28 protein-coding genes and 1 pseudogene (1 of these 29 cut by a window edge) are annotated in these 43,218 nt (G+C 43.3%); 23 read left to right on the top strand and 6 right to left on the bottom strand.

All coding sequences use genetic code 11. The annotated features are described in order from the left end of the window. The 6 genes and pseudogenes from R2Q66_RS10960 to R2Q66_RS10935 all read left to right on the top strand — a co-directional run. A pseudogene (locus tag R2Q66_RS10960) lies at positions 1 to 921 on the top strand (collagen-like protein); the annotation flags it as partial. 4 nt (positions 922 to 925) lie between these two features. Further along, on the top strand, positions 926 to 2,224 hold the full coding sequence (locus R2Q66_RS10955) for a gliding motility-associated C-terminal domain-containing protein (RefSeq protein ID WP_316748777.1): 1,299 nt from the start codon (positions 926 to 928) through the stop codon (positions 2,222 to 2,224). 39 nt (positions 2,225 to 2,263) lie between these two features. Continuing rightward, positions 2,264 to 3,235, top strand: coding sequence for a type IX secretion system membrane protein PorP/SprF (locus R2Q66_RS10950; protein ID WP_316748775.1), 972 nt, complete (start codon positions 2,264 to 2,266; stop codon positions 3,233 to 3,235). 37 nt (positions 3,236 to 3,272) lie between these two features. Next, complete coding sequence (locus R2Q66_RS10945; protein WP_316748774.1) at positions 3,273 to 5,030, top strand: OmpA family protein; 1,758 nt, start codon at positions 3,273 to 3,275, stop codon at positions 5,028 to 5,030. A 9-nt stretch (positions 5,031 to 5,039) separates the two neighbouring features. Further along, positions 5,040 to 5,540, top strand: a complete 501-nt coding sequence (locus R2Q66_RS10940) for a GAF domain-containing protein (protein WP_316748773.1) — start codon at positions 5,040 to 5,042, stop codon at positions 5,538 to 5,540. 48 nt (positions 5,541 to 5,588) lie between these two features. Next, a complete protein-coding gene (locus R2Q66_RS10935) occupies positions 5,589 to 6,005 on the top strand; it encodes a hypothetical protein (protein WP_316748772.1) in 417 nt (138 codons plus the stop codon). A 138-nt stretch (positions 6,006 to 6,143) separates the two neighbouring features. On the opposite strand, the gene R2Q66_RS10930 is transcribed toward R2Q66_RS10935, so the two are convergent. Next, entirely contained in the window at positions 6,144 to 6,419 is a 276-nt protein-coding gene (locus R2Q66_RS10930) for a hypothetical protein (protein WP_316748771.1), read from the bottom strand. A 201-nt stretch (positions 6,420 to 6,620) separates the two neighbouring features. On the opposite strand from R2Q66_RS10930, the gene R2Q66_RS10925 reads away from it, so the two are divergent. Continuing rightward, complete coding sequence (locus R2Q66_RS10925; RefSeq protein ID WP_316748770.1) at positions 6,621 to 7,001, top strand: hypothetical protein; 381 nt, start codon at positions 6,621 to 6,623, stop codon at positions 6,999 to 7,001. A gap of 87 nt (positions 7,002 to 7,088) precedes the next feature. Further along, positions 7,089 to 8,504, top strand: coding sequence for a PLP-dependent aminotransferase family protein (locus R2Q66_RS10920; RefSeq protein ID WP_316748769.1), 1,416 nt, complete (start codon positions 7,089 to 7,091; stop codon positions 8,502 to 8,504). Between the two features lie 65 nt (positions 8,505 to 8,569). Here the strand turns inward: R2Q66_RS10920 and hepC are convergent, their stop codons facing one another. Together hepC and R2Q66_RS10910 are read right to left on the bottom strand one after the other, a co-directional pair. Further along, complete coding sequence (gene hepC / locus R2Q66_RS10915) at positions 8,570 to 10,543, bottom strand: heparin-sulfate lyase HepC (RefSeq protein ID WP_316748767.1); 1,974 nt, start codon at positions 10,541 to 10,543, stop codon at positions 8,570 to 8,572. 21 nt (positions 10,544 to 10,564) lie between these two features. Then, a complete protein-coding gene (locus R2Q66_RS10910) occupies positions 10,565 to 11,767 on the bottom strand; it encodes a glycoside hydrolase family 88 protein (protein WP_316748765.1) in 1,203 nt (400 codons plus the stop codon). A 262-nt stretch (positions 11,768 to 12,029) separates the two neighbouring features. Here R2Q66_RS10910 and R2Q66_RS10905 point away from each other — a divergent pair, with 262 nt between their 5' ends. The 7 genes from R2Q66_RS10905 to R2Q66_RS10875 are packed head-to-tail and all read left to right on the top strand — an operon-like array spanning position 12,030 to position 26,696. Continuing rightward, entirely contained in the window at positions 12,030 to 12,725 is a 696-nt protein-coding gene (locus tag R2Q66_RS10905; protein WP_316748763.1) for a ferritin-like domain-containing protein, read from the top strand. A gap of 3 nt (positions 12,726 to 12,728) precedes the next feature. Beyond that, on the top strand, positions 12,729 to 13,649 hold the full coding sequence (locus tag R2Q66_RS10900; protein WP_316748761.1) for a ferritin-like domain-containing protein: 921 nt from the start codon (positions 12,729 to 12,731) through the stop codon (positions 13,647 to 13,649). Positions 13,650 to 13,670: 21 nt separating this feature from the next. After that, positions 13,671 to 16,817 carry a TonB-dependent receptor gene (locus tag R2Q66_RS10895; protein WP_316748759.1) on the top strand — a complete coding sequence of 1,049 codons (3,147 nt, stop codon included), beginning with the start codon at positions 13,671 to 13,673 and terminating at the stop codon, positions 16,815 to 16,817. An 11-nt stretch (positions 16,818 to 16,828) separates the two neighbouring features. Continuing rightward, entirely contained in the window at positions 16,829 to 18,460 is a 1,632-nt protein-coding gene (locus tag R2Q66_RS10890; RefSeq protein ID WP_316748757.1) for a RagB/SusD family nutrient uptake outer membrane protein, read from the top strand. Positions 18,461 to 18,499: 39 nt separating this feature from the next. Beyond that, positions 18,500 to 22,555 carry a two-component regulator propeller domain-containing protein gene (locus R2Q66_RS10885; RefSeq protein WP_316748755.1) on the top strand — a complete coding sequence of 1,352 codons (4,056 nt, stop codon included), beginning with the start codon at positions 18,500 to 18,502 and terminating at the stop codon, positions 22,553 to 22,555. A gap of 23 nt (positions 22,556 to 22,578) precedes the next feature. Further along, positions 22,579 to 23,958, top strand: coding sequence for a sulfatase (locus R2Q66_RS10880; RefSeq protein WP_316748754.1), 1,380 nt, complete (start codon positions 22,579 to 22,581; stop codon positions 23,956 to 23,958). A gap of 26 nt (positions 23,959 to 23,984) precedes the next feature. Further along, positions 23,985 to 26,696 carry a DUF4962 domain-containing protein gene (locus R2Q66_RS10875; protein WP_316748752.1) on the top strand — a complete coding sequence of 904 codons (2,712 nt, stop codon included), beginning with the start codon at positions 23,985 to 23,987 and terminating at the stop codon, positions 26,694 to 26,696. 107 nt (positions 26,697 to 26,803) lie between these two features. On the opposite strand, the gene R2Q66_RS10870 is transcribed toward R2Q66_RS10875, so the two are convergent. Then, entirely contained in the window at positions 26,804 to 27,652 is an 849-nt protein-coding gene (locus R2Q66_RS10870; protein ID WP_316748750.1) for a hypothetical protein, read from the bottom strand. Positions 27,653 to 27,887: 235 nt separating this feature from the next. Between R2Q66_RS10870 and R2Q66_RS10865 the strand changes: the two genes are divergently transcribed. Then, positions 27,888 to 30,233, top strand: coding sequence for a mechanosensitive ion channel family protein (locus tag R2Q66_RS10865; protein ID WP_316748748.1), 2,346 nt, complete (start codon positions 27,888 to 27,890; stop codon positions 30,231 to 30,233). Between the two features lie 15 nt (positions 30,234 to 30,248). Here R2Q66_RS10865 and R2Q66_RS10860 read toward each other — a convergent pair whose 3' ends face one another. After that, the gene (locus R2Q66_RS10860; protein ID WP_316748746.1) at positions 30,249 to 30,800 is read right to left on the bottom strand and encodes a hypothetical protein; all 552 of its coding nucleotides are present in this window, start codon (positions 30,798 to 30,800) and stop codon (positions 30,249 to 30,251) included. A 162-nt stretch (positions 30,801 to 30,962) separates the two neighbouring features. Next, a complete protein-coding gene (locus R2Q66_RS10855) occupies positions 30,963 to 31,559 on the bottom strand; it encodes a hypothetical protein (RefSeq protein ID WP_316748744.1) in 597 nt (198 codons plus the stop codon). Between the two features lie 142 nt (positions 31,560 to 31,701). Here R2Q66_RS10855 and R2Q66_RS10850 point away from each other — a divergent pair, with 142 nt between their 5' ends. From R2Q66_RS10850 to R2Q66_RS10820, 7 genes are all read left to right on the top strand, one after another. Then, positions 31,702 to 33,507, top strand: coding sequence for a right-handed parallel beta-helix repeat-containing protein (locus tag R2Q66_RS10850; RefSeq protein WP_316748742.1), 1,806 nt, complete (start codon positions 31,702 to 31,704; stop codon positions 33,505 to 33,507). Between the two features lie 125 nt (positions 33,508 to 33,632). Continuing rightward, positions 33,633 to 34,013 carry a hypothetical protein gene (locus tag R2Q66_RS10845; RefSeq protein ID WP_316748740.1) on the top strand — a complete coding sequence of 127 codons (381 nt, stop codon included), beginning with the start codon at positions 33,633 to 33,635 and terminating at the stop codon, positions 34,011 to 34,013. 77 nt (positions 34,014 to 34,090) lie between these two features. Further along, positions 34,091 to 38,434: a CusA/CzcA family heavy metal efflux RND transporter gene (locus R2Q66_RS10840; protein WP_316748738.1), complete on the top strand. Its 4,344-nt coding sequence runs from the start codon at positions 34,091 to 34,093 to the stop codon at positions 38,432 to 38,434. A gap of 1 nt (position 38,435) precedes the next feature. After that, the gene (locus tag R2Q66_RS10835; RefSeq protein WP_316748736.1) at positions 38,436 to 39,572 is read left to right on the top strand and encodes an efflux RND transporter periplasmic adaptor subunit; all 1,137 of its coding nucleotides are present in this window, start codon (positions 38,436 to 38,438) and stop codon (positions 39,570 to 39,572) included. A gap of 299 nt (positions 39,573 to 39,871) precedes the next feature. After that, positions 39,872 to 41,257, top strand: a complete 1,386-nt coding sequence (locus tag R2Q66_RS10830) for a mercuric reductase (protein WP_316748735.1) — start codon at positions 39,872 to 39,874, stop codon at positions 41,255 to 41,257. A 94-nt stretch (positions 41,258 to 41,351) separates the two neighbouring features. After that, positions 41,352 to 42,350, top strand: coding sequence for an ABC transporter ATP-binding protein (locus tag R2Q66_RS10825; protein WP_316748733.1), 999 nt, complete (start codon positions 41,352 to 41,354; stop codon positions 42,348 to 42,350). Continuing rightward, a protein-coding gene (locus R2Q66_RS10820) for an ABC transporter permease/substrate-binding protein (protein ID WP_316748731.1) crosses the window boundary here: on the top strand, positions 42,343 to 43,218 show its 5' portion. Its footprint extends 723 nt past the window's final position; 876 of the gene's 1,599 nt are visible here — the first part of the coding sequence; its start codon is at positions 42,343 to 42,345; its stop codon lies beyond the right edge, outside the window. Before R2Q66_RS10825 ends, R2Q66_RS10820 begins: the two co-directional genes overlap by 8 nt.

The raw sequence follows: 43,218 nt of genomic DNA, 5'->3' as shown, positions 1-43,218 counted from the left end.
TTAAAAGGGGATAAAGGTGACAAAGGAGATATTGGTACTACCGGACTTGCTGGTGCTGATGGAATCCAGGGATTAAAAGGTGACAAAGGAGATATTGGTGTAACCGGTACTACCGGACTTGCTGGTGCTGATGGAATTCAGGGTTTAAAAGGGGATAAAGGTGACAAAGGAGATATTGGTACAACAGGTGCTCAAGGCGCAAAAGGCGATACCGGAGCTACTATGACTGCTAATAACGGTTTGACTGCTGCCAGTGGAAATATTACCTTAGGTGGGACATTAACACAGGCAACTATCCTTGCAACTAGTGCTACAAATACTTTAGCATTGTCAGGTTTGCAGGCCGGCCCAGCGGGCTCTAATAAAATGGTCGTGGCAAATACAACCGGAGTACTATCTACAGTAGAAATTGGAGAGCATAGGAATTATACTACAACGCTGATGAATGCGATAGCAAGTCCCAATCCTGGACGAACTATCTATAATACTACTGAGAACAGCCTTTACACTTACGATGGAACAAATTGGGTTGGTCAAAATTCAAAAACTTTTAACGCTTCAGTTAACGGTGCTTTCTCTGGAATGATTTTAAATGCAAACTTAGATCTTACCAGCACTTTTACATTGGCTGGTAAGCAAAATGCAATGGTGACTGCCAGTTTTGTTCCTCAGTGTAATACGAATGGTGTAAGTTCTTCTACTTCAGGAGAGTATCAATTGGTGATTGATGGGGTGGCGCAGGAGTCCAGACGGTATTCGACCTTAAACGTAGACAGTTCTCTGTATAGAAATGCAGCTGTTGTAACCTGGTCAGGTCCCTTGAATCCAGGATCACACACCATTATTTTTAGGGTAATATATATGGGAGGTACGGTACCCACCAATGCTGAAGACAGAAGAATAGACATTTTTGTGCACTAAGGATATGGAATTATCAACCTATAATCTGGCGCGAATACTATTGGTATTCGCGCTGCTAAGTCCTGCTTCCGGGCTTTTAGCACAGTCAGGAACTGGCAGCACAACGGTAGACAATTCTGATGTTCACATTGCGGGCGGTACTACCGAAACCCGGGTTTCAGAAGGGAGTTATTTTGGCCCTGATTCGCATTGGGAAATAAACGGAACATTGGAGATCTGGAGTAAAAACATCTGGATTGCGCCTGGGGCAACATTTAGCGGAACAGGGAAAATCATCATCTACAATCCGGGATCCAATCCTTTTTATGAAGATATGGCTGCTGGTCCAACCAGAATTGATGGTAATAACGGGGCTTTTATTGGAATGCTCGTGGAACATAGAAATGAGGATAATATTGTTCTGTTTGATCTGGAAGATCCTGGATATGGAACAGTAAATCCACAGGGACCGTTGGCTGCAGCATTCAAAATGGGTTCTACCCTTGATCTTTCAGTGAACAAGGCTAATGTTATTCTAAATGGTCAGAACCTCGTTTTTAATACGGAAGGTAAAATTATCAATTTCGGCGAAGACAGGATGGTGGTTACCGGTAACAGCCTTTCCGGACATATGGTTAAAGAATATGCCGGCAGTTTTTCTTTCGTGTTTCCTGTTGGTATTGCCGAAGGTGATTATACCCCGGCAACCGTAACTCCGCTTGCTGCGGGAACACTCTATGTCGGCGTTCAGAATTATGCGGGCTCTTTTCTTAGGGGGCTTAAATCTGAATCTGGAATGGATAGAAACTGGAATATCTATGCTTCAAAACCCTTAAGGGTGAATCTGACCCTACAGCACAATTCAAACACAAACGGAGCACTGTTTAAAGACCCGAATGCTTCTATACTGAAATTTGCAGGAGGGGAGAAATGGGATGAATTGAAAAGCAGTAACCCACTTTTGGGTGTACACACAGCTTTAGGAGTTGATATAGAAACGGATGTAGCAAGCAATAGAAGTTGGTTTACTAAAAATGGGGCTTCCGAATCAGGGCTTTTCATTCCGAATTTATTTACACCTAATGGTGATGGTAAAAATGATGTATTCGAAATCCGTGGAATAGAACGCTTTGCAAAAAATGATATCATCATTATCAACCGTTGGGGCAACGAAGTCTTTAAACAGGACAATTACCGAAACAGCTGGGCAGGACAAGGTTTAAATGAGGGAACTTATTTCTACGTACTGCGTGTGAAGAATAATTTAAACGAGGACTGGAAAGTGTTTAAAGGTTTCATCACCCTGTTAAGGTCGTTTAATTAAGAAATATGATAGGGTTCGAAAGCTTAGAAAGGATTTAAAATGAAGAAAATACAAATAATAATAGCCGGATTACTCCTGCTGGGCGCAGAGCGGGCAACAGCACAGCAAGACGCCCAGTATAGCCAGTATATGTTTAATGGGATTTATATCAATCCCGCATATGCCGGATATAAGGAGCAATTGAATTTACATAGTTTCTATAGAAGTCAGTGGACGGGAATAACCGGAGCTCCTAAAAGTATGTCACTAGCAGTAGATGCCATCGCAAATGATGGGAATGTTGGTCTGGCGCTACAAATTGCAAGCGATAAAATCGGGGTGCAAAGTACCCTTTCAGCCTATGCGAATTATGCTTACCGTTTAAGGTTGAACACGGATGAAACTTCCCGGCTGTCGCTCGGTATAGGACTTGGCTTTGTGCAATTGGGCATTGATGGGGCAAAACTTAATCCTAATGATTTTGAGGCAGAGCAACCGATAGGAATGCAAAGCAAGGTTATTCCGGATGCAAGGGTAGGTGTTTATTACTCGGATAATAAGTTTTATGCTGGTTTTTCTGCCGATAATTTAATTGCTCAGGCTTCTAAAGTACAGATGGATGGTTTTATTCTTCAGACTAAACCCCATTATTACCTGACCGCCGGAATGCTTATTCCCTTATCAATGGATGTACAACTCAAACCCTCATTCTTACTTAAAGATGATCGGGGAGGGCCAACAAGTTTGGATCTCAATGCTTTTGTGCTGTTGTCGGAGAAAATCTGGCTTGGCGGTTCTTATCGTACAGGTGTTAAACTATATGATAAAAGCTATTTGCAAAAGGATCTTTCTAACCGGAATTCTGTAGTGGCTGCAATGGAATTATTTCCGGTCAGTAATCTCCGTATTGGTTATGCTTATGATATATCTGTCGGAGCATTACGCGGCTATAGTGGCAGTACGCACGAAATATCTATTGGATATTATTTCAAAAGGAAAAACGCCACCATGCTTAGTCCCCGCTACTTTTAATCAGTAGGCTACAGTCTATAATTTTAAAACAAAGAACATGAAAAAAAACTTGCTGATCAGCTTGTCCTCCATACTGTTATTGCTTAACCTGCCTTTAAAAGCACAATATATATTGTATGAAGCGGATGAACTATACCGATTATCTAATTATCCAAAGGCGATTGACCTGTACGAACAGGCTTATAAGAAGAAAAAGACTTTACGGGCCGCAGAACGCCTCGCGGAGGGGTATAGCCTGACAAAAAACTATGAACAAGCCGAAAGCTGGTACGCTATTGCAGCAGGGATGCCCTCCGGTAAAGCAAAGCATGTTTTGGGCTATGCTCAATCCTTACTGAGTAATAGTAAATATGGAGAAGCTAAACAACAATTTCAGCGCTATATTGATTTAAATAGCAAGGTCTCTACAAGACAAAGGGAGTTATGGTTGCAATCTTGTGATTCGGCGGTAAAATGGATGCAAAATCCAGTGTCAGCTCAGGTGCAAAATGCTAAAGAATTAAATAGCCCCCAGTCGGATTGGGGAGCTGTTAAATTAGCGGGTAATCTCGTATTCAGCTCGGATAGGGAGCATCATTCCAGGGAACAGAATCAGCCTGACAAGCCTTTCCTAAAGTTTGACGTAGGAAAAACTCCTGATAAAAAGGTTTATGAGCCTACCGGTAACCAATACCTTCGTCTTTACCAAAAGTTGACGAAAAGTGATAGCCTGCAACTTTTTCCGGTTAATGCAGGCGATGCCTACCACGTTGGTGCTGCCAGTTTCAGTGCTGAAGGGAAAAAGATGTTTTTTTCCTTAACGCGGATTCCCGAAAAACTGAATTACGGCAAAGGTAATCTCGCTACAATAAACATAGGGGTTTATACCAGCGACTGGTCTGATGAGGAAAAGATCTGGAATAAACCGGTGCCCATGAATTTTAACAATGTCAATGAATATGCTGTGGGAGATCCCTTTTTAAGCAAAGATGGTAAAACGCTTTATTTTGTTTCCAACATGCCTGGAGGTAAAGGTGGGACAGACATCTATATCACGGTTAAAAATGATGCCGGCAAATGGACGGTTCCGGTAAATTTTGGAGCGATGAATACGGAATATAATGAGCGGAGTCCTTTTTTGGATGAGGATGATGATTTCTACTTCAGTAGTGATGGTTACGTTGGGATGGGTGGTTTAGATATTTTTAGGTCAAGCCATATCGGTGATGTTTATGGTAAGCCAGTTAACCTGGGTTATCCTTTAAATTCTGCGCAGGATGATTTTGCTTTTAATATAGGTCCGGATAGACTGAGTTACCTTTCTTCAAACCGGATAGGGGGGGTAGGAAGTGATGATATTTATATGGTCAGCAGACAAAATCAGCCCTTAAAGCTGGAAGGGGAAATTACAAAAACATCCCTGATCAAGGATTTCTATTTAACGCCGGTTGAAATTAATAAGACCATTAGACTGGAGAATATTTATTATGATTTTAATAAATGGAATATCCGTGAGGATGCTGCATCGGAGTTAGATAAACTGGTGAAAATCCTTAAAGATAATCCAACCATCTGGATTGAACTGGGCTCCCATACTGATAGTCGCGGAAATGACGCTTTTAACAGGGTGCTATCTCAACATCGAGCAACAGCTGCAGTACAGTACCTTATCTCCAACGGCATTGATAAAAACAGGCTTACTCCACATGGGTATGGAGAAAGTGATTTGTTAAATCATTGCACAAATGAGGTTAGTTGTTCTGAAACGCAACATCAGCTAAACAGAAGAACAGAATTTAAAATAGTAAAACAATAAAATATGGTTATGATCGAAGATATAAAGATTCTGAAGGGGAGCGTCAGACCATGTGCAGTCAAGAAATATAAGGTCTTTTGTAGCAAACCTGATCCGTTTTTAAATCAGTTGGCTACCCTGATCGCGATCATGATGAACAGCTCAATTGCTGTTGTAAATGTCATTGATAAACCCTCTGCATGGGGCAGGCGTCGTCAGTATAGCAGAGAAAGGAAAGAAGAAGAATCGGGTTCAGGGTTCAGTTCCTGCTCCCTGGCAATTTTGAATGAGCAGGTCATGAATTTCAGGAAAATGGTTGATAAGCCACACCTATTTTCTAATCCTTTACTTGTTGGAGAATATGGTTGCCGGTATTTTGTTATGGTGCCGATAAATTCAAACCGGGGGCTTAATGTGGGGTCGATCTGTGTAGCCGATTCAGGAGGAAGAGATTTTACAACAGCAGAAAAATGGAGATTGGAGCAGGCGGTTGACCTGGTCAAAACTGAGATGAGTAACAGATATCGCTAATAATACAAGGAATTCGAAGTGTTTTATATGGACTAATAAATCAAGCTTATGATTAACAAATATGTAATTGTCAAAGGTCACCCGGTTTTATTTTCAAATGAACTTATTCATGCTGAAGTAGTCCGGAATATTGAAGGCCTGGATGGCGCTGGTTTTTTTATAATCAGAAAGGATCATCAAGTGTCAAAGTTGAACGTAGTTTGCTTAGGGGAGAGTACTTCTCTTTGTATTAAAAGCAGACCGGAAATTGATCAGGTCATTATTGCTGATTTTCTGAATCTGGAGCAGCACAAAACGGGGATTTCTGAAATGGAGCCTTGCGGTTTTAAATGTACGAAATGCGAGCGGAGCTTAGTCAGTAAGGAGTTTCATTTCGTTTTTTTTAACTATGTCCTTAAATTCTTAGCCTTAAATATCTATTGGTGTATCGCCTGTAAGGCCAATAAATGGGACTGGAATAAATGAAAAACAACAATTGTTTTTAAATCATATGTTTGGGGGTGGGCCGGGGTTGAGAGATCAATCCCGGTTTTTACGAATTAATCTCTTGCCGAACGGTCTGTTAAACTAAAGGCAGCTTCATCGCTGCCTTTAGTTTGATGACTAGTTTTTTTGTAGCCCTTCTGGTGCTGCATATTGATAAGAACTGGCAAAATCGCCTCTTGTCCAGTCCATCCGGCGTTTGTTAACCATTCCGTCAGACATAATATAGGCGCCGCTTTCGGTGTCAAGAATTATGATCTTGTTTAATGTCCCTCTGCTGATTTTGAATTTCCCGGGCTTATCCTCTGGTGCGTTTTTAAAACTTAAGCCCATTATAATTAAGGCTGAGGCCATAAACCCGATGATCAGGGATTTGATGTCTAATGTGATTTTCATAATTTGATTGATTTGTGTGTAATATGAATTTACGCTTTAATTCATCGGGAGTTTTTCTTTTACTTGTAATTAGTTCATTACAGGATCTCTGGTTTAAGACCGGGTATCGTTTTGAATTTAATCTGTAACCTTTAATATTCGCTTTTCTGTGTCTGTATCTGTCTGTTTTTGATCCTTAATTTTGTGGTCTAATCCGAAGCTATGAAAGATCAAGATCCTAAAAACACAAACATAGAGTACCGAAAAGTATATCTTTCTGACCTGAATGCCTTGATTCGCATCTATAACGATAAACAGAATCAACCGTCAGCTCCGCAATTAACGGCACATTTTGGTCTTCCTTTAACGGTTGCGATAGACAATAAGGTGGTGATCGGCTTTGCCTTTGCTTCTTTCAATGACCTGGATGAACTGATGTTGGGCTGCCATTGTGTAAATGACGATGTGGCTATTGGAGATACACTTAAACTCAAGGCAGAAAAAACATTACATACAACGTTTTCAGGCCTCAGCGAAAACCATAGCCCTTTAAAAAACTCGATTGACCATTTACTGAGCTGGTTAAATACCTGTACGGTCTAATAAAACAGATACAGATTTGTTTTTAGTAGATTTACAGGGTACAGCTGGAGCTTTACAGCCTGGCGCATTACTTATAGCATAGCTCAAATGAAAAAGGAATCCTTATACGTTAAAATTGCCAAGGTAATGGAGGAGCAGATTGAAAGCGAAACCCTAAAACTAGGGGATAAGCTTCCGTCGATCCGTACGATACAAAAACTCTATAATGTAAGTATCAATACGGTTAAGCAAGCCTATTTATCTCTGGAGAGTAAGTCGTTGATTGAGCCCAGAGCCAAATCCGGCTACTTTGTGAGCAAAGCTTCTTTGAGGAAATTCTCGTTGCCATCCGTAGGGAAAATGAAAACCTCTAACCAGCAGAAGGAACCGGAAGATCTGATCAGTAAGGTTTTTAATACGCTGAATGATAAGACGATTACCCAGTTTGCCTTAGGGGTTCCTGCCAATAGCATGTTGCCCATTGCGAAATTAAGCAAGGGGATGGTCAATGTCCTGACTCGCTTAGAAGACGGAGGCACAGCCTATGAGCCGGTAGAAGGTAATATTAACCTCCGCAGAACGCTCGCGAAATGGTCTTTTGTATTAGAAGGAAAGCTTACTGAAAATGATCTGATCACCACATCTGGTGCGATGAATGCTATTTTCAACTGTCTGATGGCGGTAACGAAACCCGGGGATACGGTCGCGATTGAAAGTCCGGTTTACTTTGGGATTCAGCAGATTGTGAAATCGCTGGGCTTAAAGGCGATTGAAATTCCGACACATCCGATCACTGGCGTAGATTTAGAGGCGATTAAGAAGGTATTACCGAGGTTAAATGCCTGCTGTTTCATCAGTAATTTCAGCAACCCATTAGGATGTCTGATGCCGGATGCCCATAAGAAAGAGTTGGTTAGGATGTTAACGGAATACGATATTCCGCTGATTGAAGATGACCTGTACGGCAATCTGTTCTTCGGAACGGAAAGACCAAAACCCTGTAAATACTATGATGAAGCAGGGATCGTGATGTGGTGCGGTTCTGTTTCTAAAACCCTGGCTCCCGGTTATCGGGTAGGATGGGTGGCACCCGGAAAATATAAAGACAAAATCATCCGACAAAAGTTGGTGCAGACCATTTCTACGCCTTCCCTGTATCAGGAAGTGATTGCAGATTTTATGGAGCATGGCCGTTATGACCACCATTTACGAACGCTCAGGTCTAAGTTGTATAGCAATTGCCTGAAATATCAGGGGGCAATCGAAGCGTACTTCCCCGAAAACACGAAAATATCTCAGCCTCAGGGCGGTTTTATGCTATGGCTGGAATTGGACAAAAAGCTGGATACCGGGGAGTTATTTGATCAGGCAATCAAACAGAAAATCAGTTTCGCACCAGGCCGGATGTTCACGCAATACAACCAATACAATAACTGTATGCGGTTAAACTTTGCGCTGGAATGGAATGATAAATTAGAAGATGATATCAAGCGATTGGGACGCTTAGTGAAAGCCAGTATTTAGTAGAAAGCTGGTGTTTCGTAAAAAGCCAGCACCTGGTTAAACGCAGATGCTGGCTTGTATAAGGATTATAGTGTCGCTTTTACAGTTTGCTGTTTCCCATTAATAGTCAGACTCAGGTTGATGATGCCTTTTTCAAAGTCATTTCCTTTATTCTCTTTGATGGTGATTTCAGGCGCAGTGTTCCCCTCATAAGGATAAACGATGCTGATAAACTGCTGCGTATTCCCATCCTTTTTCGCCTTTTCGAAGACAAAAGCAGGTCTGCTAACTTCCGTTCTGTATTGATAAGAAACTTTTCCTTCTTCTTCTGATAAGACCACCGGATCTGTGTTTAGCGATTGGATTAAAAGATTGTTTCCATCAGTATAGCTGGTGTTTACCAGATTTTTAACCGTGTTAAAAACCGGTTTACTATCTTCTCTGAGCTGGAAATGTACTCCTAACTTACCGGTCGCTTTACCAATTGCTTTATCGATGATTAAAAAGTATTGCTGGTTGATGAACAGCACACTGCGTTGGTGGTTTAAGCCCGCATAACTCGGATTCGTATAAGTTAAAATATCCAGGGCTTTACCTGTTGACCATTTGTCTTGTTTCGCTTTGGTGATCACCATATTCTGGTTATCGAGTGTTAAAGTCTGGTGAACTTTAGTCTGACGGTAAGTTTCTCTTAGTTTATTGATTTCGGCATCGCCGCTGTACACGTAAACGCCAGCATCCGGTGTGAAATTCCTTCCCTTTACCCAAAGTTCAAAAGTCCCGTTATCCGGCTGTGCATGAAATTCTCCCGGCGGACTAGCCTTCAACACCATGACCGTTGACTCCGCATTCCATCCGTTTCTAAACGTATAGAAACCGGCCGTTGTTAAGCCATTAGATAAATTGGCCGGCAGTGTTCCTTCGGCACCTTCAGTTGCAAAATATTTGATCAGTTCATTTTTAGGAAAGGCTTTAGACCAGGTTTGAAACTGCTTCACTCTTCCGGCTTTTTCTACTAACCAGGAATCCCCGAACATCGGGTAATTATAGTCGGGGAAGGAGATGTTGGCTAAAGCGACAATCATATCTTCTACGGTTTTGCTGTAGCTTTCAGGGAATTCCTTTTCCACTCCGGCCATCTTTGCGGCATTATAAGCTTTCAAAAAGATGTCTATAGCAGCCACATGGTAGGTTGGCGACAACTCAAACTGCATTCCATCCGGGTATACCTGTTTTTTAATCTCTGTATTTAATACCGTGATTCCGCTTTTTCTCCATTCCGGGGCATCTTTAAACTCCGGAAAGAAAGAACCGGCAAAAAGTAGGCGTTGCGCTTCAAACAAGAGGTGATTACCCAATTTGGAATAGTGCAAAGGGATATAACTGGCTTGCTGATGATAGCTTTTTAGAAATTCGAGCAAGAAAGCAGGTGTAAAATCAGGGGAAGGCAGGAACAGATTAAACGTTCCCGGTAGGCTTTGAACACGTTCTGACACCTCTAAAGGGCGCCAGGCATAGCGGTCATTATCGGCAGATAATCCCAAAGGGTTTTTGCGGGCCCAGTCGCGGAACTGATATACCCATTCTTTGGCATAACGCTCATCACCACTGCTCCGGTAGGCCATACCCATAGGCTGCCACCAATACACCCGGTGTAGCTGCCAGCGTACTTCATTGTCTTTTACCGGCCACATTTGCCAGTTGATGTCTTTCCCGTAATCAAAGAAGCCATAGCCTTTATGGGGCTGGAATTTATGCTCCAGGGCATTGTTGGCTTTCAATAGATTGGCTGCACCAACGTTTTTCCCTTTAAAGCGGGCTTCATCACCCAGGTTAAACTCCGGGTGTCTCACAGCTTTACGATTCCGGTAATAGCGGAGTAATTCTGCGGCTGCGGCAGGGTAATCACCAGCTACAAAAAGCTGATTGGTTTTTTCCAATCCGGGGTAGGACAGGTTAATTGCTTCGAAGTCTTTTTTCGAAATCACCGGTTCCTGTGCAAAGCTGGTTTGTAAGGAAAAGACTAAAGCAAGCGGTACGAGTATTTTTTTTAGGTTCATCAGGTGGACAAATTAACTGATTTAAAGTTTGATTTTTTTAATTTCTGCATAACGATTCAATGCTTCCAGGTAGTAATAATCGGCATAATCCAATGGCGTGTCGATTTCAGAATTGTAAAGGAAGGCACCTACACTATGTTTCAGGATGAATAACCCATTTTCGCCTGGTTTGGCGAGGTAAGTATCGGAGGATAATGATTTCAGGATTTCTTCAGCATAGTCCATATATTTTTTACCATCCTTTACCTGAGTACTCAGGTTGAGCAGGGCGGAGGCAATCACAGCGGCTGCCGAAGCATCTCTTGGTGCCGGTTGTGCGACATCCATCGCATTGTGGACATCAAAATCCCAGACCGGGATCTTATCTTTCGGCATGCGGGGATGGTTCATGATAAAGGAGGCAATGCGCTCTGCATGAGTCAGAAACGCTTTGTCTTTGCTGTTTGCGTAACACATGGTGTAGCCATATAAGCCCCAGGCCTGGCCACGTGCCCAGGCAGACTCATCAGTTAGGCCCTGATGGGTCACTTTGCGCAATACCTTTCCGGTTTTAGCATCGTAATCTACCACATGGTAAGAACTGTAATCCTTTCTGAAATGGTTTTTTAGGGTTGTTGTGGCATGGGTACTTGCGGCTCCCGCATAGGCTGGTTTGTTAAATTCCTTTGCTGCCCAGTACAGATATTCCAGGTTCATCATATTGTCGATAATGACCGGAAATTTCCATGGTTCGAAATCCCAGGAACGGATGACGCCAACTTTAGGGTTAAACCGGGCGAAAAGATGTTGCGCACCATCTGCTAATGCAGGAAGGTATATCTGATCAGCCGTAAGGCGGTAAGCGTTTCCATAAGAGCAATACAGCATGAAACCCAGATCATGCGTGTCTTTGAGGTATCGGACAGAATCCAGGGCTAAAGTGAAGCGTTTTGCCTGATCAGCCAGTTTTTTGTCGCCGGTAAGCTGATAACCATACCAGAGTGATCCAGGGAAAAATCCGGTTGTCCAGTCTTTATAAGGCGCCAGTCTCACCGTACCATCCGGATTAACCGAGCGCGGGTTTTTACCAGGTGTATACGTGTTTGCAGCTTTGTTTAACTGATAGCTAATCAGGTCTGTTGTCTTTTTTAACCATTGTAAGGAATCAACGTCTTTTGTGGGCTTGGCGGCGCAAGTCAACGCAAAAACAGACGCTGCTAAAAACAGGCTGAATGTTTTATTCATAGTTTAAATATTTGGATTTTGGTTCAATTGCTTGTAGCAGTGAAGGTAGGAGGGCTGTAGATAACAGGCTTTTGAATTTCTCCATAAATAGTTTAAAATTGATGAAGTTTCGTGGATAAAGTTTAGTTTTGGCTCGCTTTGAGGGGTTCTGAAGGATGATTCATCAAAATCAATAGCATTTTGGACGCATTTAAAACTCTGATAAGGAAGGGGTTTTTAAATTCGTTCTTAGTACCAACCAAATATTTACCTATCCTAAACTATGAACAAACTGACCTCAGCATCAACGGGGACGATTCATCGGAGGAAACTTTTTCAGTATGCGGGAACTGCATTATTAGCGGTGGCTGCTGTTGGCTGTAAAGAGAACAATCCGGTGCCTTCTACGCCCTATATAAACAAAGATTTTACCATCGACTTTAAAGACGATAACGGCCTTTTAAATTACCTCTACACGTTGGCACAACTGGAAGCGGAATTTTATACCCGGGCGGTAGCGAATTTAGCACCTGGATTTACCAGCGTACAAGCGTTGTTTGTGACCGATATCAAGGGGCATAAAATAACACATGCGGAGTTCTTCAAAACCTTTCTGGGACCTGCTGCGGTAGGGACATTGGAATTTGAATTTGCGGGTCTGGATTTCAGCAATGCGACTTCCGTATTTGGGATGGCAAAAACCATAGAAAATCTGGGATTGGCCGCTTACAACGGGGCCATCGCTAAAAGTAAGGAAGGCTATACGCTCATTCTGCTAAGTCAGATTGCTTCTGTGGAAGCCCGTCATGCGGCCTGGATCAGTTCGCAGTTACCGGATCAGGCTTTTGCGGACCTGGCAGCGTTGGAGGCATTGGGTGCAATGGCTAAGGATGGCCTTGATGTGGCCTTATCACCGGTACAGGTGTTGGCACAGGCGAAAAAATATATAACCACCAGCTTAAACGTCATAAATCTGTAGCACATGGATATTTTAAACCTGCTTAATAACCTGGAAAAGGTTGATCAAGAGCTCTATGAACGTTTGAGTCCCCGTCGCAAAGTGATGAAAGACTTTTTTACGGTCGGCAAAAAGCTTTCGCTGGCGGCATTGCCACTGGCATTGGGCTCGATGTTGCAAAAAGCATACGGACAAACCAGCAGCAATACTGCGGTGATGGATTCCCTTAATTTCCTGCTCGCTTTGGAGTATATGGAGTTTCATTTGTACAACAATGCTTTAACGGTAACGCCTGCATTGATCCCTGCGGGGGACAAGGCAGCGATTACAGCAATCCGCGATCAGGAACTGGCACATGTTAATTTATGGATACAAACGATCCAGTCGCTGAATGGTAAAGCACGTGCCATCATGCCTTATGAGGCATTCGATTATACAAAAATCAACCCCAATATCAATACCACTTACGCTACTTTTCTGCGGACAGCCATGGTGATTGAAGACCTTGGTGTTAGAGCTTATAAAGGGCAGCTGATCCCTTTAATGGAGCACAATACGGTGTTGGCAGCAGCGGCAAGGGTACATTCCCTGGAGGCGAGGCATTCAGCGCAGATCCGCCAGATGTTGAATAAACTCCAGATCGCAACCCTGAAGTTGTTGAGGCCATGGCCGGGACAGCGAAGAGCGGACAACGGTGATCTGGTTAAAGATAACTTCAACGATTCTACGATAGGCACGATGGCCCCGGTTTACGATAAAGACAGTACGGTAGCCAATAACGAGCTCAGAACCATACAGGCCGGGATTTCGTTGATTGGCATCAATGGAAAGACAGAGATTACGGTAGCTACGGCTGCGGAATCATTTGACGAGTACCTGCTGACCGTTTCTGCAAAGAAAGCCGCCAACGATTTGTTCATCAGAGCTGGATATAAGCTCATCTAACGATACGAAATTTAACATAACATGAAAAGAACAGTACTGTTAATTTTATTGCTTTCCATTTGCACATTTACCTATGCACAGGAGGTGATTACCGTAAAAGGGGTAGTCAGGGACGGGGAGAATAAACCCATTCCGGGCGCAACCGTTTTTGAGAAAGGAACGAAAAATGGCGTGGTGACCAATAATGACGGGACTTACCGCATCAAAGTAAAATCAAATGCTAAGCTTGCTTATTCTTACCTGGGTTCTAAAACCATAGAAAAGCAAGTGGATAACCGAACCAACATAGACGCGAAGCTAACCGATGAGGCCAATAACCTGAATGAAGTGGTGGTGATTGGTTATGGAAAGGTTCAGCGTAAAGACTTAACCGGAGCAGTTTCTTCGGTAAAAGGTGAGGAGCTGTCTAAAGTTCCGGTTCAGAATGTGGCGAATGCTTTGGTGGGTCGTGTGGCCGGACTGCGGGTTTCTGCGGATGATGGAACGCCGGGAAGTACACCTTCAATTACCTTACGTGGAGGGGGTTCTATTACCCAGAGTAATGAACCACTTTATGTGATTGATGGGGTGCCACAAACCGATGGACTGAGTTTTCTGGACCCTAATGATGTAGAAAGTATCGATGTTTTAAAAGATGCCTCGGCCACGTCGATCTATGGCGCAAGAGGAGCTAACGGCGTAATTCTGGTGACTACAAAGCAATTGAAAGCCGGGAAGATGACCATCGGTTACGATATGTTTTATGGCGCTAAAAAAGCCAACAAATATATACCAGTGCTTAATCCGGTGGATTTTTCGGTGTTGATGTATGAGAAGTTTGGTCTGGATGCAGATAAACTGGCTGGTGTACAAAGTGTGTTCGGCAATTTCGCTGATTTACCGGCTATCTATGCCAACAGAAAAGGAATCAACTGGCAGGAAGAAATGTTTGGCGAATGGTCTAATACGCAATACCATAAGATTAGTATTGCCGGTGGACAAAGCGACACCCGTTTCAACATGTTTTATTCGAGAGGGGATGATCAGGGGCTGATTCAGCCAGGTGGCTCTATCAAGAATGTAGCGAAATTGAGTCTGTTGCATAACGTGAGTAAAAAACTGAAACTGACAGGTATTGTCAATTATAGCGACCAGAAGATTACCGGTTTCGGAACCCGTGAAGGTGGCGACCGTTTCAATGCCCTGATCAATATGTTTCAATACAGACCTATCAGCGACCGGAATTCCAGCGATGAGGCGTTTTTAGAGCTGGATAATGATCCATCCATAGATGTAAATGCAATTCCGATTCAGAATCCGAAGACCAATGCGGAATCGCAATTCAGGGAGTCTTTAAACCGGACCTTGAACTTTAGCGCCTCAGTAGACTATAATTTTGCGCCACATTTTACTTACCGCGGATTGGTATCAGCCAGGATTTCTGATGTTAAACTGAAAACATTCAGCGATGCAAGGTCTATTATGGCCAAAAGGAGCGGGGGACCTTTCGGGGCAATTTCGCAGTCGGACAATACCGGTTATAATTACAACAACACGGTGACCTATGACAACACTTTTAACAAAATCCATAAGCTGACACTGTTGTTGGGTCAGGAGCAGCAATATTCGGCTAAGGAAAGTTTTACTGCCAGTAACAGTAAGTTTCCATCGGTTAATCTTGGTTTAGGCAATATCGCCCTGGGCACTACGCCGGGAATTCCTACCTCGATTGAGGAAGCAGAGGATATGCTGTCGTTCTTTACCCGGGCCAACTATATCTACAAAGAGAAGTACATTTTTACCGCTACTTTAAGAGCAGATGGTTCTTCGAAGTTTGGCGATAACAACAAATGGGGTTATTTCCCTTCCGCTGCATTCGCCTGGCGGGCCATCGAAGAGAATTTCCTGAAGAATGTGAAGTTCCTTTCTGATGCCAAACTGCGCTTAAGTTATGGGGCTGCCGGAAACAACAGGATCGACAATTATTTAATGATCAGCCAGCTGGCGAGTGGGAATTATCCGCTGAATAACAACAACAGCATTACCATTTATCCGAATAATATTGAAAACAATAACCTGAAATGGGAAACCACTACTTCTTTAAATATCGGTCTGGATCTGGGCTTTTTTAAACAACGCCTGGGCATTACGATTGATGCTTACGACAACCGGACCAAAGATTTGTTGCTAGCCGCACAGGTGCCTTATATCAGTGGCTTTGCCACGCAGGTCGTTAACATCGGTTCTACCTCTAATAAGGGAATTGAGCTGAGTTTGAACAGCCTGAATGTGAAAAACAAGAATTTCTCCTGGAACAGCGCTTTAAATATGGCCTGGAATCAGAATAAAGTACTGGCCCTGAGTGATGGGGAGAACCGTAGGTTAAGTAACAGCTGGAATGCACAAAACGACTATCTGGTGGAAGTAGGTAGCGCTTTAGGCTTAATGTATGGCTATAAGTCTGCTGGTATCTATCAGGTTAGTGATTTCGACTACAATCCGGCTACAAATAACTATACTTTAAAGGCTGGGTTGCCGGTAGATGTGAATTATGCCGCGCAACCAGGCTATCAGAAGCTGGTAGATTTAAACGGGGATGGCCAGATCAATCCGGACGATAGAACGGTGATCGGGAATGGTATTCCTAAGTTTACTGGGGGCTTTAACAATACCTTTTCTTACAAAGGAATTGATTTAAGCGTGTTCCTGAACTGGTCTTCCGGGAGCAATGTTTACAACGCAAACCGTTTGCAGATGAGCACCAATGTAACTGCTTACACCAACACGTTAGGTGTATTTAAAGACCGCTGGACTACCATCGACGGCAATGGTGTTAAAGTGAATACGCCAGCTGCGCTGGCCGCTTTAAACAACGGAAAAACCATTCCGAGGTTTGATGGCTATGGCACTACACCCCGCTTTAATGATCTTCTTGTAGAAGATGCTTCGTTTTTAAGAATTAACAACGTGAGTCTGGGCTATACCTTGCCTAAAGAATGGATTTCGAAGGTTAAAATCAACAGCCTGAGGGTGTATGTAACCGGGTATAATTTATACGTTTTTGACAAATATTCTGGTTATGATCCTGAGGTTAGCACCAGCAGTATTGGTGGTTTAACACCAGGCGTAGATTTCGGTGGCTATCCACGCAGCAGGTATTTTGTAGCTGGTCTGAATATTTCATTATAACAATTTCCATCATGAGAACAACATTCAATATATACCGTACCAATGGCTTGAAATTACTGCTGCTGATTGGGCTGCTTGCTAATTTCTCCGCTTGTAAAAAAGCACTGACCGAAGAACCTAAATCTGTTTTTGATGCGGAGCAGTTCTTTAATACCGCGGCTGAAGCGGATTTAGCCACCTTAGGCGTGTATCAAAGCATGTGTAACCAGAATACGCTGGGATTTTACTCCGCTATTCTTTATGAAAACGACAATGATATTGCACAGGTCAGGGATGTGGTGACTTCCGATTTTCGTGGGGTAGCGCATTATGCGGTGACTTCCGAATCTATTTATACCCAGGGAACCTGGCAAACGTATTATGAGGGCATCAACCGCGCCAATCTGGTGATCTCGAAGATCCCTGAAATGCCCGGGTTTAGCGATGCTGCCCAGGGTAAAATCTTAAACCGTTACCTGGGAGAAGCGAAGTTCTTACGTGGCTTTTATTACGCAGAACTGGTTCGGTTATTTGGCGATGTCCCGATCAAATTGACACCTACACGTTCTGGCGACGATCTTCGTTTGCCTAAATCAAACACCGATGAGGTGTACCAGCAGGTGATTAAGGACATGACGGAGGCCATAGCGTTGCTACCGGAAGGTAAAACCAGCGATGAGCGGATTAGCAAAATCGGAGCGAAAGGCATGTTGGCCAGGGTGGCCTTATTTGCCGCTGGATTCTCTTTAAGGCAAAATGGAAAAATGGAACAGCCGGTAAATGCCAGGGCGCTATATGAGCTAGCTCAGAAACAAAGTAAAGAGGTAATGGAATCAGGTTTATATACCTTGAACCCAAGCTTCGAGCAGTTCTTTAAGAACCAGTGTCAGCTCAAAATAGATGCCAATGAAAGTATGTTTGAAGTGGCTTTCTATAATTTAAGCGGGGCAACACCTGGCTCCAGTGTCATCGGACAATGGAATGCGCCGGCAGTTGCGGTAGGTAACGCTTATGGGCGTACCAATTCGTATGTGAAAACGACACCTTTGTTTAGGAATACCTTTGCGACGGGTGATTTAAGGAGGGATGTGGCCATTTCAACCTATCAGATTAATGCTGCCGGGCAGGCTGTGGAATATACTGCTTTGCAGGATCAGAATTACTCGCCGGGAAAATGGCGTCGCGAATATCAGTTACAACCGGCTAAAGATTTGAACAATACAGACATCAATTATGTGGTGTTGCGCTATGCAGATGTGTTGCTGATGCGCGCAGAAGTAGAGAATGAACTGAATAACGGCCCAAATGCTGCGGCTTATGAAGCCATTAATATGGTGAGAAGAAGGGCTTATGGCAAAGCGATAAATACGGCTGATCCTTTGGTAGATTTGCCAATAGGCCTCAGCAAAGCTGATTTTTTTAACCGGTTGAAAAACGAACGTGCCTGGGAACTTTGTTTTGAGGGGCTTCGTAAATATGATTTGTTGCGTTGGAATGTCTTAGGATCAAGCCTTCGTGAAACGGAAGCCGCATTGAAAGCCTATAGAAGCACTTATCCATACATTGCCGGAACCATGTTTAAAGAAGGTAAACATGAATTGTTTCCAATCCCTTTAAGGGAAATTGACCTGAATAAAAAACTGGTTCAGAATCCTGGTTACTAAGTTGTAATTTAGCTTATTGTTGATATGATATTGGGTAAAATGAAAAGGCTTGTAGTGTTTGTTTTTTTGATGGTAATGGGCCATTTTGTGTTTGCACAGCAGGGAGCGAAGCAATTCCGGAACATTTCAGTAGATAAGGGGCTTTCGCAAAGTACGGTTTTTGCCATGAAACAGGATACCCTTGGTTTTCTCTGGGTGGGCACGCAAGATGGTTTAAACCGGTACGACAGCAAGAATTTCAAGACCTACCGCCCGGTTAAGGGCCAGGAAAACAGTCTGCAATCTTATTATATCCGTAGCCTTTTCCTGGACCATAGCGGGAGTTTATGGGTAGGTGGAAATCAGGGCATCAGCAGGTACGATGATCAAAAAGATAGCTTCATCAATTACAAATTACCACATCGGGTTGGGGAGTGGTATATCTGCTCTATGACCGAGGATGCGAACCATAATATCTGGGCAGTATCTATTGCAGGAGATGTTTTTTGCCTCAAAGCAGGTGCTGAACAGTTTGTTACGATGAACCTGAATACCCTGGCGCATGGGGTTAAAAACATTTCCTGGATCGGGAACTGGAAGCACAATATGTTGCTGGCTACGGATGTAGGGCTTTTTGAGATCCAGGCCAACACGAATGCTTTGCGTAAAATAGTGCTAGGCGTAGATAAGCCTTATATCAGCGATGTTTTTGTGGATCAGAATGATTTATGGATCGCCACAGAAGGGCATGGATTATTGCGTTATGATGTTAAAACCAAAGAAAGTAAATCTTTTGTGCATCAGCCGGGGAAGAACAGCGTAGCGGATGATAATATCCGCTCTATTGCGAAAGATGCAGAGGGAAACCTTTGGCTGGGCACTTTCAGGGGACTTTCGATCTTAAAGCTTGCTGATTTTAGCTTCGATAATTACTACCACCAGCTTTCCAATCCTTTGACAATTGGTCAGAATTCGGTACGCTTTGTGTATCGCGACAAGCAAAAGGGCATGTGGCTGGGCACCTATTATGGTGGCATCAGTTATTACCATAAAGACGATATCAAGTTTAACCTGCTGAGTCAGAATACGGGTAAACCTTCCCTCAATGATGAGGTGATTAGTGCCATAAAACAGGATAAGAACGGGAATTTCTGGATTGGAACCAATAATAATGGGATCAATTACTGGAATCCGGAGAAACGTACCATCATTTATTTTACTGCGCAGGAGAATAACCCAGCCACTTTAAGTTCGAATAACATTAAAGCAATCAATTTTGATGCGGATGGGAATGTTTTAATTGGCACCCATAAAGGTGGATTAAACGTGCTGAACCCTGGTACAGGGCAGATCAAAAGATACCTGCATCAGCCAAATGATCCGAATAGTATTGCCGGTGATCTGGTTTACAGTATTTTAAAAGATGATAAAGGGCGGATTTGGATAGGTACACGTTCCGGTCTGGATCAGTTTATACCCAAATCACAGAAGTTTGTCCATGTTACGGCAGATAAAGCGGGTAAAAGGCTGGTTTCTGATGACATTACCTGTCTGTTTCAGGATAGTCAGGGGAGAATCTGGATCGGTACTACGAATGGGGTTTCCCAGTTTTATCCGGATAATATGCTCTTTGGAAATATCGGCGATGGTACCTTGAGCGAGGATATCGTGAACTGTATTGCGGAAGATAAAAAGAAGCGGATCTGGATGGGAACACGGGATGGTTTAAGCCTTTATGACGAAGGAAAACGGTCTTTTATATCTTTTAAGAACAGGAAGGGCTTTTTAGCAGGTACTATTTATGGCATACAGCCGGATGATGAGGGGAATTTATGGATTTCTACCAACAGCGGTTTGCTAAAGTTCAACCCGGATAGTTATGCGGTACAGGTTTTTGATGAACGCGACGGCTTGCAGAACAATCAGTTTAATGAGTACTCTTTCTGTAAAGCGAAGGATGGGATGTTGCTTTTTGGGGGGATTAAGGGGATTTCCTATTTCTATCCTGCTGCTTTGAAACAGCAACCTTTATCGTTAAAACTGAACTTTACGGCTTTAGAGGTTTTCAATAGAAACATGACCACAGCGGATGGGACGGGTATTTTGAGCAAACACATTGACCAGGTGGAAAGTCTGGAGTTACGTCCGGACGACAAGCAGTTCAGCGTGTTTTTTAATACTTTCAATTATATCTCCACCAACAGAACGCATTACTATTACCAGCTGGAAGGCTTCGACCGGACCTGGCAGGAAACGGATGATTTTAAGGCAAGTTACAGCAATTTGCCACATGGTCGTTACGTGTTGAACGTTAAAGCGGTAGGACCTAACGGGGAGATCAGTCCGGTTAGAAGCCTGGAGATTATCGTGTTGCCACCCTGGTATAAAACTCTTTGGTTTTACTTTGCCCTGCTGCTGGTTGTTGGTATAGCGGCTTATATGGCTTACCGGATCTTTACAGAAAGAATGAAGGCCCTGGATCAGCTTAAACTGGCACAACTGGATAAAGAAAAACTGCAATACATTAACCAGATGAAGATGGACTTCTTTACTAATGTATCTCATGAGTTACGGACGCCTTTGACCCTGATTCTGGCCCCTTTAGAGGAGTTAATTAAAAAAACTGCTTTGGATAAGGTCTTTGGGAAGAAGCTGGATTTGATGATGGTTAATGCAAAAAGACTGTATAATCTGGTGGATCAGTTATTCGAGTTCCGGAAAACGGAAATGGGCACCAGACAACTGAAAGTGACTAGATCTGACCTGGTGAGTTTTGTACACGAAATTTATGAGTCCTTCCAGCCGCTTGCTGAAAAGAACAAACTGAAGTATGTTTATCAGGCTTCCGAAGCAAAATTATCTTGCTACTTTGACCAGGATGCGATGGAAAAGATTTTGTTTAACCTCTTGTCTAATGCCTTTAAATACACGGCTGCCGGGGATAAGATCAGCATTGAACTGCGGACAAAAAATGAAGAGGTGTACCTGAAGATTACGGATACCGGCCTGGGCATTCCTGAAGAAGAATTGCCAAAGGTGTTTGATCAGTTTTATCAGGTGAACAACAAGGAAATGAATCTGGGTTCTGGGGTTGGTCTGGCTTTTACCAAACGTTTGGTGGAGTTACACCATGGCCGGATTATGGTAGAAAGTGCGCCGGGAAAAGGAAGCAGTTTTACGGTGGTTATTCCTTTGTCGGAGGCGGTTTATAAAGATGATTTAGGTCCGGAGCGGGTTTATGAACTTTCTACGGTTTCTGATCCGGATTCAGTTGTAGCTTCGGATTCTGGTTTAGACGCGGGTTGCCCTAAAGAGGAATTAAAAGCAAGCGGGGAGGCTACAAAGGATAAGCGGTTTAAATTGCTGATTGTAGACGATAATCAGGAAATACTGACCTATCTGGAAGATTATTTTAGTCCGGATTACCAGGTTGCATTGGCAGCTGATGCTAAGCTGGCTTTGGCCAGGTTGGAAACCGAGCAGTTTGACCTGATCATCAGCGATGTGATGATGCCTGAACTGGATGGCCTGCATTTTTGTAAAAAGATCAAGCAAAACATCAATACCTCCCATATTCCGTTGATACTTTTAACGGCCAAAAGCGAGACCAGTCAGCAGATTAAAGGTTTGGAAATGGGTGCTGATGATTATGTAACCAAGCCTTTCTCCATAGAATTGCTGGCTGCAAAGATCAGCAACCTCTTACGTTCCCGTAAACGATTAAAAGAATATTATGCGGCAAGTAAGGACATTGTGCCGGAAAACATTGCCTTTAATACCCTCGATGAGGAGTTTTTGAAAGAAGCGATTTCGATTATCGAACTCCATCTTTCAGATTCTGAGTTCTCCGTAGATAAATTTAGTAAGGAGATCGGGATGAGCAGATCTAACCTGTATCTAAAGCTGAAAGCGATTACGGGGGAATCGGTGATTGAATTCATGAAGCGCATCCGGTTTAAGAAAGCGGTAGAACTGATGGTTTCCAAAAGATATACCATCGCGCAGATCGCCTATACCTGTGGCTTTAATACGCCTTCTTATTTCTCTACGGCCTTTAAAAATCATTTCGGGGTGATGCCAAGCGAGTACCTGGACAAAATAGAAAATCTGAAATAGAACCCACGAAAAAAACTTTGTTAATGAACCTGAGAACCTTATTCAAAAATACTGTTGGCTGCTTATGCGCCTTGTTTTTTAGCAGCACTGCGATTGCGCAAACCAGCAAGCGGCCTAATATCCTGATTATCATGACAGATCAGCAAACTGCTGATGCGATGAGCAATGCAGGGAATAAAGATTTGCAGACACCGGCCATGGATCAACTGGCAAAAAACGGTGTTAAATTTACTAAAGCGTATTGCGCACAACCTTTATGCACCCCCTCGAGGACGGCTATTTTTAGCGGGAAAATGCCTTTTGAAACGGGTTTTGTGGGGAATGCGCCAGAAAAGGACGGACTTTGGGCGGATAGCTTATTGGTGATGGGCAAGATTCTTAAATCCGGAGGTTACAAGACCGGATATGTTGGGAAATGGCATTTACCGATTCCGACTGCTAAAGTGAGTCAACATGGTTTTGATTATATAGAAAATACGGATTTCCTCGATTATAACGATGCCGGTACACCTTCGTATTGCGCCCGTTTTATGAAGGAAAATAGAACCCAGCCCTTTTTGCTGGTTGCTTCATTCTTAAACCCACATGACATTTGCGAATGGGCGCGTGGCGATGCCATGAAAATGGATGTTTTAGAAAATGCACCTCCGGCTGCTGATTGTCCGGCTTTACCGGATAACTGGAGCATTACTGCGCATGAGCCGGAGCTGATCAGGGAACAGCAAAAGGTAAGTTTCAGAACTTATCCCACGGTAAACTGGACAGGGGATCAATGGCGACAATACCGCTGGGCTTACAACAGGCTGGTTGAAAAAGTAGACCATTACGTTGGGATGGTTTTGGCCTCCCTGAAAAAATACGACCTGGAAAAGAACACCATAGTCATCTTTACCGCGGATCATGGTGACGGTTATGCGGCACACCGCTGGAATCAGAAACAGGTTTTATATGAAGAGGCCTCCAGGATTCCGTTCATCATTTCTAAAATGGGCGCCTGGGAAGCCCGCACAGACGATATGTTGGTTTGCAACGGAATTGACATCATCCCCACGATTTGCGGCTTTACAGGTGTTTTAAAGCCGGCTTATTTGAAAGGCATGGATCTTAGTGAGCGGATTGCCAATCCGGCAAAAAAGCTGCGTGATACTCTAGTGATTGAAACTGATTTTGCCGATAACGAAGATTTGCTGGGAATTAGCGGCAGGGCGGTGATTACCGATGATTTTAAATACATCGTTTACAACAAGGGGGTACTTAGGGAGCAACTGTTTTCGCTTCGCAAAGACCCCGGAGAAATGAACAATCTGGCCGTAAATCCTGCTTTTAAAAAGAAGCTGCAAGGGATGCGTATGTACCTGAAAAACTGGTCTGCACGCAATGGCGATAAATTTACAGGATCCTGATAAGGGATTGATAAGCTAATATGACGATGAAAAAAATACTGACTTTACTATCCTTTTCCTGCTGGTCTATCGCTGTTTTGGCGCAACAGGAAAGCGCTGTTCTGAAAATTGATGCGGAGAAAATACATTCCAGAGTACGGGAATGGCCTTATCCTGCAAATGGAATAACGGTGCCTACAGCCTCGCCCGCCTTACTTTGGCCGGGGACCAATGGTAAAAATATGGTGTTGCCTATGGAAAGTGGCAGCGAGGTTGCAGAAGACCCGAATATCGGAAATGTGGTTTATAAGGTTCTTTTGGCTACTGATCAGGATTTTAAGAAAGATCTGATCAGCAGCGGGGAGCAACGCTGGACAGTATATCCACTGCACCAGGTTTTAAAACCTGGTCGCTGGTTTTGGAAATACGGTTATAAACTGAGAAAGAGCAGGCAATGGAGCTGGTCGCCGGTTTATGATTTTCAGGTCGGAAGACCGAATGGGACAGCGTCTGATGGAACGGTTAACGCCTCGGATATTTCCCCACCGGTCGCAGAAGTATTGAAACGTAATGAAGGACCTCATCCACGATTGTGGAATATGAACAGGATAGGCGAAGATTTTTACCGGAATAACCTCCAGAATCCGGAGGCGAAAAAGTTCATTGTATTTGCGGAGAAGTTGATGCAGGCACCTTTGCCGGAAGAGAAGCCGCAACGGGTAATTGATACGACCGGAAAAACTGCTTTAGAAAAGAAGATCATTATCGAAAGAATGTACCACGGTTTTGGTGATGCCGTAGGAAATCCGGTTCGTAACCTGTGTATCGCTTATCAATTGACTAAAGACGAAAGATTTATAAAAGATGCCAAAAGAAGGGCGCTAAGTATTGCCCGGATGGATCCTAATGGCCTGGCAACTGGTAGTGATTTCACCAGTGGTGCCGTATTGGAAGCTTTAGGCTGGTTTTATGATGCGGGCTATCAGTTCCTGTCTGCGGAAGAAAAAACTGAGCTGAGGGACATGATTACCCTGAGAGCAAGAAAAGTATATGATCATTTGCCGAATCGTTTTGAGCTGCATGTGAGTGATAACCATGTCTGGCAAATTACGTTGCGGAATCTGGCCATTGCTACTGTTGCGGTGATCAATGAGGTTCCGGAATCAAAGGAATGGATGACGTATATGTATGAAGTGTGGTCGGCAAGATTCCCGGTTTTGGGAACCACAGATGGGGGCTGGCATGAAGGTAACGGTTATTTCAGGGTGAATTTTAAGTCGATTATCTACCTTTCCCAGCTGTTTGGTGACTTTACTGGTGTTGATTATTTTAAGCTGCCATGGATGCAGAATCTGCCTTATTTTATGCTGTATACCTATCCACCGCATTCGTCTTCGACCTCTACCGGAGATATGTGGGAGAATATTCCCTATATGGTAAAAGGCCAGGCCTGGTTTGCAGAAGCGCTGACTTTTAAAATGGATAATCCTTACCTGAACTGGTATGTTTCAGAGATCAAGCGCGAAAAACCGGAGTATTTTAGGGGTACAGATGACTTTTTACTTTTCAGGTTACTGAATTACAAGCCTGAGCGGAAGCTCAGTACTTTATCGCCAACGTCACTGCCGAAAACAAGGAATTTTGCGGATGTGGGTGTTGCAGCCATGCATGAAGATTTAGGTCGTGAAGATCAGAGTCTGAGTTCGTATCTGATGAGTAGTCCTTTTGGTTCTTCGGGGCATGGTCATGCTGCTCAGAATGCCTTTACGCTAAATTATAAGGGCAAAACGATTTTCGGAGGAAGCGGTTATTACAGCAATTTTAGTGACCGTCATAACCTGTTGTATTACCGGACTTCCAGAGCTTACAATACGATACTGATCGATAGTCTGGGTCAGAAACTAGGAGAAGAAGGGTATGGCTGGATTCCCCGTACGATTTCCGGATCGCGCATTCAATATGCTTTAGGGGATGCCAGCAATGCCTATGGCGAGATTAAAAGTGATTTCTGGCTGGACAGGTTTAAACAGATCAAGCTGACACCCTCCAAAAGTAATGGCTATGGCGATGCGGGCTTAACCTTGTACCGCAGACATATGTTGCAACTGGATGGCGGTTATGTGGTCTTGTACGACGAATTAGAAGCTAAAACTCCGGTTAAATGGACCACACAGTTCCATGCGCCTTATAATACGATTGAGGCAGAGAAAACCGATGATCCGGATCAGCAGAATTTCAAAGTGATCACGGATTTGGCAGCAGTGAAGGCCAGTGTGTTTGCCAATGAACCCCTGCGTATGGTGGTTCACCATCAATTCTCAGCAGCTGCGGAGAACTGGAATAAAGTAACGAATGATGAGGGTAAGATCAAAGATTTTGTGGATCAATGGCATGCTGGTGTGACTTCTAAGCCAATGCAGAAGTTCAGGTTTTTAACGATTATCCAGGTGCAGAACGGGGAAGCTAAGTTGATTAAAAGGCTTTCTGTTGATCAGGGATTGTATCATTTGCAAATCGGTGAATGGGATATTCAGGCACAATTAGATGGCAATAAAATGCCTGCTTTGCAGGTTTCGGGGCGTAGCAGTAAGTCTTTATTTAATTATGGGAGCCTGCCGGTTCTTTTCCAGGGGAAAGCTTACCAGCCTAAAATCAAGGGCAGTTCTGCTTTACTGGAAATGGGGGCTGATGGAGATTTAAACCAGCAGGAGGTAGTAGATCAGCTACCTGATGTGGTGTTGTTTGATCGGAAACCTTAACCTGTATCTGGAATACTGAACGTTTATTTTCAGCAAGGGAGGTTATAAGCTAACTTCCCTTGCTAGATGGATGTTATATTTCCAGCAGATAAATTTTTCCGATTACCTTATTTTCGATATAATGGTGATCTTTTTAGCAAATATTCCAGTGGACTATTGTAAGATCCATCTGTGTTGGTCAGGAAAGCTTTATGACTTTGATTGTAGATACTTGCATTGTTGTCCATGTAAATATGAAGGCTTACACTCACTTCATATCGTTGTGCAGAATTGGTATAACTGGTATTGGTATTTGAAACCTTTTTGACTTTTTCTTCCTCATCTCTTTTTACTTTAGTATCAGCGCTGCCAGTTGATGTGCTGGTTTGGTATCCTTTGTTTTGAAGAATTGTACCATCAATCACATATTCTACGCCAAGTACATCGCAAATATCTTTCATGGTAAAACCCATCATTTTATCCCTGGTTAAGCCCGCCTGAAGCAATTTGGCATTGGTAGTTCTTGGATCTAGAATGGTATAGCCAGCGGAATGTTTTGATAGAAAAGTATAGGTATCTTCCTGTGCTTTATAGCCAATTTGTTCTGCTCCGGGCAGGTTGTCCATAATAAAGGTAAAGGGGAGTATGGCGATCTTGTTGTGGTGATCAACCGGTGTTGCAGACATACTGACCTGATCTTTTTGTCTGGCAGCAGCTGGTAGGGAAGGTTGACCGAAAACCTCAACTCTGCCACTGGAATGGATTATTTTCGAGATGTCAGATTTTTTAATCGTGTATTCTACCGTCTCACCAGGATAAATAAAACTGACCTCGTTTTCGTTAATTCTGGTCAGCTTACCTTTCAGCTCTTCCCCGTTGGTCTTTTGAATGATGTCTTGTTTTCCATTGGGACTGTTCTGGGCGAAGGTGTTTAATGCAAAAATTGTCGTAAAGACAAACAGGAGAATCTTTTTCATTTTAAAATGTTTTCTTGTCAGATTAAACAAGTAACGTTGCTTTTTTGATTTGCTTTTTTGAAAATAAATTAATGACGCTTTTTCCGTATTATTGGGTTTAAATAGGTTTTAGATGGTCGTTTATAAAAATATAAGTATTTGGGTTTTGTTTTTTGCGTTGGTATTCAGCATGCTGTGTACAAATGCGCAAACAAAAGATTCAGTCAGCAAATCCGTAAAACCGGACAGTTCAAAGTTGAGTTTTGTAGGCAAAATGCAGGCTTTTGCAAAGTTGTCCTCGAAAGAAAGTGCTGCGGATTTTGAAGCAGATAAAGCCGCTGCTGCTCAGATTAAGACCTTTGAGGAGATCAGCAGGACGATGCAAAAAGCAAAGACCTATCTTAAAAGTAATCTGGATACCCCGGGTACGAAGACCGAACTGAAACAGATTGAGGAAGATTTTGCTATTGCCGGCGATGGGGTATTTACCAATAAAGGAACTGCGCAAACCTTCCGGAATTTAACGGCTACCAGTAAAATTTTAGCTGAATTACTCAATAAGGCCAATTCGAGGAAGTTAAAATTAGAGATCCGCCAGCATGACCTGAGTAGTGTTCGGTATCAGCTGGACTCTTTATTGAGTGTGCCCGCCTTGTTTAAGTTTTCGACGGACTCGACCACACTGATGAAGTATCTTCAGAAAATTCAGGTGATCGCGTATGAAACCGGCCCTGTGGATACTTCATTGAAGATTGCTGCTAATAATGTTCAGACCTTGCTGAACCAGGTGAATATGACGGTGTTTAAGCTACAAAGTAGTTTAGAAGAAATTGAGTCCTACCAGCAGGAAATGGCTGGTCATACTTTCAAAAGAGAGTTTGCCAATATCTGGGAGCCTCAGGGTTTCTATCGCCCCTTTAGCGAGATTCTTGACTTCTCCAAAACAAAAGGCTTATTGACTTTCAGTTTTTATGTGGAGAATAATGCAGGTAAAATCTTTGTGTTGTTTTTGCTGATCTTAACGTCCTTTGTTTACCTGCGTTCCCTCAAAAATATCTATGTTAAAGCGAATCTGTTAAAACCTGAGCTGGAGGGGCAATTGGTACTGCGGTATCCTTTACTTTCTGCGACGCTGATTGTGATCAGTTTATTTCAGTTCTTTTTCCCTGCGCCTCCTTTTATTTTAAATGTTGTTTTCTGGACGGTATCCTGTATTTGTCTGAGCGTTATTTTTCGCGGTTATGTAAGTCGATACTGGCTTCGGGTATGGCTGGTCATGGTGTTGTTTTTTCTGCTGGCCGCAGGGGACAACCTGGTTTTACAGGCCTCCAGAATGGAGCGCTGGTTTATGCTGTTTTGCGCTATGATTGGCGTTGTGGTTGGTTTTTTCACCATGCTAAAGGGACATCAGGAGGAACTCAAGGAAAAATGGATCACCTGGGCTATCGGTTTTATGGTTTTACTGGAAGTTGCCGCTGTAATTGCCAATATGTTTGGCCGCTATAACCTGGCAAAGACTTTTTTTATCAGTGGTTTTCTGAATGTGGTGATTGCCATTCTCTTTCTCTGGACGGTGAGGTTGATTAATGAGGGCTTGCTAATGGCTTTTAATGTGTATTCGGGCCAGGATAGGAAGCTGTTTTTCCTGAATCCTGAAAAGGTAGGGAAACAAGCTCCTGCACTCTTTTATGTATTAATGGTGCTGGGCTGGCTGGTGTTGTTCGGTCGTAATTTCCCTTCATTTGACTACTTGTCGAAACCATTACTGAACTTTTTTAGCGCGGAGCGTACGCTTGGCAATTATACGTTCAGTATTAATAATATGCTCCTGTTTGTTGCCATTATGGGGACTGCCGTCCTGATTTCCAAGGTGGTTTCGTTTTTTGCTTCCGACAGGCATACTGCTTCGGGTAAAGACAATAAAGGGATTGGAAGCTGGTTGCTGTTGGTGCGGATTTCTATCCTTTGTATCGGCTTGTTCTTAGCCGTTGCCGCTGCGGGGATCCCGGTAGACCGTATTACCATTGTTTTAGGGGCTTTAGGAGTAGGTATCGGTTTTGGTTTGCAAACCTTAGTGAACAACCTGGTGAGTGGTTTGATTATCGCCTTTGAGAAGCCGGTTAATGTAGGGGATATTGTCGATATCGCCGGACAAGGCGGAACGATGAAGTCTATTGGTTTTAGAAGTAGTGTGATCTCCAATTGGGATGGCGCCGATGTAGTCGTACCTAACGGTGATATTTTAAATGCACATCTGGTGAACTGGTCGCTTGGTGGTAACCGGAAACGCCTATCCATCATGATTGGTATTGCTTATGATGCTGACCTTGAAAAAAGCAGGCAAATCCTGAAGGATATTTTAAGCAAGGACGATAGAATCAGTAAAAGCCCGGGGCCTATCGTACAGTTTGAACAGTTTAGTGATAGTGCTATTGACCTGAGAATCTATTTCTGGACGAAGCATATCGGAGAGGCTTTTGCCACGAGAAGCGACCTGATCATCGCGATTACGGCTGCTTTTAAGGAGCAGGAGGTCAAGATGCCGGTTCCGCAACAAGAGATTTATCTGCGCAATATGGATGTTCCCGGCAAAGTGGATTAAAATTCCGGAATAGGGTTAATGAGGTTTCTCCAGAAGTTCTTTCGCGAGTTTTTTGATGAAGAGGTAGTTGATGGTTCCGCCAATGACACCACCAACCACAGGTACTAACCTGCGACTTGCTTTCGCGCCTAGATTCAGAAAGATTTTCTCTGCAACCTCTTCCATGATGTTTTTGCTCAGGATCAGTTTAGTATCGGCTTTTACGGAGGAAGCGACAATTTTAAAGAACTCTTCAAAACTGATTTTATATTCGCCGGTACGGTGGTAAGAAATCGCCAGGGTGACGCGGAATTGTTGCGTAATGATGTTGATCATATCCACCGGTGTGCCAATCAGCATGGTGCCAACGCCGCCAACTCCGGTGATTAAACCTGACCCGGCTGCCATTAATGCACATTGATTCACAAATTTATCAATGCCCATGGTGTCTACACCTTTTTTGATATTGACCTGGTCTATCCGGCTAAATATCTGCTTAAAGCCACCAGAAGCAAGGTTGTTAAAGCCTTCCTTAAAATCCTTTTTTACCTTTTTAAAATTGACGTTCCTAAACGATGGTAAGTTCATATGTCTTGATTTAATACTGGTGTCTGCTCTATTTTCATGCCAGAGCTGAAGAGAGGGGGGCTGTGTCAGGAGGCTCATCGTTATGAATCAGCTGAAGACCATAAAAAAAGCGCTGATTTGTGGTCAGCGCTTTGGATCGGTAATTTGCTTTTGGGCAGTTATTTACCAGTTTAAGTAAGGATCGGCAGTTCCCAGGCCTTTTACTAATTCCTTTGGAGCAGTGGCTTCATAAACCGCTTGTACGCTCGGATTAGCAGGGTAAGTTTTTCCGTCAAATTTCATCAGGTGGTCTTTTCCATTGCTGTTCAGGACTAAATCTTTCCAACCTTTGGTGGCTGTATTACTGATCTGAATCGGGTAATTTACCACGGTAAATCTACTGATCATTTCTCCTTCCGGATTAAGCAACAGCATGGTGCAGCCGCCTGATCCGCAAAAGTTAGATCCGGTTAGTCCGACAAAAATCTCCTTTTTACCATCTTCATTGAGGTCATATTCAAACAACTTGAATTTCCTGCCTGCGCTGTCAATCAGATTTTTAGATAATTCATCCTTAAACATGGTGGTTAATTTAAGCTTCACCAGATCAACCGTCTTTTGATCCGCACTGCCTGGGCTAGTGGCCATAGTCGCTGTTGGAATTGCTGTTGTATCTGCTGTAGCTAGCGTATCGGTACTGTTTGCTTTGTTTTCAGACGAAGTGCAGCTAAATAGCAGCATCCCGCTCAGGAGACCAATAACTGGGAATTGTACTTTCATAATCTTGTTTTAAAAGGAATAAATATGGCGTTTTTGTAACATATAAAATACTTAAGTGTGTGCCACTGAATTTATGGCTCTATATCATTAAGGAGAAATTTAATACTAAGTTAGCTCCATAAATCATACCATAATTGAACCAATGAAACCAAAACTACTGATCTTATTCCTTTTTTGCATTAAAATTTCCTTTGCTCAGGATATTCATGTGAAGCAATTTGGTGTTGAACCCAACACTTTTGCCGATGTAACCGCAGGTGTTGCCAAAGCGATTGAAGCTTGTCGGAACCAACCCAATTCCAGAATTGTCTTTCCTAAAGGCAGGTATGATTTCTGGCCAGACCAGGCGCAGGAGAACATTTATTTTATCAGCAACACTTCCACTGTGGAAGAGTATGCCTCCAAAAAGATTAAGGCGGGGTTGCTGCTTAAGGGCTTGAAAAACATTACCATAGAAGGGAATAATTCCTCTTTTGTGTTTCATGGGAAAATGGCCACCTGGATTCTGGATCATTCGGAAAACATCCGGATTCAAAACCTGAGTTTTGATTATGAACGTCCGGGGATGTCGGAAATGACAATTAAAGAAATCAATCCAAACGGTGTGCTGGTAGAAGTTCACCCGGATTCTAAATTCGATATCATTGACGGCAGGCTGGAATGGTATGGCGAAAAATGGGTCAGCAAGAACTTTCATGCAATCCTGTTAAATCCGGAAACCGGTGTGACTACTTATAGTTCCTGGGACCCTTTCTTGAAAAGTACCGCCAGTATGGTTGCTCCCCGGACTGTGAAATTTATGGGAGATTTCTCCAAGTTTAAGGCGAAACCAGGAGAAGTGCTAACGGTTCGTGACCGTTTTCGCGACTATGTAGGTGCTTTTAATAACCGCTCTAAAAATATCTCTTTATCTAATGTGCATATGAATTTCATGCATGGCCTCGGGATTATCTCCCAGTTTTCTGAAAACCTCCATTACGACAGCCTTTTTGTGGAACCTGCAAAAGGCAGTGGAAGAGTCATTGCTTCTTCGGCAGATGGGACGCATTTTTCGGGTTGTAAAGGACAGATTCTTATAGAGAATTCCAGATTTAGAGGTTTACACGATGACGCGATAAATGTGCACGGTACTCATTTGAAGGTCATAGAAGTATTGTCTGGAAATCAATTGAGACTGAGGTTTATGCATGGGCAGACTTATGGTTTTGAAGCCTTTGCTCCGGGAGATAGCATCGCTTTGCTGCGGTCGAAATCATTGCAGATATTTGAGAATGGGGTGGTTAAAAGTGTAAAGCTGATCAATGAAAAGGAAGTCCTGGTGGTATTGACCAGCTCGGTTTCCTCAGCACTTAAAAGCGGAGATTTTGTAGAAAATGTGACCTGGACACCTTCGCTGACGATTAGGAATTCGAGGTTTGAGGGCTCTAATGCCCGGGGAATCTTAGTGACTACCCGCAGAAAGGTGCTGATTGAAAACAATGTTTTCTTCCGCCTGGGGATGCATGCGATTCTGATCGAAAACGATGCGCTGGGTTGGTTTGAATCCGGTCCGGTTACTGATGTAACCATCAGCAATAACGAATTTGAAGATTGTGGCTATAATTCTTATCCGGATAACTATGTGATCAATATCTTCCCTCAAAACAGGGAGCTGGTGCCGGGTTATTGGGTGCATAAAAATATCCGCATAATGAACAATACGTTTAAGGTGTACGATGATCCGATTCTTGCCGCCAGAAGTACCAATGGGTTGATTTTTAAAGGCAATAAGGTCATACAAACGAACTTTATGAAAAGAGGGGATAAAAGACCAGCGATTTTATTAACGGCAGATACGAAAGTGATCCTGAAGGATAATGATTTCGGATCGGAGAAATCTCCGCTTGTCCTGTTGCGAGATATGAAAAAGACAGACATCAAATCTGATCTGAAATTTGAGATCAGGTAAATTAAGCATAAAGCCTTCAGCTGATTTAGCTGAGGGCTTTATTACCCGGAGTTTTACCTCTTTTTTATATAAAAGTTACGATCTTTTCCTTTTTTGGGAGCAAAGAAACCAATACATTTGAGGCGTTGAAGAAGCCCGTATCCATATTTATAACTTTAATCCTCCTCATTTTTTCTACCGGATTGCAGGAATTAATCAAACTGCCTTTACTTTTTCAACATTACTTCGAGCACCAGGCTATTAATGAGGGGATTAGCTTTTCTACCTATCTTGTAGACCATTACAACTCCATTCCGCATACGGATAACGATCAGGATCGTGACAACCAATTGCCTTTTAAATCGGTTGATCAGCATTCTGTCTTAACCAGTCCGGCAACACCGACATTCCATAAATACATTATCAAAGTATATAGTGCCATTTTACAGAAAGAAACCATCATCTATACCGATGAACATGTTCCTTATGCTTATCTGGATACTATCTGGCAACCGCCAAAAGTTTGATTTACCCTACTAATCCAGCGGAATAGCTCCCTGGTTTAGCTTTTATGGTATAAAGAGTAAATCAAAATTCCTTTTTTATGTTGAATAAAATCATTGGGTTTTCTGTAAAGAATAAACTCATAGTGGCGCTATTTACAATTGCGCTGATCATTTACGGTGCTTTTGAATTGACAAAGCTTCCCGTAGATGCGGTACCTGATATCACGAATAATCAGGTGCAAATTATCACCTCTGCGCCTTCTTATGGCGCAACAGATATCGAAAGACTGGTGACCTTCCCTGTAGAACAGGCGAGTAGTAATATTGCAGGGATCAAAGAAATCCGGAGCTATAGTAGGTTCGGCCTTTCCCTGGTTACCCTTGTTTTTAATGATGATGTAGATGTTTACTGGGCCAGACAGCAGGTTTCGGAGCGATTGCTGACCGTGCAGGCCAGTATTCCGGATGGCATCGGGAAACCAGAAATGGGGCCTATTTCTACCGGCCTCGGAGAAATCTACCAGTATGTGCTGAAACCGAAAAAAGGGTATGAAAGCAAATACGATATTACCGAGTTGCGGACCCTCCAGGACTGGGTGGTCAGGCGACAATTATTAGGGGTAAAAGGCGTGGCCGAGGTGAGCAGTTTTGGCGGTAAACTCAAGCAATATGAGGTGGCCATCAATCCCAACAAGCTCCAGGCGCATGGAATTACCATTGCCGATGTGTTTAATGCCCTGGAAAGTAACAACCAGAATACCGGCGGTTCCTATATAGAAAAACAGAGTTCTGTAAGTTATATCAGATCCGAAGGGCTGATTGAAAATAAAGATGACATCGAAAATGTAGTCATCAAGAACAAGAATAACAACGTGCCTTTATTGATCCGTGATGTTGCGGAAGTGAAAATCGGCTCGGCAACCCGCTATGGCGCCTTAATTTACAATGATGAAGGGGAAGTTTCCGGTGGTATTGTGATGATGTTAAAAGGGGCCAATAGTAATGTAGTGATCGAAAGTATCAAAACGAAGATTGCTGAAATTCAGAAAAGCCTGCCGGAAGGGGTGGTTGTGGAGCCTTTCCTGGATCGTACCGATATGGTGAGCAATGCGATTGATACCGTGAAAACGAACCTGATGGAAGGGGCACTGATTGTGATCTTTGTACTGGTCTTGTTTTTAGGAAACGTGCGCGCAGGGCTATTGGTGGCCTCTGTGATCCCGCTTTCTATGCTTTTTGCCATCATCATGATGAACTTATTTGGCGTTAGTGGAAACCTGATGAGCCTTGGCGCATTAGACTTCGGACTGATTGTAGATGGTGCCGTGATTATCGTAGAAGCTGTGATGCACCAGTTAACGCATAGCAAGAAATTTGCCGGTCTGCGGACATTATCGCAGCAGGAAATGGATAAGGAAGTGAAAAGTGCTTCTTCTAAAATGATGAATAGTGCGGTGTTCGGACAAATCATTATCCTGATCGTGTACCTGCCGATTTTCAGTTTACAGGGGATTGAAGGAAAGATGTTTAAGCCAATGGCACAAACGGTAGCTTTTGCATTGTTAGGGGCCTTTATCTTATCGCTAACCTATATTCCGATGATGAGCACGGTGTTTCTGAGCAAGACGATTTCTGATAAAAAGAACTTCTCGGATCGCCTGATGGCTAAAATAGAATCGGCTTACAGCAAGATATTAAACAAGGCATTGGGGATTCCTAAGCTTATTCTGGGTCTGGTGGTGACGATGTTTGTCTTTGCTGTGTTTCTATTGACAAGGCTCGGTGGCGAGTTTATTCCTTCAATTGAAGAGGGAGATTATGCGGTAGAAACAAGGGTGCTTTCGGGCTCTAGCTTGAATACGACGATAGAAAATGTACAAAAGGTGTCTGCGATTTTGAAGTCCAGATTTCCGGAGGTGAAAAATATAGTGACCAAAATTGGTAGTAGTGAAGTGCCTACAGAGCCACTGCCAATGGATATGGGGGATATGATCATCAACCTGAAAAAGAAAAGCGAATGGACTTCTGCCAGTTCTTTTGAGGAGTTGTCGGAGAAAATGAGCAAAGCCGCTTCGGAGGTTCCCGGGGTGACGACGAGTTTTCAATTCCCTGTTCAGATGCGTTTTAATGAGCTGATGACGGGGGCAAGGCAGGATGTGGTCTGTAAAATTTATGGCGAAAATCTGGATACATTGAGTGTTTACGCGAAGAAACTAGGCAATATTGTGCGGACGGTTGAAGGTACAACGGAGCATTATGTGGAGCAGATCTCGGGGACACCGCAGATTGTGATTAAATACAACAGACCTGCGATTGCGCAATATGGATTGAATATTTCAGAAGTAAACAGAAACATCAATGCCGCATTTGCTGGGCAAAGTACCGGATTGGTTTTTGAAGGTGAAAAACGCTTTGAATTGGTGGTCAGGTTGGATAATAACAATAGAAAAGACCTGAAGGATGTGCAGCAATTGTTGATTCCGACACCTGCGGGCAATCAGATTCCTTTGAGTCAGGTGGCTACGGTAGAATTGGTAGATAGTCCGAGTCAGATACAGCGCGAAAACACGCAAAGAAGGGTATTGGTTGGCTTTAACGTGAACGGTCGTGATGTAGAAAGCATTGTGAATGAGCTTCAGGAGAAGGTGGATAAAGAGATCAAATTGCCAGTGGGTTATACGGTGGCTTATGGCGGATCATTTGAAAACCTGAATGAGGCTAAATCGCGCTTGTCGGTAGCCGTTCCGGTATCCCTGATCCTTATTTTCCTGTTGTTATATTTTGCGTTTGACTCTATAAAATACGGTTTGCTGATTTATACAGCCATTCCATTATCGGCCATTGGCGGAATTTTCCTGCTGGCGATTCGTGGGATGACTTTCAGCATCAGTGCCGGAGTAGGCTTTATCGCTTTATTCGGGATCGCAGTCTTGAACGGGATTGTATTGGTTGCCGAGTTTAACCGCATTAAAAAAACAGGAGAAACAGATATGAGAAATGTAGTGATGCAGGGTACGATTACCAGGCTAAGGCCAGTGCTGATGACTGCTTTTGTGGCTTCATTAGGCTTCCTGCCTATGGCCTTGAGTAATGGCGCCGGTGCTGCGGTACAAAGGCCGTTGGCTACGGTCGTGATCGGTGGTTTGATGATTGCCACCTTGCTGACGCTTTTCGTGTTGCCGATCTTATACATCGCTGTGGAGAAAGGTTTGAAACCAATAGGTAAGGCTGGTAAAACGGTGGCTACGCTGATTTTGCTGGTTCTTGCATTTAGTCCTTTTAATACGGTTGTTGCCCAAAGGCCAATTGGTTTTCAGGAGGCTTTAGATAGTGCTGCTACAGGAAATATGTTGCTGAAAGGACAGAAATTGCGCGCGGAACAAGCGCAACAGCTGATCAAAACAGGGGCTGATATTCCAAAAGCGAACTTGTCTGCGCAATATGGGAAGTTCAATAGTGCTTTAATTGATAATTCAGTTGGGATTAGTCAAAGCTTCAGTTTACCAACGGTTTATAGCAGACAAAAGCAGCGCTTGACCGAAGAATGGAAACTGAAAATGCTGGATGTGGAGTTAAAACAGTCGGAGGTTAAAAAGATGACCAGCTCGATGTTTTATGAAATGTTGGTGATCGCGGAAAAGGAGGCTTTACTAGTTGGTATGGACAGTACTTTTCGCGAGTTCCTGAGGATTGCAACATTAAGGTTCAAAGCTGGTGAAACGAATATGCTGGAAAAGGCTAGTGCGGAAAATCAATTGACACAAATCGGGCGACAAAAGAAAGAGTTGCAAAAGGAGTTTAGTTTCCTGCAGCAGCAATTTATGTTAATGATCAATAGTACGGAAGCACGTTTGCCAAAGGCAGCGGCTTTTAAACTGGAGTTTGATGGGATTGATCCGGCTCAGTTGGAAAGTCATCCTTTTTTAAAGCTTCATGTACAGGAGGAGCAGCTGGCCAAAGCATCCACTGGGGTGGAAAAATCTAAGCTACTTCCGGAGCTTAGTCTGGGTTATCAGAATATGTCTTTACAGGATGGTATTCGTTATGATCTGGGTTCCAGATTTTCTTCTGTACAGCTGGGTGTCGGGATTCCGATATTTTCCGGAGCGCAAAAGGCAAGGATCAAATCGGCGAGAACACAGCAGGATCTGGCTAGAAATGAAACCGGCTATGCGCGGAAACAGTTACAGGCGGAAATGGAAGACGGCCTCCAGCAGCTGAAAAAGAACAAAGAAATCGTACAGGATTTTGAGCGTCATGCTTTAAAAAACGCCAGAGAGATTACCCAAACACTGAATAAACAGTTGCAAAAAGGGGAGATCAATTACCTGGAATGGACGGTGCTGAATCAACAGGCTTTAGCACTTCGCATGGATTATTTAAATGCCATTATTAGCCTGAACAACAGTATCATTCAATTGAATTACCTTTTATCAAAATAACATGAAATCTATAGTTTTTAAATATTTATCAGCATTAATTATCCCGGTACTGATTTATGGATGCAGCAGTACTGCGAAGGAAGAGTCTAAAGTGCCTGTTAGTACGGATGAGAGCATTGTACAGCTGAGTCCGGAGCAGCTGAAACAAGTGGATTTACAGGTTCAGAAAGTGCAGCCCCGAGAGATCAGTACGGTATTGAAATTGAACGGACAGATTGAAGTTCCACCGCAAAACCTGGTATCGGTGAGTGTGCCTTTAGGAGGTTACCTGAAATCGACACAAATGCTGCCGGGTACGAGGGTGAGGAAAGGTCAGGTCTTAGCAACTATCGAGGATCCGCAGTACATTCAGTTGCAACAGGATTACCTGAGCACGAAGAATAAACTCGGCTTTGCGCTTAAAGAATACAACAGACAAAGGGAGTTGCATACGGCTAAAGCGGGTAGTGATAAAGTCTTGCAACAGGCAGAAAATGAGTATAGAAATTTCAGTATCGAAAGTAAAGCTTTAGCTGAAAAGCTGCGTTTGATTGGATTGAATCCAACGAAACTTACGGAAGATAATATCAGTAGAACGATCGGGGTTTATTCGCCAATTAACGGTTATGTGAGTAAGGTGAATGTGAACATCGGAAAATATGTACTGCCTTCTGATGTTATTTTTGAGCTGGTGAATCCGGATAATATCCACCTGAACCTGACGGTTTTTGAGAAGGATTTGACTAAGATTAAAATCGGTCAGCAGGTGATGGCTTACAACAATGCGAAACCGGATAAGCAACACCTGACGAAAGTGGTATTGGTGAGTCATGCCTTAAATGAGGAAAGAAGTACCACGGTGCATTGTGATTTCGATCAATATGATCAGAAGCTGATTCCAGGCATGTATATGAATGCAGTAGTGCAGCTCAATAATGATAAAGTGGATGCTTTACCGGAGGATGCTTTTGTGAATTATGAGAACAAAGATTATGTTTTTGTGCGCCATGGTCAGGATGCTTTCATAATGATTGCAGTGAAAAAAGGGGCCACTGAACAAGGTTTTACCGCAGTAAATTCTGATTTAAAAGGAAAAGATATTGTAGTGAAAGGTGCTTATTCTTTATTGATGAAATTGAAGAATACAACCGAAGATTAGGACTTGTTTGCAGCGACCAGAGCGCTGCTATACGAATAGTACATTGCTGCCGGTTGTCGAAGGATTGCTCAGGAACTGTGGAAGGGTTTTAGAAGGTTGGTTAGGCCAAATCCTTTTTTGATGCTCCATGGAGTCCTGAGGAATCCTTCGACAACCGGCATTTTTATAGCTTGTCAGTAGGAACCTTGTTTAAGGTTGTTCCTTTTTCGATTCCCAAACATTTGTGCGGATAAGTAGTTATATTAGACTCAGCGTCTGTCTTAGCTATTGTATTTACGAATCGGTTAAAGGAACAAGATATGAAACATTATGATGCGATTATTATCGGAGCTGGACAAGCGGGGATTCCATTAGCAAAAAAGCTGGCGGAAGCAGGGAAAAAGACCGCGATTATCGAAGAAAGAATAGTTGGTGGAACCTGTATCAACGATGGATGTACACCCACAAAAACGATGATTGCCTCTGGTCATGCAGCTTATCAGGCCCGAATGGCCGGTAAACTTGGCGTAGAAACCGGAACGGTTAGGGTAGATTTTAAAGCCATAAAAAAACGAAAGGATGAGATTGTTGATTCTTTTCAGCAAGGGGCACAAAAAGGACTGGAATCGACAAAAGGGCTGGACTTGATTCATGGCAGCGCTACTTTTTCCGGAGCAAAAGAATTAACGGTAAGCCTGGCCGGCGGCGAAAAGCTATTGCTTTCCGCAGACTGGATCTTCATCAATACCGGTGCTAAACCGACTTTACCAGAATTGCCGGGCTTAACTGCCAGTAATTACCTGACTTCCACAACCATTTTAGATTTAACGGAAATACCTGAACATCTGGTAGTTCTTGGCGGAAATTATATCGGTCTGGAATTTGCACAGCTGTTCCATAGGTTGGGTAGCAAAGTGACTATCATTGAAAAATCTGCCAGGATTATAGGGCGGGAGGATGAAGATGTTTCTGCTGAACTAACCGAAATACTCAGGGACGAGGGTTTGTTGATACGCACTAACACGACTATACAAGAAATTGAAGGCCCGGCTAAAGCGCTTAAAATCCAGCTAAAATCAGCCAACGGTACATCAGTTATAAAGGCCAGCCATCTTTTAATCGCCATTGGCAGAACACCAAATACGTCTTCCTTAAATTTGGATATTCCGGGTATAAAAACAGATCAAAAGGGGTATATCCTGGTAAACGATAAGTTGGAAACGGATGTAAAGGGCATTTATGCGCTTGGAGATGTAAATGGCGGTCCGGCTTTTACGCACATTTCTTATCATGATTTTACGATTGTTTATCGGAATCTGATGGAGAAAGGAAATTTTAGTACGGCAGATCGGCAGACGCCTTATTGCCTGTTTACTGATCCTCAGCTGGGGCGGGTAGGACTTTCTGAAACAGCAGCGAAAGCGAAGGGACTCGATTTTCTGGTCGCAAAGATCCCGATGACACAGGTAGCAAGGGGCATAGAAACCGCACAGACTTTAGGGTTTATGAAGGCGGTGGTAGACCGTAAAAGTAAACAGATATTGGGGGCTTGCATACTCGCCGCAGAAGGTGGAGAAATCATGGCCGTACTTCAAATGGCTATGCTAGGTGGAATTACTTATGATAAAATCCGGTATGGTGTGTTCGCTCATCCCACGTTTTCTGAATCGCTAAACAATCTTTTTATGGGTATTAAAGATGAATAGTGCAAAGAAAAACTTTATAGGAAGCCTGTTCGTAAATAACTGATGATCGCTTTAAATAAAAAAACAACCTTTTATAAACCTTGAAAATGTATAGATGATTGAATTATCAGGAGTCAGTAAGCGTTTTGGAAATACAGAAGCGGTAAAGGAGGTTTCTTTTACCGTGGAGGAAGGAGAAACTATGGTGATTCTGGGGACGAGTGGTTGTGGGAAAACAACTACGCTCAAAATGATCAACCGCTTGATCGAGCCCGATTCCGGGAGGATCAGGATCAATGGCCAGTCCGCAACTGATGAAAAACCAGCAATGTTGAGGCGAAAAATTGGCTATGTCATGCAAAATATCGGCCTATTTCCTCATTATACGGTTGCCGGGAATATTGCCATCGTTCCGAAGCTATTGAAATGGCCGGTTGAAAAAACCTTACAACGTACGACTGAATTACTGGAAAAACTGCGTTTATCTCCGGATTGTTTATCCCTGTTTCCGCATGAATTAAGTGGTGGACAACAGCAAAGAGTGGGTTTGGCAAGAGCATTGATCGCTGATCCTGCCATTTTACTGATGGATGAGCCTTTTGGGGCACTAGATAATGTAACGCGGTCGAAGATTCATGCCGAATTTAAAGCGCTGGATGAGTTAAAAAGAAAAACGATTGTGATGGTTACACATGATGTTCAGGAAGCTTTTGAGCTGGCCGACCGGATTTGTCTGATGAATCGTGGTGAAATTGTTCAAATCGGGACGGCAAAGGATTTATTATATAAACCGGTTAATGATTTTGCGCGTCGCTTTTTAGATGGCGCACGTTTGGCGTTGGAGTTTAAATGTGCGCGTGTAAAGGATTTATGGGAGTTTCTACCTCCGCATTCTATGAGGATAAATGATCGTTTACTGGCGGGCAAAGGGAAAAATGAAAATGTACAGTCAGCAGAGCTGAGCGTTTGGCTGGCCATGGACTGTTTTAATTTTACGGTTAACGAGGAGCTGAGCTTTACTTTAGAGGGCTTTCCGGGGCAGGTAAAATCCGTTAATTTTCAGGAGCTGACCGGCGCTTTTCAGCGCTACCAACAGGAGCATATTCATGGATAATCGTCAGCAAACCTTGTGGGATTTCTTATGGGAGCAAAGGGATAAGCTGCTTCATCAGACTTTCCAACACCTTGGCCTCACTTTTACAGCCTTATTACTGGCTATTTTAATCGGTCTTCCTCTGGGGATGTTCATTGCGCGGAAACGCCAATGGGCAACAGGAGTTTTAGGCTTTGCTGGGGTGCTACAGACGATTCCGAGTATCGCCCTGCTTGGTTTTATGATTCCCTTATTAGGAATTGGGCCCAAACCGGCTATTGTCGCGTTGCTGGTTTATGCGCTGTTGCCCATTATCAGAAATACTTTTACGGGCATAACCGGGGTCAACAGGGATGTGATTGAAGCTGCAAATGCCTTGGGTATGAATAAAAAACAGGTTCTTTTTAAGGTGGAGTTGCCTTTGGCCATGCCGGTGATCCTTGCGGGCATCCGGACGGCTGCGGTGATTAATGTAGGAGTTGCCACACTGGCTTCTTTTATCGCTGCCGGCGGATTGGGGGAGTTTATTTTCGGAGGGATTTCGCTGAACAACAGTAATATGATTCTCGCAGGGGCGATTCCAGCAGCTTTGCTGGCAATCAGCTTAGATTTTTTGCTATCGAAGGTTCAGAAACTGGATTTTGTAAAGCTTAAGAAACTGAGTTATGTGGCGGTTTTTATCGTGTTGGCTTTGGTCGGTTATCAATTTTGGCCGGCTATTGTGGGTATCGGTAACTCCGGGGATCGCGGGGGTGCTAAATTAACCGCTGGTTTTACACCGGAATTTATGGGCAGGCAAGACGGTAACCTGGGCTTAAAATCGGTATATGGATTAGCAATTCCGACGCGGGTGATTAGTGATGCCATCATGTATAAAGCGGCTTATGAA

The organism is Pedobacter gandavensis (genome assembly GCF_032677645.1).
Classification (GTDB): domain Bacteria; phylum Bacteroidota; class Bacteroidia; order Sphingobacteriales; family Sphingobacteriaceae; genus Pedobacter; species Pedobacter gandavensis_A.
This window is presented reverse-complemented; position numbering and strand designations above follow the sequence as displayed.

Bases quoted from the DNA above. Each gene is read 5' to 3' on its own strand.
- R2Q66_RS10955 (WP_316748777.1), top strand. From the start codon at position 926: ATGGAATTATCAACCTATAATCTGGCGCGAATACTATTGGTATTCGCG.
- R2Q66_RS10950 (WP_316748775.1), top strand. From the start codon at position 2,264: ATGAAGAAAATACAAATAATAATAGCCGGATTACTCCTGCTGGGCGCA.
- R2Q66_RS10945 (WP_316748774.1), top strand. From the start codon at position 3,273: ATGAAAAAAAACTTGCTGATCAGCTTGTCCTCCATACTGTTATTGCTT.
- R2Q66_RS10940 (WP_316748773.1), top strand. From the start codon at position 5,040: ATGATCGAAGATATAAAGATTCTGAAGGGGAGCGTCAGACCATGTGCA.
- R2Q66_RS10935 (WP_316748772.1), top strand. From the start codon at position 5,589: ATGATTAACAAATATGTAATTGTCAAAGGTCACCCGGTTTTATTTTCA.
- R2Q66_RS10930 (WP_316748771.1), bottom strand. From the start codon at position 6,419: ATGAAAATCACATTAGACATCAAATCCCTGATCATCGGGTTTATGGCC.
- R2Q66_RS10925 (WP_316748770.1), top strand. From the start codon at position 6,621: ATGAAAGATCAAGATCCTAAAAACACAAACATAGAGTACCGAAAAGTA.
- R2Q66_RS10920 (WP_316748769.1), top strand. From the start codon at position 7,089: ATGAAAAAGGAATCCTTATACGTTAAAATTGCCAAGGTAATGGAGGAG.
- hepC (WP_316748767.1), bottom strand. From the start codon at position 10,543: ATGAACCTAAAAAAAATACTCGTACCGCTTGCTTTAGTCTTTTCCTTA.
- R2Q66_RS10910 (WP_316748765.1), bottom strand. From the start codon at position 11,767: ATGAATAAAACATTCAGCCTGTTTTTAGCAGCGTCTGTTTTTGCGTTG.
- R2Q66_RS10905 (WP_316748763.1), top strand. From the start codon at position 12,030: ATGAACAAACTGACCTCAGCATCAACGGGGACGATTCATCGGAGGAAA.
- R2Q66_RS10900 (WP_316748761.1), top strand. From the start codon at position 12,729: ATGGATATTTTAAACCTGCTTAATAACCTGGAAAAGGTTGATCAAGAG.
- R2Q66_RS10895 (WP_316748759.1), top strand. From the start codon at position 13,671: ATGAAAAGAACAGTACTGTTAATTTTATTGCTTTCCATTTGCACATTT.
- R2Q66_RS10890 (WP_316748757.1), top strand. From the start codon at position 16,829: ATGAGAACAACATTCAATATATACCGTACCAATGGCTTGAAATTACTG.
- R2Q66_RS10885 (WP_316748755.1), top strand. From the start codon at position 18,500: ATGAAAAGGCTTGTAGTGTTTGTTTTTTTGATGGTAATGGGCCATTTT.
- R2Q66_RS10880 (WP_316748754.1), top strand. From the start codon at position 22,579: ATGAACCTGAGAACCTTATTCAAAAATACTGTTGGCTGCTTATGCGCC.
- R2Q66_RS10875 (WP_316748752.1), top strand. From the start codon at position 23,985: ATGAAAAAAATACTGACTTTACTATCCTTTTCCTGCTGGTCTATCGCT.
- R2Q66_RS10870 (WP_316748750.1), bottom strand. From the start codon at position 27,652: ATGAAAAAGATTCTCCTGTTTGTCTTTACGACAATTTTTGCATTAAAC.
- R2Q66_RS10860 (WP_316748746.1), bottom strand. From the start codon at position 30,800: ATGAACTTACCATCGTTTAGGAACGTCAATTTTAAAAAGGTAAAAAAG.
- R2Q66_RS10855 (WP_316748744.1), bottom strand. From the start codon at position 31,559: ATGAAAGTACAATTCCCAGTTATTGGTCTCCTGAGCGGGATGCTGCTA.
- R2Q66_RS10850 (WP_316748742.1), top strand. From the start codon at position 31,702: ATGAAACCAAAACTACTGATCTTATTCCTTTTTTGCATTAAAATTTCC.
- R2Q66_RS10840 (WP_316748738.1), top strand. From the start codon at position 34,091: ATGTTGAATAAAATCATTGGGTTTTCTGTAAAGAATAAACTCATAGTG.
- R2Q66_RS10835 (WP_316748736.1), top strand. From the start codon at position 38,436: ATGAAATCTATAGTTTTTAAATATTTATCAGCATTAATTATCCCGGTA.
- R2Q66_RS10830 (WP_316748735.1), top strand. From the start codon at position 39,872: ATGAAACATTATGATGCGATTATTATCGGAGCTGGACAAGCGGGGATT.
- R2Q66_RS10825 (WP_316748733.1), top strand. From the start codon at position 41,352: ATGATTGAATTATCAGGAGTCAGTAAGCGTTTTGGAAATACAGAAGCG.